The organism is Pseudomonas sp. PB105 (assembly GCF_009764655.1).
Taxonomy (GTDB): Bacteria; Pseudomonadota; Gammaproteobacteria; order Pseudomonadales; family Pseudomonadaceae; genus Aquipseudomonas; species Aquipseudomonas cyclaminis.
This window is the reverse complement of sequence record NZ_RWIO01000039.1, coordinates 113,719-159,927: the sequence shown is the minus strand read 5'-3', so window position 1 is coordinate 159,927 and position 46,209 is coordinate 113,719. Positions and strand designations below refer to the sequence as shown.

General features: G+C 60.5%; 42 protein-coding genes and 1 pseudogene (1 of these 43 only partly in view). 20 read left to right on the top strand and 23 right to left on the bottom strand.

The genetic code is table 11. The features are described from left to right. The 3 genes from EJD88_RS09655 to gap form a co-directional block, all read right to left on the bottom strand. Positions 1-550 (bottom strand): FecR domain-containing protein (locus EJD88_RS09655; RefSeq protein WP_158877842.1); only part of this gene is annotated, 550 nt, incomplete at its 3' end. A 74-nt stretch (positions 551-624) separates the two neighbouring features. Next, positions 625-1,143, bottom strand: coding sequence for an RNA polymerase sigma factor (locus EJD88_RS09650; protein ID WP_099585540.1), 519 nt, complete (start codon positions 1,141-1,143; stop codon positions 625-627). 136 nt (positions 1,144-1,279) lie between these two features. Beyond that, positions 1,280-2,281 carry a type I glyceraldehyde-3-phosphate dehydrogenase gene (gene gap, locus EJD88_RS09645; RefSeq protein WP_099585539.1) on the bottom strand — a complete coding sequence of 334 codons (1,002 nt, stop codon included), beginning with the start codon at positions 2,279-2,281 and terminating at the stop codon, positions 1,280-1,282. A gap of 221 nt (positions 2,282-2,502) precedes the next feature. Here gap and edd point away from each other — a divergent pair, with 221 nt between their 5' ends. From edd to EJD88_RS09625, 4 genes are all read left to right on the top strand, one after another. After that, positions 2,503-4,329, top strand: a complete 1,827-nt coding sequence (gene edd / locus EJD88_RS09640) for a phosphogluconate dehydratase (protein ID WP_112196621.1) — start codon at positions 2,503-2,505, stop codon at positions 4,327-4,329. Continuing rightward, positions 4,326-5,282 (top strand): glucokinase, encoded by a 957-nt coding sequence (locus EJD88_RS09635; RefSeq protein WP_158877841.1) that lies wholly within the window; start codon positions 4,326-4,328, stop codon positions 5,280-5,282. The genes edd and EJD88_RS09635 overlap by 4 nt, the downstream gene beginning before the upstream one ends. Before the next feature lie 119 nt (positions 5,283-5,401). Then, complete coding sequence (locus EJD88_RS09630; RefSeq protein WP_099585536.1) at positions 5,402-6,136, top strand: response regulator; 735 nt, start codon at positions 5,402-5,404, stop codon at positions 6,134-6,136. Continuing rightward, entirely contained in the window at positions 6,126-7,595 is a 1,470-nt protein-coding gene (locus tag EJD88_RS09625; RefSeq protein ID WP_112196619.1) for an ATP-binding protein, read from the top strand. Before EJD88_RS09630 ends, EJD88_RS09625 begins: the two co-directional genes overlap by 11 nt. Positions 7,596-7,608: 13 nt before the next feature. Here EJD88_RS09625 and EJD88_RS09620 read toward each other — a convergent pair whose 3' ends face one another. Beyond that, entirely contained in the window at positions 7,609-8,538 is a 930-nt protein-coding gene (locus EJD88_RS09620; protein WP_099585534.1) for an AraC family transcriptional regulator, read from the bottom strand. 327 nt (positions 8,539-8,865) lie between these two features. Here EJD88_RS09620 and EJD88_RS09615 point away from each other — a divergent pair, with 327 nt between their 5' ends. Both EJD88_RS09615 and EJD88_RS09610 read left to right on the top strand, forming a co-directional pair. Beyond that, positions 8,866-9,207, top strand: coding sequence for an antibiotic biosynthesis monooxygenase family protein (locus tag EJD88_RS09615; RefSeq protein ID WP_017139773.1), 342 nt, complete (start codon positions 8,866-8,868; stop codon positions 9,205-9,207). 44 nt (positions 9,208-9,251) lie between these two features. Further along, the gene (locus EJD88_RS09610) at positions 9,252-9,497 is read left to right on the top strand and encodes a hypothetical protein (RefSeq protein ID WP_099585533.1); all 246 of its coding nucleotides are present in this window, start codon (positions 9,252-9,254) and stop codon (positions 9,495-9,497) included. A 45-nt stretch (positions 9,498-9,542) separates the two neighbouring features. On the opposite strand, the gene EJD88_RS09605 is transcribed toward EJD88_RS09610, so the two are convergent. Further along, positions 9,543-10,175 (bottom strand): flavin reductase family protein, encoded by a 633-nt coding sequence (locus tag EJD88_RS09605; RefSeq protein ID WP_099585532.1) that lies wholly within the window; start codon positions 10,173-10,175, stop codon positions 9,543-9,545. A gap of 190 nt (positions 10,176-10,365) precedes the next feature. On the opposite strand from EJD88_RS09605, the gene EJD88_RS09600 reads away from it, so the two are divergent. Then, positions 10,366-11,121, top strand: coding sequence for a hypothetical protein (locus EJD88_RS09600; protein WP_112196617.1), 756 nt, complete (start codon positions 10,366-10,368; stop codon positions 11,119-11,121). A gap of 55 nt (positions 11,122-11,176) precedes the next feature. Here EJD88_RS09600 and EJD88_RS09595 read toward each other — a convergent pair whose 3' ends face one another. The 4 genes from EJD88_RS09595 to EJD88_RS09580 form a co-directional block, all read right to left on the bottom strand. Further along, entirely contained in the window at positions 11,177-12,496 is a 1,320-nt protein-coding gene (locus tag EJD88_RS09595) for an MFS transporter (protein ID WP_099585530.1), read from the bottom strand. Positions 12,497-12,662: 166 nt separating this feature from the next. Then, positions 12,663-13,997 carry a sigma-54 dependent transcriptional regulator gene (locus EJD88_RS09590; RefSeq protein WP_099585529.1) on the bottom strand — a complete coding sequence of 445 codons (1,335 nt, stop codon included), beginning with the start codon at positions 13,995-13,997 and terminating at the stop codon, positions 12,663-12,665. Continuing rightward, positions 13,991-15,757, bottom strand: coding sequence for an ATP-binding protein (locus EJD88_RS09585; protein ID WP_158877840.1), 1,767 nt, complete (start codon positions 15,755-15,757; stop codon positions 13,991-13,993). Before EJD88_RS09585 ends, EJD88_RS09590 begins: the two co-directional genes overlap by 7 nt. A 105-nt stretch (positions 15,758-15,862) precedes the next feature. Beyond that, entirely contained in the window at positions 15,863-17,386 is a 1,524-nt protein-coding gene (locus EJD88_RS09580) for a fumarate hydratase (protein ID WP_017529248.1), read from the bottom strand. 217 nt (positions 17,387-17,603) lie between these two features. Between EJD88_RS09580 and EJD88_RS09575 the strand changes: the two genes are divergently transcribed. Continuing rightward, positions 17,604-18,536 (top strand): iron-sulfur-binding ferredoxin reductase, encoded by a 933-nt coding sequence (locus EJD88_RS09575; protein ID WP_158877839.1) that lies wholly within the window; start codon positions 17,604-17,606, stop codon positions 18,534-18,536. A 30-nt stretch (positions 18,537-18,566) separates the two neighbouring features. Then, entirely contained in the window at positions 18,567-19,316 is a 750-nt protein-coding gene (locus EJD88_RS09570) for an enoyl-CoA hydratase-related protein (protein WP_099585526.1), read from the top strand. Between the two features lie 64 nt (positions 19,317-19,380). Here EJD88_RS09570 and pyk read toward each other — a convergent pair whose 3' ends face one another. Next, on the bottom strand, positions 19,381-20,832 hold the full coding sequence (gene pyk, locus EJD88_RS09565) for a pyruvate kinase (RefSeq protein WP_032890873.1): 1,452 nt from the start codon (positions 20,830-20,832) through the stop codon (positions 19,381-19,383). 175 nt (positions 20,833-21,007) lie between these two features. Here pyk and EJD88_RS09560 point away from each other — a divergent pair, with 175 nt between their 5' ends. Next, positions 21,008-21,382 (top strand): hypothetical protein, encoded by a 375-nt coding sequence (locus EJD88_RS09560; RefSeq protein WP_099585525.1) that lies wholly within the window; start codon positions 21,008-21,010, stop codon positions 21,380-21,382. Between the two features lie 226 nt (positions 21,383-21,608). Then, positions 21,609-21,968, top strand: a complete 360-nt coding sequence (locus EJD88_RS09555) for a PilZ domain-containing protein (RefSeq protein WP_158877838.1) — start codon at positions 21,609-21,611, stop codon at positions 21,966-21,968. A gap of 63 nt (positions 21,969-22,031) precedes the next feature. Here EJD88_RS09555 and EJD88_RS09550 read toward each other — a convergent pair whose 3' ends face one another. Genes EJD88_RS09550 through EJD88_RS09525 form a run of 6 tightly spaced genes read right to left on the bottom strand, consistent with a single transcriptional unit; the run spans position 22,032 to position 28,693 of the window. Beyond that, complete coding sequence (locus EJD88_RS09550; RefSeq protein ID WP_158877837.1) at positions 22,032-23,363, bottom strand: DUF58 domain-containing protein; 1,332 nt, start codon at positions 23,361-23,363, stop codon at positions 22,032-22,034. A gap of 7 nt (positions 23,364-23,370) precedes the next feature. Then, positions 23,371-24,366, bottom strand: a complete 996-nt coding sequence (locus EJD88_RS09545) for a MoxR family ATPase (RefSeq protein ID WP_099585522.1) — start codon at positions 24,364-24,366, stop codon at positions 23,371-23,373. Continuing rightward, positions 24,363-25,520: a DUF4350 domain-containing protein gene (locus EJD88_RS09540; protein ID WP_158877836.1), complete on the bottom strand. Its 1,158-nt coding sequence runs from the start codon at positions 25,518-25,520 to the stop codon at positions 24,363-24,365. The genes EJD88_RS09545 and EJD88_RS09540 overlap by 4 nt, the downstream gene beginning before the upstream one ends. Further along, a complete protein-coding gene (locus EJD88_RS09535; protein ID WP_158877835.1) occupies positions 25,517-27,037 on the bottom strand; it encodes a DUF4129 domain-containing protein in 1,521 nt (506 codons plus the stop codon). Before EJD88_RS09535 ends, EJD88_RS09540 begins: the two co-directional genes overlap by 4 nt. Continuing rightward, a complete protein-coding gene (locus EJD88_RS09530) occupies positions 27,024-28,004 on the bottom strand; it encodes a stage II sporulation protein M (RefSeq protein WP_158877834.1) in 981 nt (326 codons plus the stop codon). Before EJD88_RS09530 ends, EJD88_RS09535 begins: the two co-directional genes overlap by 14 nt. Next, entirely contained in the window at positions 28,001-28,693 is a 693-nt protein-coding gene (locus EJD88_RS09525; RefSeq protein WP_099585519.1) for an RDD family protein, read from the bottom strand. Before EJD88_RS09525 ends, EJD88_RS09530 begins: the two co-directional genes overlap by 4 nt. A 167-nt stretch (positions 28,694-28,860) precedes the next feature. Here EJD88_RS09525 and sbcB point away from each other — a divergent pair, with 167 nt between their 5' ends. Next, entirely contained in the window at positions 28,861-30,288 is a 1,428-nt protein-coding gene (sbcB, locus tag EJD88_RS09520) for an exodeoxyribonuclease I (RefSeq protein WP_158877833.1), read from the top strand. A gap of 89 nt (positions 30,289-30,377) precedes the next feature. Here sbcB and mvaT read toward each other — a convergent pair whose 3' ends face one another. After that, positions 30,378-30,752, bottom strand: coding sequence for a histone-like nucleoid-structuring protein MvaT (gene mvaT, locus EJD88_RS09515; protein ID WP_003175830.1), 375 nt, complete (start codon positions 30,750-30,752; stop codon positions 30,378-30,380). 347 nt (positions 30,753-31,099) lie between these two features. On the opposite strand from mvaT, the gene purU reads away from it, so the two are divergent. Continuing rightward, the gene (purU, locus tag EJD88_RS09510; protein ID WP_015885632.1) at positions 31,100-31,948 is read left to right on the top strand and encodes a formyltetrahydrofolate deformylase; all 849 of its coding nucleotides are present in this window, start codon (positions 31,100-31,102) and stop codon (positions 31,946-31,948) included. Between the two features lie 86 nt (positions 31,949-32,034). Continuing rightward, positions 32,035-32,205 carry a hypothetical protein gene (locus tag EJD88_RS27005; RefSeq protein ID WP_177411569.1) on the top strand — a complete coding sequence of 57 codons (171 nt, stop codon included), beginning with the start codon at positions 32,035-32,037 and terminating at the stop codon, positions 32,203-32,205. A gap of 6 nt (positions 32,206-32,211) precedes the next feature. On the opposite strand, the gene EJD88_RS27530 is transcribed toward EJD88_RS27005, so the two are convergent. Beyond that, a complete protein-coding gene (locus tag EJD88_RS27530) occupies positions 32,212-32,976 on the bottom strand; it encodes a methyl-accepting chemotaxis protein (protein WP_371926552.1) in 765 nt (254 codons plus the stop codon). A 93-nt stretch (positions 32,977-33,069) separates the two neighbouring features. Next, positions 33,070-34,101: pseudogene (locus EJD88_RS27525) on the bottom strand (cache domain-containing protein); the annotation flags it as partial. Between the two features lie 190 nt (positions 34,102-34,291). Here EJD88_RS27525 and EJD88_RS09500 point away from each other — a divergent pair. Continuing rightward, on the top strand, positions 34,292-35,770 hold the full coding sequence (locus tag EJD88_RS09500; RefSeq protein WP_158877831.1) for a helicase HerA-like domain-containing protein: 1,479 nt from the start codon (positions 34,292-34,294) through the stop codon (positions 35,768-35,770). A 4-nt stretch (positions 35,771-35,774) separates the two neighbouring features. Here the strand turns inward: EJD88_RS09500 and EJD88_RS09495 are convergent, their stop codons facing one another. Next, the gene (locus tag EJD88_RS09495) at positions 35,775-36,230 is read right to left on the bottom strand and encodes a DUF721 domain-containing protein (protein ID WP_099585516.1); all 456 of its coding nucleotides are present in this window, start codon (positions 36,228-36,230) and stop codon (positions 35,775-35,777) included. A 294-nt stretch (positions 36,231-36,524) separates the two neighbouring features. Here EJD88_RS09495 and secA point away from each other — a divergent pair, with 294 nt between their 5' ends. The 3 genes from secA to EJD88_RS09480 all read left to right on the top strand — a co-directional run bounded on the left by secA (position 36,525) and on the right by EJD88_RS09480 (position 41,564). Next, complete coding sequence (gene secA / locus EJD88_RS09490) at positions 36,525-39,260, top strand: preprotein translocase subunit SecA (protein WP_099585515.1); 2,736 nt, start codon at positions 36,525-36,527, stop codon at positions 39,258-39,260. Between the two features lie 123 nt (positions 39,261-39,383). Then, positions 39,384-40,601, top strand: a complete 1,218-nt coding sequence (gene argJ / locus EJD88_RS09485; RefSeq protein ID WP_099585514.1) for a bifunctional glutamate N-acetyltransferase/amino-acid acetyltransferase ArgJ — start codon at positions 39,384-39,386, stop codon at positions 40,599-40,601. 18 nt (positions 40,602-40,619) lie between these two features. After that, complete coding sequence (locus EJD88_RS09480) at positions 40,620-41,564, top strand: Nudix family hydrolase (RefSeq protein WP_112196608.1); 945 nt, start codon at positions 40,620-40,622, stop codon at positions 41,562-41,564. 117 nt (positions 41,565-41,681) lie between these two features. Here the strand turns inward: EJD88_RS09480 and EJD88_RS09475 are convergent, their stop codons facing one another. Genes EJD88_RS09475 through EJD88_RS09465 form a run of 3 tightly spaced genes read right to left on the bottom strand, consistent with a single transcriptional unit; the run spans position 41,682 to position 45,263 of the window. After that, positions 41,682-42,260, bottom strand: coding sequence for a cob(I)yrinic acid a,c-diamide adenosyltransferase (locus tag EJD88_RS09475; protein WP_099585512.1), 579 nt, complete (start codon positions 42,258-42,260; stop codon positions 41,682-41,684). A 2-nt stretch (positions 42,261-42,262) separates the two neighbouring features. After that, a complete protein-coding gene (locus EJD88_RS09470; RefSeq protein ID WP_099585511.1) occupies positions 42,263-44,299 on the bottom strand; it encodes an ATP-binding protein in 2,037 nt (678 codons plus the stop codon). 46 nt (positions 44,300-44,345) lie between these two features. Next, the gene (locus EJD88_RS09465) at positions 44,346-45,263 is read right to left on the bottom strand and encodes a putative 2-dehydropantoate 2-reductase (protein ID WP_112196606.1); all 918 of its coding nucleotides are present in this window, start codon (positions 45,261-45,263) and stop codon (positions 44,346-44,348) included. A 123-nt stretch (positions 45,264-45,386) separates the two neighbouring features. On the opposite strand from EJD88_RS09465, the gene EJD88_RS09460 reads away from it, so the two are divergent. Both EJD88_RS09460 and EJD88_RS09455 read left to right on the top strand, forming a co-directional pair. Continuing rightward, on the top strand, positions 45,387-45,872 hold the full coding sequence (locus tag EJD88_RS09460; protein ID WP_003209785.1) for a YajQ family cyclic di-GMP-binding protein: 486 nt from the start codon (positions 45,387-45,389) through the stop codon (positions 45,870-45,872). Positions 45,873-46,008: 136 nt separating this feature from the next. Next, positions 46,009-46,209, top strand: the 5' end (the start) of a protein-coding gene (locus tag EJD88_RS09455) for a mechanosensitive ion channel family protein (RefSeq protein WP_099585509.1). Its footprint extends 639 nt past the window's final position; only the first 201 of its 840 coding nucleotides appear in the window; it begins with the start codon at positions 46,009-46,011; its stop codon lies beyond the right edge, outside the window.

The following is a 46,209-nucleotide window of genomic DNA, read 5'->3' as shown; positions in this document are numbered from 1 at the left end:
CACGCACCGGGCCGGCGTCGATTTCCAGGGGCTGGCCATGACTGGGCGCGATCTCGAAAAAAGCCTCGCCCTGGTACAGGCGGGCGATGCGCTGTTGGTCCTTGATGCTGCTGGAGAACGCCGAGTTGGTGTTCAGCAATACTTTCGAGCCATCGTCCAGTTGCAGGCGCTGGCGTTCGCCCACCACGGTCAGGTGATCGGCTTGCAGGCGTACTGGCAGATTGCTGAAGCTGAACAGGCCAATCAGCAGCACAGCGGCGGTGGCCAGTGGTTTCCAATGGGGTTTGATCCGGCGCCAGGCGCTGGGCTTGCGTGGCGCGGCCAAAGCCATGGCAGCACTGTGCACGGGCGCGCCACCCCAGGCGGCCTGGGCCTTGGCGAAAGCCTGGACGTGGGCCGTGTCGTGGGCCAGCCAGGCTTCAAACTCGGCCTGCTGCCCGGGCTGCGGGCACTGCAAGGCGATCAGCCAGTCGAGGGCCTGGTCCATAGCCGTGTCTTGCAACACCTCATGAGCCAGCTCATGGGGGCGCAGTTTATTCGGGTCCGTCACGGTGTGCCTCGGGTCTTCGCCACGTTTTATTCATTAATCCTACAGCCTGGGTCGACACTTCTGTCGGGTGCAGCTTAAGGCCGATCCAGCCGTTCGGCCACACCTACGCAGATGGCCATGATCAATTTCAGTTCCTTTTGCACGGTGCTCAAGGACACGTCCAACTGATCGGCGATCTCCTGGTAGCTGCACCCGTGCAGGCGGCTGAGGATGAAAATCTGCTGCTGGCGGGCGCTCAACTGGCCCAGGCTGACGCTCAGGTGTTCAAGCAGTTGCTCGGCCTGGGTCGCATCTTCGGGGGTGCTGATGGGCGCTGCGACGCTTTGCAGGATGTCGAACGGGACATCTTCCTGCAGCGTTCGGGCCTGAATCCTGCGCGAACGCAGGTGATCCAACGCCAGATTGCGCGCGGTTTGGTAGACGAAAGGTTCAAGGTGATCGATCGGCCGCTCGCTGAGGGCCCGGGTGACGCGCAGGTAGGTTTCCTGCAACAGGTCCTCGGCGGTGCTGGGGTTATTCACCATCCGCTGCAAGGTGCGTAGCAGAATCACCCGTTGGGTGAGAAAGACTTGATTGAAGCGAGATTGGCTCACAGTGATACCAGACCGATTTGCAGTTAATGATAATGCTTATCATCAACTGAAATGGCAAGTGGCTATTTCTGCAGGCCTGCATCGATCAAATGTGGGGGGGCAAGCCCCTCCCACATAAACTCATCACAAGACGGGTTTACTCGGCGTTGCACAACGCCAGGCAGTTATCCAGCATGCGGTTGGAGAAACCCCACTCGTTGTCATACCACGCCAACACTTTGAGTAACTTGCCACTTACTTTGGTGTGATTGGCGTCGAAAATCGACGACAGCGGGTTGTGGTTGAAGTCACTGGATACCAGCGGCAGGGTGTTGTAACCGAGGATCTTCGAGTGCTGGCTGGCTTCCTTGAGCAGCGCATTGACTTCTTCGGCGGTGGCTTCCTTTTTCAGTGTCACGGTGAGGTCCACCAGCGACACGTTGATCACCGGCACCCGCACGGCCATGCCGGTCAGTTTGCCCGCCAGTTCCGGCAGCACCAGGCCGACCGCTTCGGCGGCACCGGTCTTGCTCGGGATCATGTTCTGGGTGGCCGAGCGCGCGCGGTACGGGTCGGTGTGGTAGACGTCGGTCAGGTTCTGGTCGTTGGTGTAGGCGTGGATGGTGGTCATCAGACCGCTTTCGATGCCCAGCTCGCGGTGCAGCACCTGGGCGACTGGCGCCAGGCAGTTGGTGGTGCACGAGGCGTTGGAGATGATCTGGTGGGATTGACGCAGAATGTCGTGGTTCACGCCATACACCACGGTAGCGTCCGCGCCTTTAGCCGGTGCCGAGATGATCACCTTGCGCGCGCCGGCGCTAATATGGGCGGCAGCCTTGTCACGGTCGGTGAACAGACCGGTGCATTCAAAGACCACGTCGATCTTGTGTGCAGCCCATGGCAGGTCGGCCGGGTTGCGAATGGCACTCACGGCAATCCGGTCACCGTTGACGGTCAGGCTTTCCTGATCGTGAGCGACCTCTGCGTCGAATGTGCCATGTACGGTGTCGTATTTGAGCAGGTGGGCATTGATCGAGCTGTCGCCCAGATCGTTGATGGCGACGATCTGCAAATCCTGGCGGTAGCCTTGGGTATACAGTGCGCGCAGGACATTACGGCCGATACGGCCAAAACCATTGATTGCGATACGAAGAGTCATTGGAGAGTGCCTGTCGTCGATTTGTTGTAAGAATTACAAGATTATTCGCATAAAAATAGAAAACAAGCCTTTTTAGTGGCAATATTTTGTTCAATCTACAACGAGTGACCTGAATCAACTGGTCCGATGATTTAAACGACACCCTGCCATCCCATGAGCTGCGGGCGTTTGATCAGCATAGACACTCAGGTCGCCACATCCGTTAGCCTGGAGTTCTACACATGCATCCCCGCGTTCTTGAGGTCACCGAACGGCTTATCGCCCGCAGCCGCGCCACCCGCGAGGCTTACCTTGCGCTCATTCGCGGCGCCGCCAGCGACGGTCCGATGCGCGGCAAGCTGCAATGCGCCAACTTTGCCCACGGCGTGGCTGGTTGCGGCACTGAAGACAAAAACAGCCTGCGCATGATGAATGCCGCCAACGTGGCAATTGTTTCGTCATATAACGACATGCTTTCGGCGCATCAGCCGTACGAACATTTCCCTGAACAAATCAAGAAAGCCCTACGCGAAGTCGGCTCGGTCGGCCAGTTCGCCGGTGGTACGCCCGCGATGTGCGACGGCGTGACCCAGGGCGAGCCGGGCATGGAGCTGAGCCTGCTCAGCCGTGAAGTGATTGCCATGTCCACGGCGGTAGCGCTGTCCCACAACATGTTCGACGCCGCACTGATGCTGGGCATCTGCGACAAGATCGTCCCCGGCCTGATGATGGGTGCGCTGCGCTACGGCCACCTGCCGATGATCTTCGTGCCGGGCGGCCCAATGCCGTCGGGCATCTCCAACAAGCAGAAAGCCGATGTGCGCCAGCGCTATGCCGAAGGCAAGGCAACTCGCGAGGAGCTGCTGGAATCGGAGATGAAGTCCTACCACAGCCCCGGCACCTGCACGTTCTACGGCACCGCCAACACCAACCAGTTGCTGATGGAAGTGATGGGCCTGCACTTGCCGGGCGCCTCGTTCGTCAACCCGTACACGCCGCTGCGTGACGCCCTGACCCGCGAAGCCGCGCATCAGGTCACGCGACTGACCAAAGCCAACGGCAACTTCACGCCGATCGGCGAGATCGTCGACGAGAAATCCATCGTCAACTCCATCGTCGCCCTCAACGCCACCGGCGGCTCCACCAACCACACCCTGCACATGCCGGCCATCGCCATGTCGGCGGGCATCATCCTGACCTGGGACGACATGGCTGACCTCTCCGAGGTAGTGCCGACCCTGTCCCACGTGTATCCAAACGGCAAGGCCGACATCAACCACTTCCAGGCGGCGGGCGGCATGTCGTTCCTGATCCGTGAGTTGCTGGAAGCCGGGTTGCTCCACGAAGACGTCAACACCGTAGCCGGCAAGGGCCTGAGCCGCTATATCCAGGAACCGTTCCTGGTCGACGGTGAGCTGGTCTGGCGCGACGGCCCTATCGAAAGCCTCGACGAAACCATCCTGCGCCCGGTGGCTCGCGCGTTCTCGCCAGAAGGTGGCCTGCGCGTTATGGAAGGCAACCTGGGGCGCGGCGTGATGAAAGTCTCCGCCGTGGCGCCGGAACATCAAATCGTCGAAGCACCGGCTGTGGTGTTCCAGGATCAGCAAGACCTGGCCGACGCCTTCAAGGCTGGCCAGTTGGAAAAAGACTTCGTCGCGGTGATGCGCTTCCAGGGGCCGCGCTCCAACGGCATGCCGGAATTGCACAAGATGACGCCGTTCCTTGGCGTGTTGCAGGACCGTGGTTTCAAGGTGGCGCTGGTGACAGACGGGCGTATGTCCGGCGCGTCGGGTAAGATCCCCGCCGCGATTCACGTCAACCCCGAAGCCCAGAGCGGCGGGCCACTGGCGCGGGTGCGCGATGGCGATATCATTCGTGTGGATGGCGTGACCGGCACCTTGGAGCTTAAGGTGGACGCCGAAGCATTTGCAGCGCGCACGCCTGCCACGGGCCTTCTGGGCAATAACGTGGGAGCCGGTCGCGAGCTGTTTGCATTTATGCGCTTGGCCGCAAGCTCCGCAGAGCAGGGCGCCAGCGCCTTTACCTCTGCCTTGGAGACGCTTAAGTGAAGTTAGCGCTGGTCGGTGATATCGGGGGCACCAACGCCCGTTTTGCAGTGTGGCGAGATTCGGCGCTGCACTCGATCCGGGTGCATGCCACGGCGGATTACCCAAGCCCTGAAGCGGCGATCAAGGTCTATCTGAAGGAAGAAGGCCTGGAAATCGGGGACATCGGTGCGGTGTGCCTGTCGGTGGCCGGGCCGGTGAGCGGCGATGAGTTCAAGTTCACCAACAATCACTGGCGCTTGAGCAAGACGGCGTTTTGCAAGACGTTACAGGTGGATGAACTGCTGCTGGTCAATGATTTCTCGGCCATGGCCCTGGGCATGACCCGCCTGCAGCCCGACGAATTCCGCGTGGTCTGCGAAGGCACGCCGGAGCCGTTGCGCCCGGCGGTGGTGATCGGGCCGGGCACTGGGCTGGGTGTCGGCACACTGCTGGACCTTGGTGCTGGTCGTTACGCGGCGTTGCCAGGGGAGGGCGGCCATGTCGACCTGCCCCTGAGCAGCCCGCGGGAAACCCAGCTGTGGCAGCACATCTACACCGAAATTGGCCACGTCAGCGCCGAAACGGCGTTGAGCGGCGGCGGCTTGCCGCGTTTGTACCGGGCGATTTGCGCGGTCGATGGTCACGCGCCGGTACTGGACACACCCGAAGCCATCACGGCGGCAGGCCTGGCTGGCGACCCGGTGGCGATGGAAGTATTGGAACAGTTCAGCATTTGGCTGGGCCGGGTTGCAGGCAATAATGTACTGACCACCGGTGGGCGCGGTGGCGTGTACATCGTGGGCGGGGTGATACCGAGGTTTGCCGACTTCTTTATCGCCAGCGGTTTCGCCAAAAGCTTCAGTGACAAAGGCTGCATGAGCGACTACTTCAAAGGCATTCCGGTGTGGTTGGTGACCGCGCCGTATTCCGGGTTGACCGGGGCGGGTGTGGCATTGGAACAGGCATTTGCTTAGGCAGTGATGGCCTCATCGGGGGCAAGCCCCCTCCCACATTTGGAACGCATTCCAAATGTGGGAGGGGGCTTGCCCCCGATAGGGCCATCAAGAACACCCATAACAACAAGGAGGACCCCGTGAGCGTAATCAGTAAATCGATTCTCCTCGTCGACGACGACCAGGAAATCCGCGAATTGCTGCAAACCTACCTCAGTCGCGCCGGTTTCCAGGTGCGTGGCGTGCCGGATGGCGCGGGGTTCCGCCAGGCGATGAACGAGGCGCCGTGCGACCTGGTCATCCTCGATGTGATGTTGCCGGACGAAGACGGCTTCAGCCTCTGCCGCTGGATTCGTCAGCATCCGCGCCAGGCGCAGGTGCCGATCATCATGCTCACCGCCAGTTCCGACGAAGCCGACCGTGTGATCGGCCTGGAGCTGGGCGCCGATGACTATATCGGCAAACCGTTCAGCCCTCGCGAGTTGCAGGCGCGGATCAAGGCCCTGTTGCGCCGCTGCCAGTTCGGCCAGGAGCGCAGTGGGAATGCTGATGTGCTGGTGTTCGATGAATGGCGCCTGGACATGATCAGCCACCGCCTGTTTCACGTCGACGGCGAGGAAGTGATCCTCTCCGGTGCCGACTTCGCGCTGCTCAAGTTGTTTCTCGACCATCCGCAACAGATTCTCGACCGCGACACCATCGGCAACGCCACCCGTGGCCGCGACCTGATGCCGCTGGACCGCATCGTGGATATGGCAGTGAGCCGGCTGCGCCAACGCCTGCGCGACACCGAAAAACCCCCGAGGCTGATCCGCACCGTACGTGGCAGCGGTTATCAACTGGCAGCCAGCGTGGTTGCCGGCAATGTCCAATGAGCCGGTGACCGAACGCCGTCGCCGCTTCCCGGTACCGCGCTCGCTGTTGGGGCGCATGCTGCTGTTGACCTTGCTCGCGGTGTTGTTCGCCCAAGCGTTGTCCAGCGTGATCTGGGTCTCGCAGTTGCGCGCCACCCAGCTTGAGGGCCTGGTCACCAGCGCCCGCAGCCTGGCGCATTCGATGACCGCCAGTGTGAGTTACTTCCGTTCGTTGCCCGTGGCCTATCGCCCGCTGGTCCTGGACCAATTGCGCAGCATGGGCGGCACCCGGTTTGTGGTGACCCTCAATGACCGCCCGCTGGACATGCAGGTCTTGCCCGAAACCCCGCGCAAACAGGCGGTGCTGGTGGCGGTGGACGAGGTGCTGCGCCAGACCCTGGGCGCCGACGTGCATATCTCGGTGGAGTTCGTCAGCGCCGAAGACCTGCGCATCTTCAACGCCGGCCTCAAGCTCGATGAGCTGCCGCGTTCCTGGGCCCATTACGCACTGACCCTGGAACCGGTAAACCCGCCGGTGCTGGTGACCCAGATCCAGCTCGCCCCCGGCGAATGGCTGTACATCGCTTCGTTGCTGCCTGAGCCTTACACCAGTCTTGAAGAACAGGGCCTGCCATCGCAGCAGGTGTGGTTTATCGTACTGACCAGCGGTTTTCTGCTGTTGTTTATTGGCCTGCTGGTGCACTGGCAAAGCCGGCCGCTCAAGCGCCTGGCGCGGGCGGCGCGGGATATGTCCCTGGGCGCCGACGTAGAACCTGTGGCCGAAGGTGGCGGTAGTGAAGTGGTGGAAGTGGGGCGCGCATTCAATGCCATGCGCGAGCGCATCAGCCGCTACCTGACCGAGCGCAGCCAGCTGTTCAGCGCGATTTCCCACGACCTGCGCACACCGATCACCCGTCTGCGCCTGCGCGTGGAGCTGCTGGAAGACGAGAATCTGCAAACCAAGTTCGGCCGCGATCTGGATGAGTTGGAACTGCTGGTGAAGGGCGCGCTGCAATGCGTGAAAGACACCGATATCCACGAGAACATCCAGCCCGTCGATCTGAACCATGTGCTCGAATGCCTGGTGGAGCCTTATGTTGCGCCCAACGGCAACGGCCGCGTGACCCTGAATGGCGCTGCATTGGTGGCCTATCCGGGCAAGCCGCTGGCGCTCAAGCGTTGCATTGGCAACCTGATCGACAACGCCTTGAAGTACGGGCAGAACGCGCATTTGCATGTCGAGGATGATGGCGCGGAATTTGTCCTGCACGTCGACGATGAAGGTCCTGGCGTGCCGGAGCAGCGCCTGGAGCAGGTGTTCGAGCCGCACTTCCGCCTGGCCGGGCAGCAGCAGGGCTACGGGTTGGGTCTGGGGATTGCGCGCAATATTGCCCACAGCCATGGTGGCGAGGTGAGCTTGCAGAATCTGCGCGAGGGTGGGTTGCGGGTCACCTTGCAGCTCCCGCGCACCCTGGACTGAAAAACACTGAAGATCAGATGCTTTGGCGCAGTCTGGCTAGATCCCGCAACGGCGGCGCACCAAATAGTCGGCTGTACTCCCGGCTGAATTGCGACGGGCTTTCATACCCCACCCGATAACCGGCTGCCGAGGCTTCAAGCCCTTCGGCAATCATCAACCGCCGCGCTTCCTGCAAGCGCAGTTGCTTTTGGTATTGCAGCGGGCTCATGGCAGTGATCGCCTTGAAGCGGTGATGCAGGGTCGAGACGCTGAGGTTCACTTCCCTGGCCAGGTCATCGATGCGCAGCGGTTGCTCATAGTTGCCGTTGAGCCACTTGATCGCCTGGCTCACCCGATGGCTCTGACTATTGGCCACGGCAATTTCATACAGGCGATACCCCTGCGGCCCCCGCAGCAGGCGGTAGAGAATTTCCCGGTTGATCAGCGGCGCCAGCATGGCGATGTCTTTGGGCGTATCCAGCAAGCGAGCCAGGCGCAGCACGGCGTCGAGCAATTGGGTGTCGATGCGGTCCACGTACATGCCGCGCGATGTCGGGCGCGTGGGGACGCCCATGGGGCCGGCCTCTGCAATCAGGGCTGTGAGTTGCGCCGGGTCGATGTTGATGCGCACCGACAGGTTCGGATCTTCCGGCGTCGCATCGATGATCCGCCCGGCCACCGGCATCGCCACCGAGAACACCAGATAGTTGAGCGGGTCGTAGGCAAAGATTTCATCGGCCAGGCGCACTTCCTTGCTGCCGTTGGCGAGGATGCACAGCGCGGGCTCCACCAGCACCGGCATAAAGTCGCGCGGTGTGTTGTGGCGGTTCAGGTACAGCGAGGTGATCGCGGTGCCGTAGGAGCCATCTTCCCAGGTATGCCGGTGCACGATACTGGCCAGTTCGGCGCGCTGTTTTTCCATCTCGGCATCGAGGGGAATGGGCTGATGTTCGGGCGACGACATGAAGCGTCCTCTGCAGGCGGCTTTGATGGGGTCAGCTTAGCGGCGGCTTTTCAAAGAGTGTTAGGTCGATTCTGCATAATCCTTGCCTGATCCTGCGCCATGTGGGCAATCAGGCAAGCGCGAGGCCTGTCATCTCCCTGAAACACGGCGTTCGCCCCTGCGTAAAACCGCTGGGCCGAACACCCGGTTTACGCTTCTCGCAGGATTGTGCAATAAGCCGGCAGGAATCGACTAACCGCGTCCACCCCCGCGCCGTTATCGTTGATCCTGTGGCAACACACCCTCACAGTGCTTGCCGAGCATCACTTCTCAACGGGAGAGTCGAATATGTCCACCCCCATTCCCGCGAGCCATATGGCCTTTATCCGTGCCCGCACCGGGTGCAGCACCGAACTCGGTGCACGTTTGAGCAGTTTGATCGAACCAGGGCGTCAGGCTCAGGGTTGTCTGCAATTCTCGTTGCAGCATTCCCAGGTCGACCCCGATGTGTGGCTGGTCTCGGGTTTCTGGAGCAGCGAGCAGGCGATGAGCGCCTACTTCAGCTCGCCGGCGCTGATGCTCTTCACCGAGTTGTTGAACGACATGGTGGTGCGCAGCATGGACTTTCAGACCTTCACCGATGCATCCGCCGCCCACGCCTATGGCGAGTACCTGCAACTCGCCGGTTGAACCGGTTTAGAATGGCCGCCTTTCCATTGGCCAGGACCTGCAACATGGCACGTAAACAATTTGCCCACCACGAAGCCGTTTCCGCCGTAGTACCGGGTGAAGGAGGCTACAGCGCCGCCGTCGCCGTCAAGGCACTGGATGGCATGGGCGCACCGCAGTTTCACAAGATCCTCGATGGGCAGACGTTCAAGACCGCTTCGGATGCCGATGATGCGGCGACGCTGCAGCTTGCAGGCTTGGTCGACGTGGATGCAGAGGGTCAACTGATTTGGGCGCCTGCCGCTGACTAAATGTGGGAGGGGGCAAGCCCGCTCCCACAATTGATCGCATTCCAATCAGCGTTGGGTGGCGCCTGGGCGGTGCATCTTGAACAGTGCCTCTGGCCCTAGCTGGAAGTAATCCGCCGGGCCACCTCCGCGCAAAATCGGCTCGGCGGCGGCGGTGTCGTAGACGCCGTCCTTGAGCAGCCACTTGGCAATATGCACCGCAACCACCTCGCCCAGCACCAGCCAACTCGGTACCAACCCTTTGTCGGCGCGTTGCAGCTGGATGATCTGCGTCACCTTGCATTCGAATGACACCGGGCTTTCGCCCACCCGTGGCACAGCGACGATTTTCGAGGCCACCGGCGTCAGGCCTGACAACTCGAACTCATTCACGTCTGGCGCGACCGCTGCGCAACTCTGGTTCATCTGCTCGGCCAGCGGGCGGGTAGCGAGGTTCCACACGAACTCGCCGGTCTGTTCGATGTTGTTCAGGCTGTCTTTGCGCCCGACACTGGAAAACCCAATGATTGGCGGAATGTAGTTGAACGCATTGAAAAAACTGTAGGGCGCCAGGTTCAGGCGGCCTGCGCTGTCGTGGGACGAAATCCAGCCGATAGGCCGTGGGCCGACGATGGCGTTGAACGGATCATGGGGCAGGCCGTGGCCGTTGGCGGGTTCGTAGAAATGGATATCGTCAGACATGGGCCGGGTTCCTGCTACGCAATTCTGGGAGGCGGTCATAGTGCAACCCGTGGCAGCGAATTTCCATTGGCCCATGGAATTTTCATTCATCGCCCACCTATTTTTCACAGCGCCCCGTTCAGTCTGCGCCCAAGGTCGACACCCCCATAAGTCGGCCATCGAAAGACTGAATCTCGGAGCCTTCTACCCCATGAATAAACTTCCTCAGATCACCCTGGCGTTCTGGGTCATGAAAATCTGCGCAACCACCTTGGGCGAAACCGCCGGGGACTTGTTGTCGATGACCCTGAATGTCGGTTATGCGATCAGTTCGATGATTTTGATCAGCGTGTTCCTGGTCACTCTGGTGACGCAACTCTGGTCGAAAACCTACAACCCGGTGCTGTACTGGATCGTGATTTTATCCACCAGCACGGCCGGCACCACCATGTCCGACTTTATGGACCGCACCCTGGGCTTGGGTTACGCCACGGGGTCGATGATCCTGATCGTGATCCTGATGATCATTTTCGCACTGTGGCACCTCAGCGGTGACTCGCTGAACGTGAACAAGGTGCAGACCTTCCGGGGTGAGTTGTTCTATTGGATGGCAATTCTGTTTTCCAACACCCTCGGCACGGCGTTGGGCGATTTCCTGGCGGACGATTCGGGGTTGGGGTTTGCTGGCGGGGCACTGTTGATCGGCTCGACCATCGCCGCAGTGGTGGCGCTCAAATACTTCACGCAGATTTCGTCGGTGCTGTTGTTCTGGGTAGCGTTTGTGCTGACCCGGCCGTTTGGCGCGACGTTGGGGGATTTCCTGACCAAGCCCCATGAGCAGGGTGGCCTGGATTTTGGCACCATTGGTTCATCGGCGGTGTTGGCGGGAATATTGGTGATGATGATTGCAGGGGCGTCGTATGCGCAGCGGCGGTATGGGCGTAGTGAGGTGGCGGAACTGCGCTGATTAACTAAGCGATGTAAAGCCAATGTGGGAGGGGGTAAGCCCCCTCCCACATTTTTTAGTCCGTGGTAATGCGCGAATGCTTGCGGGTGTCCTTCATGGTCACGTAGACCACCAGCGACACTGCGATACACGCAGTCACATACCAGTAGTAACCGGTTTCCATGCCGATGCTCTTGAACCACAGCGCGATGTATTCAGCGGTGCCGCCGAAGATCGATACGGTCAGTGCATACGGCAGACCCACGCCCAAGGCACGGATTTCGGTTGGGAACAGTTCGGCCTTCACCACTGCGTTGATCGAGGTGTAACCGCTGACGATGATCAGCGCCGCCATGATCAGGAAGAACGCGCCCCACCAGGATTGGATGGTGTGCAGGGTGGTGAGGATCGGCACAGTGAACAGCGTGCCGAGGATGCCGAAGGCGATCAGGATTGGACGACGGCCGACTTTATCCGACAGCCCGCCGACAATCGGTTGCAGGCACATGAACAGAAACAGCGTAGCTGCCGAGATGGTGGTGGAGTCGGAGATGCTCATGCCGACCGTGTTCACCAAGTACTTCTGCATGTAGGTGGTGTAGGTGTAGAAGGCCAGGGTGCCGCCCATGGTCAGGCCGACCACGGTCATCAGTTCCTTGGGGTGACGCATCAAGGTGCGCATGGCGCTTTCCTTGGCTTTTTCTTTCTTGGTGAACGACTCGGTTTCTTCCATGCCACGACGCAGGTACAGCGCGACCACTGCGCACAGGGCGCCGATGGCGAACGGGATACGCCAGCCCCAGGCATACAGTTGCTCGGTGGTGAGCACCTGTTGCAGCACGATCAGCACCGCCAAAGCGATGAGCTGGCCGGAGATCAGGGTCACGTACTGGAAGCTGGAGTAGAAACCACGGCGTTCCTTGGTCGCCATCTCGCTGAGGTAGGTGGCGGAGGTGCCGTATTCGCCGCCGACTGACAGCCCCTGCAGCAAACGGGCAAACACCAGCAGGATGGGCGCACCGATACCAATGACTTCATAGCCTGGGCTCAGGGCAATCAGCAACGAGCCGAAGCACATCAGGTAGACCGAGGCCATCAGGGCTTTTTTACGCCCGACCTTGTCGGCGTACAGGCCCATCAGCCAGCCGCCGATCGGACGCATCAGGAAGCCCACGGCGAAGATCGCGGCGGTGTTGAGGAGTTGGGCGGTAGTGTCGCCTTTCGGGAAAAAGGCTTTGGCGAAGTACAGTGAAAAAGCGGCGTAGACGTACCAGTCGTACCACTCGACCATGTTGCCGACTGATCCGCTGAAGATCGACTTGATGCGGCTGGAAGTGGTGCGTGGTTGTGCCGGCGCGGCCGCCGACCCCAGAGGCAAGGTGTTGGAGTTATCCATTGAAGGATCCTTCATCTAGTTGTTTTTATGGAGCGGCGCGAGCGCTGCCTGGCTGGGGCTATAGCAGGAGCTGTGCCAGTTAGATGAAGGCCCGGTCTAGAAGGGTTTGTGGTTTTTTTTGAGCGGAATATCGCTGGTTATTCTGGAGTGATGAGCGGAAATCCGCTCATTCATCCTTGATGAACATGTCGCGTGCCAGGCCATGGCGTTGCATTTTTTCATTGAAGGTACGGCGGGGCAGTTGCAATTCCGCCAGTACGGCCTTGATGTCGCCTTTGTGCCGGGTCAGCGCTGCCTTCAGGCAATGGGCTTCGAAGGCTTCTTGCTGTGCCGCGAGGGATTGCCCGGCCTCGATGCCTTCCGGTTCCGGGTCGCCAAGGCCCAACACCTGGCGCTCGGCGACGTTGGCCAGTTCACGCACATTGCCGGGCCAGTCATGGCTGAGCAGGCGCCCCAGCGCCGGCCCGCTCAATGGCTCGGCCGTACGCCCCAAACGTTCAGCAGCGCTCTGGGCAAAGTGCTCGTACAGCAGCGGAATATCTTCACGGCGCTCGCGCAACGGCGGCAGGCGCAATTGTGCGACGTTGAGGCGATAAGCCAGGTCTTCGCGAAACCGCCCCGCTCGTGCCTCTTCCAGCAGGTCCGGCTTGGTCGCGGCGATGATGCGCAAGTCCACGTGGATGCTCTGGTTGGAGCCCAGTCGCTCCAGCTTCTGTTCTTGCAGCACCCGCAACAACTTCACTTGCTGGGCCAGGGGCATGCTTTCGATTTCATCGAGGAACAGCGTGCCGCCGTGGGCGTATTCCAGCTTGCCGATGCGCTTGCCCTGGGCGCCGGTGAACGCGCCGCTTTCGTGGCCGAACAACTCGGCTTCAAACAACTGCTCGGGAATAGCCGCGCAGTTGAGCGCCACAAACGGCTTCTTGGCCCGAGGGCCGAAATCATGCAGGCAGCGGGCAACCAGCTCTTTGCCGCTGCCGGTCTCGCCACGGATCAGCACGTTGACCGGCAAGCTCGCCAGGTCGAGCACCTGGCGGCGCAGGTTTTGCAAGCCGCGGGACACGCCGAGCAGGCTGGATTCGAGCTTCGAACGGTGGTCGGCCTGTTGGTGCAGGCGACGGTTTTCCAGGATCAGCCCACGTTTGTCCAACGCCCGGCGCAGGCTGTTGAGCAGGGCTTCAGGGCTGAAGGGTTTTTCCAGAAAATCGTAGGCGCCGTCGCGCATGGCTTCGACAGCCATCGGCACATCGCCATGGCCGGTCAGCAATATCACCGGCAAGTCGGCGTCGCGACGCTGCACCTCGGCCAGCAACTCCAGGCCGCTGAGCCCTGGCATGCGCACGTCGCTCAAGATCACGCCGGGAAAGTCCTTGGGCAGGTGTGCCAGGCATTCTTCGGCGCGGCTGAACAGCTGCACCTCAAACCCGGAGAGGCTCAACCACTGCTCTACGGCCGTGCGAATGCTGGCTTCGTCATCGACCACAATCACCGCATTCAGCATAGGTCCGGCGTCTCCAGCGCGATGGGCAGGGTCAGGGTGAATATCGCGCCGTCGCCGTGGTTGCCGGCGATCAGGCGTCCACCGAGTTCATGCACGATAGCGTAAGACACCGCCAGTCCCAAACCGAGACCATCGCCCACCGGCTTGGTGGTAAAGAACGGGTCAAACACGTTGTTCAGGTGTTCCTCGGCAATCCCGCCGCCGCTGTCGCTGACGGTCAAAAGCCAAAGCTGCTGGTCTGCGTGCAGGCGGATTTCCAGGCGCTTGCGCGGCTTGTCGGCCATGGCGTCCAGGGCGTTGCGCAGCAGGTTGATCAGCACCTGCTCCAGACGAATCGCGTCGCCGCGCACCCAGGCCGGGCGGGTCAGGTCCATCACCACGCCGATGCCTTCATCGCGCAGGCGTGCGTCGAGCAGGTGCAGGGATTGGTCGACCACCGTGGCCAGGTCCAGGCGTTCGCGCAGGCCGCTGGGGCTTTTGCGTGCGAAGGTCTTGAGGTGGCCGGTGAGCGCGGCCATGCGCGTGAGCATGTCGTCCAGCGGCGTGAGCGCCTTGTAGGCGTCCTCCACGCGGCCGTGATCCAGCAACAGGCGCAGGGTGGCAAGCTGCATGCGCTGGGCAGTCAGTGGCTGGTTGATTTCGTGGGCGAGGGCGGCGGACATTTGCCCCAGCGCCGCCAGCTTGGCCGATTGCACCAAGCCGTCCTGTGCGGTGCGCAGGGCCTGGGTGCGTTCTTCCACCAGTTGCTCCAGCTCTTCGCGGCTGCGCTGGCGCAAGCGGGCCAGGCGCCAGCGTTGGCTCAGGAACAGCACGAGGAACACCAGCGCCAGCCAGGAGCCCGCGGCGGCCAGGCCCGCGTTGCGTTGGTCTTCAAACGCCAATTGTGGTTTGCGCAGCAGGTGCAGGGTCCAGCCTTCTGCCTTCAGCGGCAGCGATTCCCAGATGTACCGGGCACTGCCGTCGGGGCCGTTGACGCGCATCAGGTGGCTGTTTTCGTCAAAGCGCTGCAGGGTCTCGGTTTCCAGCGGCTGCAGTTGTTTCTTGTCGTATTGGCGAGTGGCCTTGAGCTCGGCGAGGTCATTGGCCGATAGCGGCCTCAGATTGCGATAACGCCAGCCCGGCTGGTTGGCAATAAACACGATGCCACGTGCATCACTGACCAGCAGCAAGTCATCGCCCTGGGCCCATTCGCGCTCCAGCTCGGGGAACTCCAGTTTCACCACCATGGCGCCCAGGAACTGCTCGTTTTCATCCAGTACTGCGCTGGAGAGGAAGTAACCCGGAATCCCGGTGGTCACCCCCACCGCATAAAAGCGCCCGGTGCCCTGGCTCTTGGTCTGGCTGAAATACGGCCGGAATGCATAGTTGTGGCCCACATAACTGCTCGGCAGCGCCCAGTTGCTGGCGGCCACGGCGAGGCCGCTGCGGTCCATCAATTCCAGGGTGGACGATTGCGCGGCACCATTGATACGTTCCAGTTTGCGATTAAGCACGTCCTGGGTAGCGGCATCCAACGGGCCTTTGAGCGCGCTGATCATTTCCGAGTCCAGCGCCAGCACGGCGGGCAGGGCGCGGTAGCGTTCGATCAGGGTGTGCAGCGAGTTGGCGTACAGCGCGAGCTGTTGATTGGCGCGTGCGGCATCGTCTGCCAGGGCCTGGCGCTCGGCATGACGCGTGGCCAAGGCAGCGGCCAGCACCGCTCCGGCGATGATCAATAACGAGTAGAAGGTCAGGCGCAGGGGGCGAGGGATCGCGATCATACGGATATGAACAGCTGCAATAAGGGGCGAGCACCATACCATGAGCCATAAAAAAGGCGACTGGGCCATGGGGCCGCAGTCGCCTTTATCCTTGCAGTAAAGTGCTTACTGCACTTCTACCGCCAGGCTTTCACTGATCTTTTTCTGCCAGATGGCAGGACCGGTGATGTGCACGGATTCGCCTTTGCTATCAACGGCAACGGTGACCGGCATGTCTTTGACGTCGAACTCGTAGATCGCTTCCATACCCAGTTCGGCGAACGCGACAACCCGCGACTTCTTGATGGCTTGCGCCACCAGGTAAGCAGCGCCGCCCACGGCCATCAGGTACACGGCCTTGTTGTCCTTGATCGCTTCGATCGCAGTCGGGCCGCGCTCGGACTTGCCGATCATGCCCAGCAGGCCGGTTTGCTCAAGGATCTGGCGGGTGAACTTGTCCATCCGCGTGGCGGTGGTCGGGCCAGCTGGGCCAACCACTTCTTCGCGCACTGGATCTACCGGGCCGACGTAGTAGATGAAGCGACCCTTGAGGTCCACCGGCAGGCTTTCGCCCTTGTTCAGCATCTCGACCATGCGCTTGTGCGCGGCGTCGCGGCCGGTAAGCATCTTGCCGTTGAGCAACACGGTTTCGCCCGGCTTCCAGCTCTGCACGTCTTCCGGGGTCAGGGTGTCGAGGTTGACGCGACGGGCCGACGGGCCGGCTTCCCAGACGATTTCCGGGTAGGCGTCCAGCGGTGGTGCTTCGAGCGACGCCGGGCCGGAACCATCGAGCACGAAATGCGCGTGACGGGTGGCGGCGCAGTTGGGGATCATGCACACCGGCAGCGAAGCGGCGTGAGTCGGGTAGTCCATGATCTTCACGTCGAGCACGGTGGTCAGGCCACCCAGGCCCTGGGCGCCGATGCCCAGTTGGTTGACCTTCTCGAACAGCTCCAGGCGCATCTCTTCGATACGGTTGGACGGGCCGCGCTTGATCAGCTCGTGGATGTCGATGGATTCCATCAGCACTTCCTTGGCCATCACTGCGGCCTTCTCGGCGGTGCCGCCGATGCCGATGCCGAGCATGCCCGGCGGGCACCAACCGGCGCCCATGGTCGGAACGGTCTTGAGCACCCAGTCGACGATCGAGTCGGACGGGTTGAGCATGGCCATTTTCGACTTGTTCTCGGAACCACCGCCTTTGGCAGCCACGTCCACTTCCACGGTGTTACCCGGGACGATGGAATAGTGGATCACCGCTGGGGTGTTGTCCTTGGTGTTCTTACGCGCACCAGCCGGGTCGGCGAGGATAGACGCTCGCAGGACGTTTTCCGGCAGGTTGTAGGCGCGACGCACGCCTTCGTTGATCATGTCGTCCAGGCCCATGGTGGCGCCATCCCAACGTACGTCCATGCCCACGCGCACAAACACGGTGACGATACCAGTGTCCTGGCAGATCGGGCGATGGCCGGTGGCGCACATGCGCGAGTTGATCAGGATCTGCGCCATGGAGTCACGGGCTGCTGGCGATTCTTCGCGCAGGTAGGCCTCGTGCATCGCCTGGATGAAGTCAACGGGGTGGTAGTAGGAAATGAATTGCAGGGCGTCGGCAACGCTCTGAATCAGGTCGTCTTGCTTGATCACGGTCATGAGTCGCGCTCCTCTATAAGGGAACATTCAATAAAGGTGGCTTCAGTGGGGTGTATCGGTCGGCTGAAGCCACCTTTCCAAGGCACGCCAAGTGGTGCAGGCGCGACGCTAAAAAGGCGCGGCAGTATAACCCGACGCGGTGGCCGATACACCCGACTATGGTCAAACTGTCGCAGGCATGATTCCCTGTGCGCCTCCCCTGTGATTGAGCCCTTATATGCCTGAACTGTACGTCGGCGAACGCCATTGGTCGGTAACTGCCGGCAGCAACCTCCTGGATGCCTTGAACCAGGCGGGAGTGGCCGTGCCCTACAGTTGCCGCGCCGGCAGTTGCCATGCGTGCCTGGTACGTTGCCGGGGCGAGGTCGAGGACAGACAGCCCGATGCCCTGAGCCCTGCGCAACGCCAGGACGGTTGGCGGTTGGCCTGCCAGTGCCATGTGACGGGTGATCTGCAGGTCGAAGCGTTTGATCCGCAACGCGATGGTCTGGCGGCTCGGGTGGTGGGCGCCGACTGGCTGAACTCGAATGTTGTGCGCGTGCGCCTGCAACCCGAGCGCGGCCTGCGATATCGGGCCGGGCAGCATCTGGTGCTGTGGGCCGGGCACGTGGCGCGGCCGTATTCCTTGGCCAGCTTGCCTCAGGAAGATGCATTTCTGGAGTTTCATATCGATTGCCGGCAGCCCGGTCAATTCAGTGATCTCGCTCGGCAGCTGCAGGTCGGCGATCCATTGCGCCTGGGCGAGTTGCGCGGCGGCGCTTTGCAATACGATCCAGACTGGCAATCCCGCCCGCTGTGGCTGCTGGCCTCCGGCACTGGCCTTGGTCCGTTGTGGGGCGTGTTGCGCGAGGCCTTGCGCCAGAATCATCAAGGCGCCATCCGTGTGATTCACCTGGCCCATGATGCCGACGGTCATTACCTGGCCGAACCCCTGGCCGCGCTGGCCGCGCAGCATTCAAACCTGTCGGTGGAGTTGTGGACGGCGGCTGAGTCGAACCAGGCATTGGCGCAACTGCGGCTTGTTTCCCGGCAAACGCTGGCCTTACTCTGCGGACACCCCGCGAGTGTCGAGGCGTTTTCCAAGCGCTTGTTCCTGGCGGGACTGCCGCGCAATCAACTGCTGGCCGATGTGTTCCTGCCCCGTGGTTGAGCGCTGAACCCTACAGCCGCGAGACGCACCATGACCGACGCCATCCTGCTGCACCGCGAGCGCGGGTTGCTGACCCTGCAGCTCAACCGCCCGGACAAGAAAAACGCCCTGACCCGCGCCATGTACACCCAACTCGCCGAGGCGCTGGAGTTGGCGGATGCCGATTCAGCGATCAGCGCCGTACTGATCCAGGGCAGCAGCGAGTGTTTTACCGCCGGTAATGACATCGGCGATTTTCTTGAACAGCCGCCCAGCGACCTCGACAGCCCACCGTTTCACTTTATGAAAAGTCTGCTCAACTGTCGCAAGCCGGTGATCGCTGCGGTGGCAGGAGCGGCGGTGGGGATTGGCACAACCCTGCTGCTGCACTGTGACCTCGTGTATATCAGCCGTGATGCGCGCTTGCGTATGCCGTTCGTCAACCTGGGGCTGTGTCCTGAGTTTGGTTCGAGCCTGATCCTGCCGCGTTTGCTGGGGCATGCGAAGGCGGCTGAATTGTTGTTGCTGGGCGAGGGGTTTACCGGGGAGCAGGCTGCTGCATGGGGGATCGCCACCGAGGCGTTGGGCAGTGGCGAAGCGGCGTTGGCCAAGGCGCGGGAAATCGCCGAGCGCTTTGAAACCCTGGCGCCGGGGGCGGTGCAGGTGACCAAGCAATTGATGAAGAGTGTGGATCGTGAGCAGTTGCGGCAGGTGATTGAGGAGGAGGGCGCGTTGTTCGTCCAGCGTTTGAAGTCACCGGAGGCGATTGCGGCGTTATCGGGGTTTATCACCAAACGCTGAGCCACATCAAAAACAAAAAGCCCTGCCATTCACATGGCAGGGCTTTTGTTTTTCAGCGTTTGACTCAGACCATTGGATCGCCAACGTGCAGGATTTTCATGCCGTTGGTGCCGCCGATGGTGTGGTAGCTGTCGCCCTTGGTCAGGATGACCCAGTCGCCTTTCTCCACGACGCCACGCTTGATCAACTCGTCGATGGCCGCCTGGCTGACTTCATGGGGCGGCAACGAAGCCGGATCGAACGGTACGGTGTACACGCCACGGAACATCGCCGCGCGGGCCTGGGTTTCGCGGTGTGGGGAGAACGCATAGATCGGCACCGAGGAACGGATGCGCGACATGATCAACGGCGTGTAGCCACTTTCGGTCAAGGCGATGATCGCTTTAACGCCCGGGAAGTGGTTGGCGGTGTACATGGCGGCCAGGGCGATGCTCTGGTCGCAGCTTTCAAAGACCTTGCCGATACGGTGGCTGGAGGTCTTGCTGGTCGGGTGCTTTTCGGCGCCGACGCAGATGCGCGCCATGGCCTGCACGGCTTCCAGCGGGTACGGGCCAGCGGCGCTTTCAGCCGAGAGCATCACGGCGTCGGTGTAGTCGAGCACGGCGTTGGCCACGTCGGACACTTCGGCGCGGGTCGGCATCGGGTTCTGGATCATCGACTCCATCATCTGGGTCGCGACGATCACCGCTTTGTTGTGGCGGCGTGCGTGCAGGATGATCTTCTTCTGGATACCGATCAGCTCGGCGTCGCCGATTTCCACACCCAGGTCACCACGGGCAACCATCACGGCGTCGGATGCCTTGATCAGGCCGTCGAGGGTTTCGTCATCGGCCACGGCTTCGGCGCGTTCGATCTTCGCCACCAGCCAGGCGGTACCGCCGGCTTCGTCGCGCAGTTTACGGGCGTATTCCATGTCAGCGGCGTCACGCGGGAAGGACACGGCGAGGTAGTCCACTTCCATTTCAGCGGCGAGCTTGATGTCGGCCTTGTCTTTTTCAGTCAGGGCTGGAGCAGTCAGGCCACCGCCGCGACGGTTGATGCCTTTGTGATCGGACAGCGGGCCGCCGATGATCACGGTACAGTTCAGTTCGGTCGGGGTGGCGGTGTCGACACGCATGACTACGCGGCCGTCATCCAGCAGCAACTCGTCACCGACGCCACAGTCCTTGACCAGGTCCGGATAGTCGATACCCACGACGTCCTGGTTACCTTCGGTCAGCGGATGGCTGGTGGAGAAGGTGAACTTGTCACCGATCTTCAGCTCGATACGCTTGTTGGTGAATTTGGCGATACGGATTTTCGGGCCTTGCAGGTCACCCAGCAATGCGACGAAGCGACCGTGCTTGGCGGCCAGGTCACGCACCAGCTTGGCGCGAGCCTTGTGCTCGTCCGGGGTGCCGTGGGAGAAGTTCAGACGGGCAACGTCCAAACCAGCCAGAATCAGCTGTTCGAGGACTTCCGGCGAGTTGCTGGCCGGGCCAAGGGTGGCGACGATTTTGGTACGACGGACGGACATGCACAGACTCCTGAGTTCAAGCGCTGAGGAAGGCTACTATGCTCTTTGGTTGTAGTCATTGTTCGTTTGCACTACTTATCGACGATTCGCTTGTTTTCGCTCCGATTGAATAGACCAACATCCTTGAAGATTTTCGACGAGGGGTCGATACACTGCACAAGACAGGAGAACCCTCATGCGAATTTTGCTCATTGCTGCCCTGGCCGTCAGTGTTGTCGGCTGCACCCGCTGGTCGATGGACCATCATTTGAACAACGCTTACCGTGCGTACAAGGTCGGTGACTGCGAGCGTGTCACTCTGGAATTGTCCCAGGTCGACCGCGAGAGTCGTACCCGGCGCTACGTGCAGCCGGAGGTCTCGATGTTGCGCGGGCAATGCCTTGAACGACAGAAGCTGTTCGTCGATGCGGTGCAAACCTACCAATTCATCATTAATCAGTACCCGTCGAGCGAATACGCCTACCGTGCACGCGCAAGGTTGGACACCTTGCAACAACTGGGGCATTACCCCGGTGCAAGCGTTGCAAAGCCGCGTCCGGCCTCGTTGTAATGGCGTTCGTCATTTAATAACTGGCCCCTTGCCAGTCTTGGGCTATCCTTTGAATGGGCGTTTGTATAGGTTTTCTATTCGAACGAATGCGGGGCCCGGATTCGGCAGCTGTCTAGTGACAAGGCGTTGTCTTTCGTCACACCGAGATCCAGGGAGAGCGAGCAATTGCGCTCGTTCCGAATCACTGGCACGGCCAGAGTCATGGCCACTGGATGGCGATCTCACCATGTTTACCGACCGACGGATCGAGCGGCATCAACTTCCTTATTTCCTGCAGGTGTTTAACCGCGTCACCGACAAGCCCATCGGATATTTGGGTAACCTCTCTGACGACGGGCTGATGTTGATCAGCCAGTTACCCATGATGGTCGACGCGGAGTTCGAGTTGCGCTTGAAAATTCCTGGGGCTGACGACACCTTCCATGCCATTGACCTCACGGCGACCTGCCTGTGGAGTCATGAAGATATCAACCCGCAGCATTACGATTCCGGGTTCAGCGTGCTTCAGGCGCCCGAGGAATATGGGCAGCTCATCAAGGCGCTGTTGCATTACTTCAGCTTCGATCCCTTGGAGGCCTCGGCCTAGAAGCAGCATGCAGTCGACATGTCCGGGGGAATGGTGCTGTCCCCCAGCAGTCGTGCGCTTTTTTCAGAAAACTCCAGCTTTTTTCCAGCCCAGGTAGCGTGTTACCAGGGCTGCGCCCATGGCTGATGGCAGCGTATCCAGCACCGACAGACCGTGTGCGTTCAAACGGTCATGCAATTCGTCCCGCATGTTGAGGTAGTCGACAGTGCCGCTGTAGGCCAAAGCCTCGGGTAACGTCTGTACGGGAGACTGGCGCAGTAGATCAAGGACTTCCTCCCGCATACTCGCCACCAGCACCCGATGTTGACGGCTGATGCGTTTGACGGCGCTGAGTAGTGCTTCATCGTCCTCATCCCGCAGGTTGCTGACCACGATCACCAATGCCCGCCGCTTTTGCCGGGCCAGCAGTTGGCTGGCCGCCGCCTCGTAGTCGGCAGTTCGGCGGGTGGTGTCCAGGTCATAGACCGCATTGAGCAACAGATTCAACTGACTACTGCCCTTGACCGGCGCCAGGTAGCGTGGGTGGTCGCAAGCAAAGGTGCACAATCCCACCGCATCGCCCTGGCGCAAGGCTACATAACTGAGCAACAGGCAGGCATTGAGGGCGTGGTCGAAGTGTGACAGTTCATCATCCTGGCTGCGCATGCGTCGGCCGCAATCGAGCATGAACACGATCTGCTGGTCGCGCTCGTCCTGATACTCTCGTGCGATGGGAGTACGTTGCCGCGCAGTGGCTTTCCAGTCGATCTGCCGCAGGCTGTCACCCTCACGAAATTCGCGCAGTTGATGAAACTCCAGTCCCAAGCCCCGTCGTTGGCGTTGACGCACCCCCAGTTGGCTCAGCCAGTTATCCACCCCCAGCAGCTGTGCCCCGTACAGTCGGGCAAAATCCGGATAGACGCGGGTGGCATCCTCGACTTCGATAAAGCGCCTGGCGGACCAGAGACCCAATGGGCTGGGCAGGTGGACTTCGCATCGACTGAACGTGAAATGCCCGCGCCGTAAAGGCCGTAGCCGATAGCCCAGCTCGCTGCGTTCACCGGGGCGTAACTCGATGGACTGGGGCAGGTTTTCCAGGCTCAGCCCGTCGGGAGCGTGGTCGAACACCTGCACCGTCAACGCTTGTGGAGAGCCATGTTCCAGGACCAGGCGTACTTCGCCCCAGCGTCCCAGCGCCAGACTGCCGGGCATATGCCGATGCACGTTCGGTGATGGTCTGCGGCGCAGTCGCAGCGCGTCCAGCAACGCCAAGAGGAACAGCGCCAGGAGCAGACCCCACGCCACCGAGTGCAGGGTGTCGGGCACCTTGAACTGCAAGGCTGCCGCAGTGCCCAGCAGGATGTTCAAGCCCAGCAGCACGCCAAGCCAGACTAATAACAGACGGGTCGGTTTCATGGGCGCTTCATTGCCGGGGTGCCGGAATCTGGTCGAGCAATTGCTTGAGCACCTGGTCGACCTCCAATCCGTCGATGTCCAGTTCTGGTGCAAGGCGTACCCGATGACGCAGTACCGCAAGGGCGCAGCTTTTGATGTCATCCGGCGTGACGAACTCGCCCCCACGTAGCAGTGCACGGGCGCGGGCGCCGCGTACCAGTGCGATTGACGCTCGTGGGCCGGCGCCGATGGCCAGGCCTGGCCAACTGCGTGTGGCTCGCGCCAGGCGCACGGCATAGTCGAGTACGTGTTCATCCAGGGCCAGTTCACTGGCGATCTGTTGCAGTTGCAACACGTCTTCGGCCTGCAGCACTGTACGCAAAGGTTGCACATCCAGCATGTCGGCCCGTGACGAGCGCGTCACTTCTCGCACCATATCCAGTTCCTGCTGCGCGTCGGGATAGTCCATGCGTACCTTGAGCATGAACCGGTCCAGCTCGGCTTCCGGCAGGGGGTAGGTGCCTTCCTGCTCGATTGGGTTCTGCGTGGCCAGCACCATGAACGGCTGGCCGATGGGCAGGGCTTCACCTTCGAGGGTGACTTGCCGCTCCTGCATGGCTTCGAGCAGGGCCGCCTGGGTCTTGGCTGGGGCCCGGTTGATTTCGTCGGCCAACAAGAGGTGGGTGAACACGGGACCCTTGCGCAGTTTGAATTGCTCGGTATGCAGGTCGTACACGGCATGGCCGGTGACATCGCTGGGCATCAGGTCCGGAGTGAACTGGATCCTCGCGAAGTCCCCGCCAAAGCAACGGGCCAGGGCGCGCACCAGCAAGGTCTTGCCCAGCCCGGGTACGCCTTCGAGCAAGACGTGGCCGCCGGCGATCAGTGCGGTCAGTACGTCATCGATCACCTGATCCTGCCCGATCACCGCCTTGCGCAGTTCAATACGCAGAGCTTGGGCTTGCTTGCTGGCGCGTTGCAGGGGTTCGCCGGTCGAGGCTGTGGTGCTGGGGAAATCGCTCATAGGGCATTCCTGAGGGTTTGCAGGCATGCCACCTGCCGGCTGAAATCGGCGCTGGAAAGCCGTTTTGCCGGGAGTGGGCCAAGGGCCTGGCTGATGACGTGAGAGGGTTGGCGCGTCAGGTGTTCCAGTACCCGCCATTGTTCTGCTTTGTCGAGATGTTCGAAGCCTGGATGGCGACGTCGGGCCGCACGCAGAATATCGTGCTGCAAAGCCTGCAATAGCGTGCCTTGACCGCTGCGGCGCAGCAGAAAGTCGGCGCTGGCTTTCAAGTGCTCCTGCAATTGCCGGCGCGCCTTGGAGGCTGGGGCCTGGATCGGGCCCTGGCGCATCCAGGCCTGCCAGAGTCCCAGGGCTATCAGTGCAATGAGCGCAACCACTGCCTGGGGGAAGTAACGCAACAACAGGGTGAACAGATCATCCACGTTGCTGTTGGACAGCAAGGTGACGGCAGTGCCCTGGTTCAGATACCACAACAGCCAGGCATTATCGTGTTTGCCGATCTCGGGTGTTTTCCACAGTTCGCTGTCGGTGATTACCGTAACGCGGCCTTGCCCGAGGTCAAGTTGCATAAGGTGACTCGACCTGGCGCTATTGGCTGAAAATTGTGCGAGGTGCCTGGGGTCGATAAGGTTGAAGTCGGTATCGAAGCTGAAGTAGGCCGGGGCGGTGTCATTGTCGATATAGAGTTTCGTCAGGTCCGGCGCTTTCTTTTTACTGGCGGGTGCGGGCTCTTCGGGTTCGTCACTCAGCACTTGGTGGATATGCAGGCGATCGAGCAACAGGTCGCCGCTTTTGCCGGTCTCTTCATCCCAGAGTGCTTCGGCCACTAACAACAGATGTCCACCGGACTTGGCCCAATTCAGCAACTGTTCGACCTGGCGTGGCGACATGTTGCTGCGTTCTTCCAGCAGCAACAGACTGTTGCCTGCGGCCGGCAGGGTGGCCAGGCGTTCGAGGCTATTGGCATGTTCCACGGGCAAGCCTTGCTGGCGCAGAAAGTGTTCGGCAGCCAGGTAGGGATTGGCCAGGGCTTGCGGAGCGGGCCCGCGGTCCACCACCTCTTCATAGGGGATCGCCTTGCTCCAGGCATAAAAGCCGCCCGCAGTGATCAGGCATGCCAGCAGCAGTCCTATCCCTAGTAAGCATCGGTTCATTGGGCGCCCTCCGAACTGAACAGGGCACGCCAATCGTTGCATAGTTTTTGCTGGGCCGAGGCGGGTGGGAGTTGATGACCGTAGGCCAGGTTTTGCCAGTGTCGGGTCAACTCATCGCTGAACGCCATCAGTTGTGGTTGCTGTAACAGGTGAACGCGTTCCAGCACCTGGCCTTCAGTGTCCGCGCTTTTAAGGGGCAGGTTGAAGTCATGCAGCAAGCGGCTCAGCAGGCCACGATATAACAGGCCAAGGGCTTCCCGGGGTTGGCTCGACCAGAGTTGCTCGGCAGTGCTGGCGATGTCCCTGGGCAGGCTCTCTGTGCCCAGCTCCAGACCGAACAACTGGGCGGGTACTGCTTTGGCGGCTTTGGGTTTCCCTGGCCCGCGCCGGCTGACAAAAGTACGCAGCCATTCTCGATAACGCCATATCAATAGGACCAGGCCGCCGATCAGTACGCTCCACAACAGCACTTCCAGGCCCTGGGCGACATGCTTGAAAGTATTGCCGTTGAAGTTGTCCAGCAGTGCCTGCAGCCACGCCGGAAGTTTGCCGTCACTGTGTGTCTGGTTTTTAACGACGGGCTTTTCTTCGCCAAAGCGATAGCGAGTGACGGTCTCCGGGTTTTTGAAGGGGGGCTGGTCCAGAAGCGACTTGATGGATTGGCTTGCGCTTTCATGGCTCAGTGGTTTGCCTTCCTCTGCCATGGCGTGCGGGCTGTATGGCAGGAATGTCAGCCCGAGCGCCAGCAGTAAAAGCGACGCTACGTTGCTCAGGCGCTGGCGCAGGCGGCGGAATACAAGCTCCAGGTCCCACGCTTCCAGCACGGTGCGGCGATTGAGATAAAGGCTGAAACCACAGGCGACATAAATGGGCTCCCAAAACACCAGTATCAAGGCATAGAACGCGTTGCCCAGATGCTCCAGCCACAAGGCTTCGGAACCCGTAGCCAGCGCCAACCGTTGCCAGTCCCAATCCAGTTCAAGTTGCTGCGGAATGAGTAGGTAGAACAGCGCCATGCAGCCAAACCACAGCCCGATTTCCAGGTGCACCCCGACAGTGGTCAACCAGCGCGCGGCACCGGCGTTACGTTGCAGCAGCACGCCCAGGCGTTGTTGACGCGCCTGGCCGTCGAGGCCTTCGAGCTGACTGACCGGCATCACAAAACTGCGGCTGAGGCTTAGCCTGCGCCAGGTCAGGCTGGCCAGCAGTTGGCTGTTAAGCAGTTTTGGCCATTGGCGCACAGCCTGCTTGAGGCTAGGCGTTTCACCGAACAGGGCTTTGGAGAGAATGAATAAAGGCAAGCGGTCGAACGCCGGTTTGAACCACCAGAACAGGAACATGGCCGTGGATGGGTAGTTCCATAGCAACGCGGTGAGCACGGCAAACACCGGCAGGGTCACCAGCGCCCAGCTCCCCATCAACAGCAGGCGATGCTCCCGGGCCATTGATACGCCAAGGTCCATGGCCTCCCATGCGGTTCGCGGGCGAATCGCCACGCTGGCATCACTCAGGCGCATGGCGAGTCCGTCCGGCAAAGGTCAGGTAAGCAGCCACCAACAGCCAAAGTGCAGTGCCCACAAGGTATTTTATCCAAGGGTCGATTTGGGTGGTGGAAGACCAATAGGCTTCGATAAAGGCTGCGATCAGCAGGAACACCATGACACCGCACAGCAGTTGCACGCTCTTGCGAGCGGCAAGTCGCAAGGATTCGCTGCGTGTCAGTTGCCCAGGCGCAATCAGCGCCCAGCCCAGTTGCAAGCCTGCGGCGCCAGCGAGGGCGATAGCCGTCAGTTCAAAGGCACCATGGCCGATGACAAATGACCAAAAGGTCTGCCCATAGCCGATTTCGGTCAGGTGCCCGGAAATCGCGCCGATGATCAGCCCGTTGAATATCAGGAAAAACACACTGCCCAAGCCGAACAGCAACCCCGCGGCGAATGTCTGGAAGGCGATGCCGACGTTGTGCATCACGTAGTAGCCAAACATCATCCAGTCTTCGCTTGACGCCCGTTCGGCGGCGCGACCCAGGCGGCTGGCATCGGGGTCATACATGCCCTGCATTTCGGCTACCTGCTGTGGGCTGACAATGCTGTAGATCAGGTCGGGAAACAGGTAGACCAGCAGGGCAATGCCCAGCAGGCTGCCAAAGAACAGCAGGCTGGCAATCAACACGAAGCACCATTGTTCCCTTACTTGTCGCGGAAAGTCGGCCAGTAGGAAACTCAGTACATTCGCCGCCAATTGGCTGCGGTGGCGATAGAGTTGTTGATGGCCGCGCAATGCCAATTGTTGCAGCGGGTCCACCAGGTAACTGCTGTAACCACGCTCCTGGGCCAGGGCCAAGTGCTGGCATAGACGGCGGTATTGATGAGGAAAGTCGGCGAGGTCACCGGCCTTGGCCTTGCCTTGTTCCAACTGCTTAAGTTGTTCGGCAAAGGCTTGCCATTGGGGCTGGTAACGGCTTTCGAAGAGGCTCTGTTTCATGTTGGCCCCAGCAGGCCACGGGCCACGCCATTGAGTTGCTCCACGGCACGTGCTGGGGATACTTGCAGCGGTGTCGCGAGGATGGAGGCGAGTTCGTGTACCCGCTCGGGGGACAGCTCAGCCTGGCGTTCGGCGAAACCCAGGATCGCCCGCTGCTCACTCAGGTCCAGGGCAAACGGTAGGCGCAGTGCTGCAGCTTGAGGTATCTGGGGGCGTGCCAGGGGCTGCTCGCGATAGACCACCAAGGTGCCGGCGGCCAGGTCGCCAAGGCGTTTGAAATGGGGGTGCTGCAGGCAACTGATGGCGCCGAGGAAGTAGCCGAACGGAAGCATGTCGACGAACCGCAGCAGGTTGCGGATCAGTGACGCTGACCAGCCTATGGGCGTGCCATCGTCCTGCACTACCCGCAGGCCCATGACCTGTTTGCCCGGTGAACAGCCCTGGTTGAGGACCTCGAACAGCACCATGTACCACCAACTGACCAGGAACAGCAGCAGCGAGCCCAGGCCGATCCCAATATTGCCGAGCAGGGCTAATGGCACCATAAATACGCCCATGATCACTGCGCGTGCGCCGAGGTCGAAGGCAAATGCCAGCACCCGTGGCACCAGGCCGGCGGGGCGCAGTGGCAGGTCGATGCCCTCTGGGGTTTCGATCTGGTAGCGGGTATCCAATGGGGCTGATGGCATCGCGATCCTTGGCAGTGCAGAGCGGCTGGGTGACACGGATGCTAACAGCGTCGGCGATGGAAGCAACCACTCAAGGTTTTGCTGGATGTTTGTACAGTTGATTTGGTGCTGGCCCCGAACCAGGCCCAGCGCCTAGACTTTATCGATCTTCAGCACAGGAATAGCCCGTGACCACCATTTTCTGGTACGACTATGAAACCACCGGCATCAACCCGCGCAGTGATCGACCGCTCCAGGTAGCGGGGATTCGTACGGATCTCGAACTCAACGAGGTCGGCCCGCCGGTCAACATCTACTGTCAGCCCGGCGACGATATCCTGCCCCATCCCGCCGCGTGCGCGATTACAGGGATCACCCCCGCCATACTGGCCGAAAAGGGCCTGGCCGAGGCTGATTTCATGACCCGCGTACATGCCGAACTGGCAACTCCGGGAACATGTGGTGCCGGCTATAACACATTGCGGTTTGACGATGAAATGACGCGCTACAGCCTGTATCGCAACTTCTTCGACCCTTACGCGCGCGAATGGCAGGGCGGTAACAGTCGTTGGGACTTGATCGATGTGGTTCGCACCGCCTACGCCCTGCGTCCGGAAGGCATCGACTGGCCGCAGCAGGACGGGCGTGTGACCCTCAAGCTTGAACGTTTGACGGCTGCCAACGGCATCGATCATGGGCAGGCCCACGATGCGTTATCCGACGTGCGCGCCACGATCGCCCTGGCTAGATTGGTGCGCGAGAAGCAGCCAAAACTGTACGACTGGCTGTTTCAATTACGCAGTAAACAGCGAGTGATGGACCAGGTGCGCCTGTTGCAACCAATGGTGCACATATCAGGGCGGTTTTCCGCCGAGCGTCATTACCTTGGCGTTGTCCTGCCCTTGGCTTGGCATCCGCGCAACCGCAACGCGTTGATTGTCTGCGACCTTGGCCTGGACCCTCAGGGGCTGCTTGACGCTGACGCCGCCACCTTGCGCCAACGCCTTTACACCCGTCGTGATGACCTTGCCGAAGGTGAGTTGCCGGTGCCGCTGAAGCTGGTGCATATCAATCGCTGCCCAGTTGTCGCGCCCTTGAACGTATTGCGGGTCGAAGATCGTGAACGCCTGCAATTGGATATGGACATTTATCAGGCGCGGGCGCTGCGGCTAACTGACGCACAGGAACTGTGGCGCGATAAGTTGGCGGTCATTTATGCCGACGAAGATTTTTCAGGGAATACCGACCCGGAACAGCAGCTTTACGACGGCTTTATTGGCGATCGTGATCGACGCTTATGTGAACAAGTCCGGATGGCAGAGCCCGAGCAATTAGCAAGACAGCAGTGGCCTTTTGATGATCATCGATTGCCGGAATTATTATTTCGCTACCGAGCGCGTAACTTCCCCGATACGCTGAACAGCGAGGAGCTACAACGCTGGAAACTTTTCTGTCAGCAACGTTTGTCCAGCCCTGAATTTGGCGCACCCAATACCCTTGAGGCATTTAATCAGGCGCGGCAGGAGTTGGCTGTTAGTGCGACGCCGTTGCAGCAGCAGGTGCTGGTGCAGTGGCAGGAATATGCCGATGCTTTAGCGGCCCGTGTGAATCTGTAATTAGGTTGTGCAGAATTGACGGCCAATAAAAAACGCCAGCAAGCTGGCGTTTTTAATGTGTTGCGTATCAGGCGCAGGCCTGGCAAAGCTTAGCCCAGCAGGGTAGCCCAGCCTTCAACCACGTCACCGCCCCACTTGGCTTTCCACTCTTTCAGCGTTTTGTGGTTGCCACCTTTGGTTTCAATCACTTCGCCGTTGTGCGGGTTTTTGTATTGTTTGACCTTGCGAGCACGCTTGGTACCGGTAGTTTTCACGGCGCCACGAGGTGCTTTAACTTTCGACTCTGGATCCAGCAGCGCGATGATGTCACGCAGGGATTTGGAGTATTCACCCATGAGGGTGCGCAGTTTGCCTTCGAATTCCAGCTCGGTTTTCAGCTTGTCGTCTTGGGACAGGTTCTTCAAACGGGCTTGCAGCTCTTTGATAGCTTCTTCGGTGGCACGGTATTCGTTGATCAGAGACATGTGGACTACCTTATGTAGAACGCTGATTGACAGGGACAGTGGCCCAATAATAGTCAGGCAGTTTCCCCAAGTAAACATTTAGGTCGCATTTATGTGAATTACTTTGAATGTTTTTAGCACACCTAATGCAATCGAGTTAATTATCACGGTGTAAACCTAAAGATAATATTGCTGACATCAGGGAACAGCCTTGGGGGCACAGTAAATTCATAGTAGCGGTGGTAATCCTTGGGTTGGCGAGGGGGAGGTCACGGGCAGGTGAACAGAATAAGCGCTAACGAATACTGCAGTTTTCCTGCGTAATCGCTAGAATGGCGGCCTTTGCGAAGTTCTGGAGTTTCCCCCTAATGCGCACTTTTCGGCTGGTGATTGCTTGCCCGGACCGGGTCGGCATCGTTGCCAAAGTCAGTAATTTTCTGGCCTCCCACAACGGTTGGATCACCGAGGCGAGCCATCACTCGGACAATCTCAGCGGTTGGTTCTTCATGCGTCATGAAATCCGTGCCGACACGCTGCCCTTTGGCCTTGAAGCTTTTCGCGAGGCCTTTGCGCCAATCGCCGAAGAGTTTTCGATGACCTGGCATATCACCGACACCGAGCAGAAGAAGCGCGTGGTGTTGATGGCCAGTCGCGAATCTCACTGCCTGGCCGACTTGCTGCACCGCTGGCACAGTGATGAGCTGGACTGCGAGATCGCGTGTGTAATCTCCAACCATGACGACCTGCGCAGCATGGTCGAGTGGCACGGGATCCCGTACTACCACGTGCCGGTCAACCCACAGGACAAGGAGCCGGCGTTCGCCGAGGTTTCTCGCCTGGTCAAGCAGCATGAGGCTGATGTTGTGGTGCTGGCGCGCTACATGCAGATCCTGCCGCCGGAACTGTGCCGCGAATACGCCGGCAAGGTGATCAACATTCACCACAGCTTCCTGCCGTCATTTGTGGGGGCCAAGCCATACCACCAGGCGTCCCTGCGTGGCGTGAAGTTGATTGGCGCAACCTGCCATTACGTCACCGAAGAGCTGGACGCCGGTCCGATCATCGAGCAGGACGTAGTGCGCGTCAGCCATAGCGACAGCATTGAGGACATGGTGCGCTTCGGCCGCGATGTCGAGAAAATGGTGCTGGCCCGTGGCCTGCGTTACCACCTGGAAGACCGCGTGCTGGTACACGGCAACAAGACTGTCGTGTTCTGATCAAGGCGTTCTGATTGAAGAATGAAGGGCCTGGGCGTTAAATCGCTGCAGGCCCTTTTTCTTTGTGTGCCATTGAGGATTGACCGATGAGTGACCCACTGGACAAAGCCACCTCCAAAGCACCTGCGACATTGGGTGAAGGGTGCTTGAGCCGGTACGATCCGGATGACCTGGACAGTGAAGACGGCACCGAATTTCCGGGTGCCGCCGAGCTGTGGGAGCGTGAGCAGGCCAAACCGGATCCCGCTGCTGAATAAAGCAGATCAGATCCGGAAGCTGCCCACCAATTGTTTCAACCGTGCCGCCTGCTGTTCCAGGTCGGTGCACGCGCGCAGGGTGGAGTGCAGGTTTTCCACGCCTTCCTGATTGAGGGTGTTGATCTCGGTGATGTCCATGTTGATTGACTCCACCACCGAGGTCTGTTCCTCCGTGGCAGTCGCCACCGACTGGTTCATGCCGTCGATCTCGCCAATGCGTTGAGTCACGCTGTTGAGGCGCTCACCCGCCAGGTTGGCAATCTCTACGCTGTCATGGCTGTGGCGCTGGCTGTCGCTCATGGTGCTGACCGACTCCCGCGCGCCGACTTGCAGTTCCTCGATCATCTTTTGTACTTGTTGCGCCGATTCCTGGGTTCGGTGCGCCAGGTTGCGCACTTCGTCGGCGACGACCGCAAACCCGCGTCCGGCTTCACCGGCACGGGCCGCTTCGATGGCAGCGTTCAACGCCAGCAGGTTGGTTTGCTGGGAAATGCTGGTGATCACTTCGAGAATCTGGCCGATGTTCACGGTCTTGCTGTTAAGCGCTTCGATATTGCTGCTGGAGGCGCTGATCATTGCAGACAACTGAGTCATCGCCTTGATATTGCGCTCAACCACCTGTTGACCGTCTTCGGCCAAGTGCCGTGCATCGCTGGCCTGGTTGGAGGCCTGCGCGGCGTTGCGTGCGATTTCCTGGGCGGCGGCGCCCAGCTCGTTGATGGCGGCAGCCACACTGTTGGTGCGGTTGGCCTGTTCGTCAGAGTTGACCATCGACGAGTTGGACGCGCTGACCACCCGCAGTGCCACTTCATTCACGTGCTCGGTGGCCGAGGAAACTTCGCGAATAGATGTGTGAATCCGCTCTACGAAGCGGTTGAAGGCATTACCCAGGATGCCGAATTCATCGTGGTTCTGGATGGTCAGGCGGCGCGTCAGGTCACCTTCGCCGTCGGCGATGTCCTGCATGGCACGGGTCATCACATGCAGTGGTTGCAACAAGACACGAATCAGCATGCCCAGCAAGGCAATGATGATCACCACGGCAATGATCGTGGCGATCACCGCCGAGGTGCGGAATTCGCTGAGCATGGCGTAGGATTTATCTTTATCCACCGAAATACCCAAGTACCAGTTCACCGACGGCAGGCCTTTGATCGGTGTGAAGGTCACGATGTTGTCCTTGCCGTTGGCTTCGACTTCACTGAAGTCGCCACTGATCTTCGGCGTATGTTTTGGATACACATCGGCCAGGGTTTTCATCACCAGGTTTTTGTCCGGGTGTACCAGCACTTTGCCGTCGGCGCTGACCAGGAACGCATAGCCCATGCCGCCGAAGTTCAGCGCGCCAATGTTATCCACCAAGGTTTGCAGGCTCAGGTCACCGCCCACCACGCCAATGCTCTGGCCGCCTTTGGCGCTGGGGGTGGCGATGGAAATGATCAATTGCCCGGTAGCGGCATCAATGTACGGCTCGGTCAGGGTCGAGCCGTTGCTGTTCTGGGCGCCCTTGTACCAGGGGCGAACCCGTGGGTCGAAGCCGTCCGGCATCTTGGTGTCGGGGCGAATGGTGAAAGCCCCTTTGCTGTCACCCACGTAGGTCGCCATGAAGGAGGATGTCAGGCTTTTCTGTTCCAGCAGGCTGGCAACGGTCGAAGGCTCAGGGTTGATGGCGATGTTTTGTGCGGCGTTTTCCACCAGCGCAATGCGCCCGGTCAGCCAGGTCTGAATGTTGCTGGCGGTGACATCGCCCATTTCGTGAAGGTAATTGTTGAGGTCGTCACGGATAGCGTTACGTTGCAGGTAGTCGTTGTAGAGGGTGAACAGGGCAAAGGCCGCGATGACGATAAGGGAGGCTGCAAGCAGGATCTTGTGGCTGAAGCGCAGATTTTTATTCATAGCTTGAAGGGTCCGCTAAGGTCTTAATATCCGAAGCGCGTCCTTGTGGAACACGCGAAAGGGTGGCGTAAAAAAAGTTTGATATTTCCGTTGGTCCCTGTAGGAACTATCTGAGCGATTTTTAGACTTTATGGGTCTCACATCTTTCTTATCGACCTGGCGACACTAAAGCTTAACCATGGGTGACGAAATGCCTGATTCCACGCAACTCCTAATCGGTGCCGGTCTTGATGGCCAGCCCATTGCCCAGGCCATGCGCCTGGCCAACCGCCACGGGCTGATCGCCGGCGCCACGGGCACCGGCAAGACCGTCACGTTGCAACGCCTGGCTGAAGCCTTCAGTGATGCGGGCGTGGCGGTATTTGCGGCGGACATCAAAGGTGACCTCTGTGGCCTGGGTGCCGCTGCCAATCCACAGGGCAAGGTGGCCGAGCGTATTGCCGGAATGCCTTTCCTTAATTACACGGCCAAGGCGTATCCCGTTACGTTGTGGGATATCCACGGGCAGTCCGGTCATCCGTTGCGCACTACCATCAGTGAAATGGGGCCGTTGTTGCTGGGCAGTCTGCTGGAACTGACTGACAGCCAGCAGTCGGCCTTGTACGCAGCGTTCAAGGTGGCGGATCGCGAAGGCCTGTTGCTGCTGGACCTCAAGGACCTCAAGGCACTGCTCAACCATCTACGCTATCACCCGGAACTGCTCGGTGAAGACGCGGCGCTGATGACCACCGGTTCCAGCCAGGCGCTGTTGCGGCGCCTGGCTGTCTTGGAACAGCAGGGGGCGGAGGCGCTGTTTGGCGAGCCGGCCCTGCAGCTTGAAGACATCTTGCAGCCCACGGCTGACGGGCGTGGGCGCATCCACTTGCTGGACGCCAGCCGCCTGGTGCATGAGGCGCCGAAGGTGTATGCGACCTTCCTGCTGTGGCTGTTGGCGGAGTTGTTCGAGCAGTTGCCGGAGCGCGGCGACGCGGATAAACCACTGCTGGCGCTGTTCTTCGACGAGGCACATTTATTGTTTGCCGACACGCCCAAGGCATTGCAAGAGCGCCTGGAGCAAGTGGTGCGGCTGATTCGTTCCAAAGGCGTGGGTGTGTATTTCGTCACTCAATCGCCGGGCGACCTGCCGGACACTGTGCTGGCGCAACTTGGTTTACGGGTGCAGCACGGCCTGCGGGCGTTCACCACGAAAGAGCAGAAATCCCTCAGGGCGGTAGCGGACGGTTTCCGGCCCAACCCGACATTCGATGCCTTGTCAGTGTTGACCGAGCTGGGCACGGGTGAGGCGTTGGTGGGTACGTTGCAGGAAAAAGGCACGCCGGAAGTCGTCCAGCGCGTACTGGTCGCGCCACCGCAATCGCGGATCGGGCCGCTCAGCACGGCGGAGCGCGCCGCACTGGTGGCGAGTTCGCCGTTGCAGGGCCGCTATGACAAGCCGATTGATCGGGAGTCTGCCTATGAAGTGCTGATGGCGCGTAAGGAACTGGGTCCCACGGAAGAGGCCAGTCAGCCTGCCGAGGAGCCCAGCTTCACGGACAAGGCGGGTGCGTTCCTCGGAACCGCCGCAGGCAAGGCGCTGAAATCAGCCATGCAGCAGGCAGCCAATCAGATGGGGCGCCAATTGGTACGGGGTTTGTTGGGATCTTTGCTGGGCGGCAGCAAGCGCAAATAGCGCTTCAGGCCTTGGGCTTGCCATGGGCGGCCAGGCGCTCAAGCGCGGCGCGCAAGCCTGGATCGCTGATGCCGTCGGCCGTGGCCTGAATAGTCTCGGCCGCATTTTCCGACAGGTCCATAGTATGGCCGGCTGCCCCTTGCTGCACGGTCGGTGGTTGCACCTTGAACTGGATGCGGGTCAGGCTGGCGAACTCATCGAATGCCATCAATTGACGCTGCAGACGTTTTTGCTGATAGCGCAACCGGGTGGCCCAATGACCGTCGGTGACAATTAACAGCAAATTACCCTCACGCCACGACGCTACATGGCAGTGCTCGCGGGCGGCGGGTTGCAGTTGGCTTTCGAGCAGGCGTTGCAGGTGGCCCAAGCGTTGCGCATGGCCAAAGATGGCTTTCAACGGCTTGGCTTCGCGAAGCAACACGCTGGGTGCGCGGGCTGTAAGAGGGCGAAATGCCATGATTGGACACCTTAAGTAACAGAGCGGCCATCTTAGCAGAATGCGTCTGCGCGGCCCCGGACAATGCATTGCCGGGGGGTTTCCCATGAAATCAATCGGCTCCATGGGTTGAAGTTCGCGCAAAAGCCCTTATTTTAAACAAGCCCTCTCACAGCACCATGCCAGCGTCGGGGAACAACGCCACTTTCCTCACCCACGATTCCGGGTAGAATGCGCGTTCGCATGCGGCCGTGAGGGCTGCTCGGGCCACTCACGGTGCGCCCTCCATCCCTATGTGTGGAAGAACCTGCCGATATGTTTGCGCCTTTGTTAAAGAAACTTTTTGGAAGCAAGAATGAGCGCGAAGTCAAACGCATGCTCAAGACGGTGCAGCTGGTCAATGCCTTCGAAGAGCAGATGGTTGCCCTGTCGGACGAGCAATTGCGCGCCAAGACCCAAGAGTTCAAGGCCCGCATAGCTAAAGGTGAAACCCTCGACAAGCTGCTTCCCGAAGCCTTTGCGGTCGCCCGTGAAGCCGGTAAGCGTGTCATGGGCATGCGCCACTTCGACGTCCAGTTGATCGGCGGCATGACCTTGCATGAAGGCATGATTGCCGAAATGCGTACCGGTGAAGGCAAGACCCTGGTAGCGACCCTGGGTGTTTACCTCAACGCACTGTCCGGCAAGGGCGTGCACGTTGTGACGGTGAACGACTACCTGGCTCGCCGGGACGCCAACTGGATGCGCCCGCTGTATGAATACCTCGGCCTGACCGTTGGTGTGGTCACACCGTTCCAGCCGCCGGAAGAGAAGCGCGCTGCCTACGCGTGCGACATTACCTACGGCACCAACAACGAATTCGGTTTCGACTACCTGCGCGACAACATGGCGTTCAGCATGGATGAAAAATTCCAGCGCGAACTCAACTTTGCCGTGATCGACGAAGTCGACTCCATCCTCATCGACGAAGCTCGTACCCCACTGATCATCTCCGGCCAGGCCGAAGACAGCTCGCGCCTCTACACCGAGATCAACAAGTTGATCCCGCGTCTGGAGCAGCACATCGAGGAAGTGGAAGGCGTGGTGACCAAAGAAGGTCACTTCTCCATCGACGAGAAGACCCGTCAGGTCGAACTCAACGAGGCGGGTCACCAGTTCGTCGAAGACATGCTGACCCAGATCGGCCTGCTGGCTGAAGGCGAAAGCCTGTACTCGGCGCATAACCTGGGCCTGCTGACCCACGTGTACGCCGGCCTGCGCGCCCACAAGCTGTTCCATCGCAACGTTGAATACATCGTGCAGGATGGCCAGGTGGTACTGGTCGACGAACACACCGGTCGTACGATGCCGGGTCGTCGTCTGTCCGAAGGCCTGCACCAGGCTATCGAAGCCAAGGAAGTGCTCAACATCCAGGCCGAAAGCCAGACGTTGGCCTCTACCACCTTCCAGAACTACTTCCGTCTGTACAACAAACTGTCCGGCATGACCGGTACAGCGGACACCGAAGCGTTCGAATTCCACCAGATCTACAGCCTGGCCGTGATGGTGATTCCACCGAACAAGCCGCTGGCACGTAAAGACTTCAACGACCTGGTGTTCCTGACCGCCGAAGAGAAGTACGCGGCGATCATCAACGACATCAAGGACGGCCTGGCCCAGGGCCGCCCGATCCTGGTGGGTACCGCAACCATCGAGACTTCCGAGCACGTGTCCAACCTGCTCAACAAGGAAGGCATCGAGCACAAGGTCCTCAACGCCAAGTTCCACGAAAAAGAAGCAGAGATCATTGCCCAGGCCGGTCGCCCAGGCGCGCTGACCATCGCCACCAACATGGCCGGTCGTGGTACCGACATCCTGTTGGGCGGTAACTGGGAAGTGGAAGTGGCGTCCCTGGACAACCCGACTCCTGAGCAGATCGCCCAGATCAAGGCTGACTGGCAGAAGCGCCACCAGGCCGTGCTGGAGTCCGGTGGCCTGCAGGTGATTGCGTCCGAGCGTCACGAATCGCGCCGTATCGACAACCAGCTGCGTGGTCGTGCCGGCCGTCAGGGTGACGCCGGTTCCAGCCGCTTCTACCTGTCCCTGGAAGACAGCCTGATGCGCATCTTCGCCTCGGATCGGGTGAAGAACTTCATGAAAGCCCTGGGCATGCAGTCCGGTGAAGCGATCGAGCACCGCATGGTGACCAACGCCATCGAGAAGGCGCAGCGCAAGGTTGAAGGCCGTAACTTCGACATTCGCAAGCAACTGCTTGAGTTCGATGACGTCAACAACGAACAGCGTAAAGTGATCTATCACATGCGTAACACGTTGCTGGCCGCCGACAACATTGGCGAGACCATCGCCGATTTCCGCCAGGACGTGCTCAACGCCACCGTCAGCGCACATATCCCGCCACAATCCCTGCCAGAACAGTGGGATGTTGCCGGTCTGGAAGCCGCGTTGAAGAGCGACTTCGGTGTCGACCTGCCGGTCCAGCAATGGCTCGACGAAGACGATCACCTGTACGAAGAGACGCTGCGCGAGAAGCTGATGACCGAGCTGCTGGCCGCGTACAACGAGAAAGAAGAGCAAGCGAGTGCCGAAGCACTGCGCACCTTCGAGAAACAAATCGTGCTGCGCGTGCTGGACGACCTGTGGAAAGACCACTTGTCGACCATGGACCACCTGCGTCACGGCATCCACCTGCGTGGCTACGCCCAGAAGAACCCGAAGCAGGAGTACAAGCGCGAGTCGTTCACGCTGTTCTCCGAGTTGCTGGATTCGATCAAGCGCGATTCGATTCGTGTGCTGTCCCACGTTCAGGTGCGTCGCGAAGACCCGATCGAGGAAGAAGCCCGCCTGCGTCAGGAAGCCGAAGCACTGGCGGCGCGCATGCAGTTCCAGCATGACGAAGCGCCGGGTCTGGAGGCACCTGAAGTGTTGGGTGAGGAGGTCGATGTGGCCTTGGCTCAGGCTCCGGTTCGCAATGATCAGAAGCTGGGCCGCAACGAACTGTGCTACTGCGGTTCGGGCAAGAAATTCAAACACTGCCATGGCCAGATCGAATAAGATTTTCGCCTGACGCTGCAATACCCCGCGCCGCGACCGGCCTCTGCCGTCGCGGCGTTTTGCCATTAATTTCACCGTCGATTACGACGGCACAGACATCATCTATTTATAAGGAGCGCGTTCATGGCTGTTGGTCTTGGTCCTTTGCCCACATTGCACCCGGTTGCCGGTTTTGAGCTCGGTATCGCGTCGGCCGGCATCAAACGCCCGGGGCGCAAGGATGTGGTGGTGATGCGCTGTGCCGAAGGTTCGACCGTCGCCGGTGTGTTCACCCTCAACGCCTTCTGCGCCGCTCCGGTGATCCTGGCCAAGCAGCGCGTTGCCGGCACCATCCGTTACCTGCTGACCAACACCGGCAATGCCAACGCTGGCACCGGTGAGCCGGGTTTGGTTGCAGCAGCGCGTACCTGCGCCAAGCTGGCCGAGTTGACCGGCGTGGATGCCAGCCAAGTGCTGCCGTACTCCACCGGTGTCATCGGCGAGCCGCTGCCGGTGGAGAAAATCGAAGGCGCCTTGCAAGCCGCGTTGGACGACCTGTCTGTGGATAACTGGGCGGCTGCCGCCACTGGCATCATGACCACCGATACCCTGCCCAAAGGCGCGAGCCGTCAGTTCGTGCACGACGGTGTGACTGTTACCGTCACGGGTATCAGCAAGGGCGCGGGCATGATTCGCCCGAACATGGCCACCATGCTCGGCTACATCGCCACCGACGCCAAAGTCTCCCGCGACGTACTGCACAGCCTGATCCTGGATGGCGCCAACAAATCGTTCAACCGCATCACCATCGATGGCGATACCTCGACCAACGACTGCTGCATGCTGATCGCCACCGGCCAGGCCAACCTGCCGCAAATCACCGAGGCCAGCGGCCCGTTGTTCGCAGCATTGAAGCAGGCGGTGTTTGAAGTCTGCATGGACGTGGCCCAGGCCATCGTGCGTGACGGCGAAGGCGCCACCAAGTTCGTGACGGTTGAAGTCAACGGCGGCGGCAATCACCAGGAATGCCTGGATGTCGGCTACACCGTGGCCCACTCGCCGCTGATCAAGACTGCACTGTTCGCCTCCGATCCGAACTGGGGTCGCATCCTCGCCGCCGTCGGCCGTGCCGGTGTGCCGGACCTGGACGTGAGCAAGATCGACGTTTTCCTCGGTGACGTGTGCATTGCCAGCCGTGGCGCCCGCGCCGAGAGCTACACCGAAGCCCAGGGTTCGGCGGTGATGCAGCAGGAAGAAATCACCATCCGCATTGAGTTGGGTCGCGGCGACTGCAGCGAAACCATCTGGACCACCGACCTGTCCCACGAATACGTGAAGATCAACGCGGAATACCGTACCTGAGCCTGGAGGATAAGCGCGGTGAAACGAGTGCATGTAGCAGCAGCGGTGATCCGCGGTGTCGATGGCAGGATCCTGCTGGCGCGCCGCGCCGATACTCAGCATCAGGGCGGTCTCTGGGAGTTTCCCGGCGGCAAGGTCGAGGCGGGCGAGTCCGTCGCTACGGCCTTGTCCCGCGAATTGCAGGAAGAACTGGGCATCCAGGTGACCACGGCGCGGCCGTTGATCAAGGTGCAGCATGACTACCCGGACAAGCAGGTGTTGCTGGATGTCTGGGAAGTCTCGGCCTTTACCGGCGAGCCCCACGGTGCCGAAGGGCAACCCCTGGAGTGGGTGGCACCTCGGGATCTGATCAATTACGAGTTCCCGGCCGCTAACGCTCCAATCGTTGCCGCCGCGCGCTTGCCCGCCGATTACCTGATTACCCCCGGCGAGCTGGAAACCCCGACCCTGTTGCGCGGGATTCAGAAGGCTATCGCTGGTGGCATCAAGCTGGTCCAACTGCGTGCGCCCAACGGTTACGACCCTAAATATCGCGACTTGGCGGTGGATGCGGTGGGGCTGTGTGCGGGCAAGGCACAGTTGATGCTCAAGGGACCGTTTGAATGGTTGGGGGATTTCCCTGCGGCCGGTTGGCACATGACCTCGGCCCAACTACGCAAATACGCGAGCAAGGGCCGGCCGTTGCCGAAAGACCGTTGGTTGGCGGCGTCCTGCCACAACGCAGAGGAACTGGCGCTGGCAGAAATGATGGACGTGGATTTTGTCACGCTGTCGCCGGTGCAGCCGACCCAGAGCCATCCAGATGCCCAGCCTTTGGGTTGGGAGCAGGCGGCGGAGTTGATTCGTGGGTTCAGCAAGCCGGTGTTTCTGTTGGGCGGGGTTGGACCGGCTGAGCGGGAACAGGCTTGGGAAGCCGGGGCTCAAGGTGTTGCTGGGATTCGGGCGTTCTGGCCTGAGGGGTGATGTTGTCCTGACTGGCCTCATCGGGGGCAAGCCCCCTCCCACCTTTGAATGCATTCACAAATCAAGGGTGGGAGGGGGCTTGCCCCCGATAGGGCCCTAAAGGTCACCCAAAAAACATCAGTGTGGCTTGGCGGCAGCTTGCCACAGCACTTCAGCCACACCCTGGCGCCTGGCGATCACTCGCGCCGCCACAAACAGCAAGTCCGACAGCCGATTGATATACGCCAGCCCCACGCCCTCCAACGGCTCCACTGCATTGAGGTGCTGACAACGTCGTTCTGCAGTGCGCGCCAGGCTGCGACATACATGGGCCTGGGCGATCAGCGCCGAGCCACCGGGCAGGATGAAGTTCTCCAGCGGCCCGACCTCGTCATTCCAGCGATCAATCGCGGCCTCCAGCCGATCCACTTCCGCTGCGTTCAACGCCTTGTACACCGGCATCGCCAGCTCACCGCCGAGGTCGAACAGTCGATGTTGGCAGGGTGCCAGCACCTCGATCACATCTTTCAGTTCTGGATGCTTGCCGCTCTGTTCTTCCAGCCCCGCCAGCAATAGTCCCAGCTGGCTGTTCAACGTATCGACTTCGCCGATGGCCTCCACGCGCGGGTGGTCCTTGGGCACACGGCGGCCGTCGCCGAGGCCGGTTTCGCCCTTGTCTCCGGTGCGGGTGTAAATCTTCGACAGGCGAAAGCCCATGGTCAGTGCTCCAGTTGGGTCAGTTCGTAGGGCGGCAGTTGGCTGCCGGCCAAGGGTAAGCGCAGGGTAAAGCAGGTGCCCTGGCCGAGAGTGGAGTGCACCTCCATCTGGCCTTTGTGATTGTTGGTGATGATGAAGTACGACACTGAGAGCCCCAGCCCGGTGCCCTGGCCGATTTCCTTGGTGGTGAAGAACGGTTCGAAGGTGCGTTTGCGCACGTTTTCACTCATGCCAATGCCGTTGTCTTCCACCTGGATCTCTGCCCACGGCGGGTTGAGACGTGTGCGCAGGATGATGCGCCCCGGTTCGCGATCGTCTTCACGTAAGTGAATGGCCTGGGCCGCGTTTTTCAGCAGGTTGAGCAGCACTTGTTCCAGTTCGTTGGCGGTGCCCGGCACCGGACCCAACTGTGGGTCGAACTGGCGGGTGATCGCCTGGCCCTTGAAGTCGAAGCCGATGGCCAGGTCGAAGTCGTTGCCGGCAATTTCCACGGCCTGGTCGATCAGCGCTGGCAGGTCGCAAGGCGCCATCTGCCGGTTGCTGCGGCGGCTGAAGCTGAGCATATGGGTAACGATCTTGGCCGCCCGCGCTCCAGCCTGCTGGATGCCGTCGAGCAGTTGCGGCACCTCGCGGCCTTCAAGGTAGCGGTTGACGATGTCCAGCTCGATACCTGCCTGCTCGGCGTATTCCAGGTTCTTGGGCAGGTCGGACGACAACCGGCGTCGGATGTTCTGCACGTTGTGCAGGATCGCCCCCAGCGGGTTGTTGATCTCGTGGGCCATGCCGGCGGCAAGCCCGCCGACCGAGAGCATTTTTTCCGACTGCACCATCATTTCTTCCAGGGACAGGCGCTGGGTGATGTCGTCGATGCGGATTACCACGCCACGTCCGGCGCCGCCCATCAGTGGGTAGAAGGTCAGGGCGTAATGCTTGGGCTCGTCGTCCTTGATCCAGGTGACGCGCTCGATGCGCTCTACCGTGTGTTGCTCCACCGTGGCCTTGATCTGCGGCAGGTAGGGTTTGAGCGGTTGGAACGCGAGGTAGATCGGCTGATTCAAGGCCTCGTCCAGACGTGTACCGGAAAGCGCGCTGGCTTCCTGGTTCCACTGGGTGACATAGAGCTGCTCGTCCAGGGCGATCAGTGCCGACGGCATCGAGTCGATGATGCTGTTCAGGTAATTCTGAAAACCGGTGAGTTTTTTCTCGATCTTGCTGCGAACCTGGACTTCCAGCTCCAGTTTCCGGTTGGTGTGGCGGGTCTCTTCGGCCAGGCCTTGGGCTTGGTCGTAAGCCGCTTGAGAGTCGTCCCGTGCGCGCTTGAGTTGTTGTTCGCGGGCTTCGATGCGCGACAGCATGGTGTTGAAGGCTTCGGCCAGGCTGCCGATTTCATCGTGGTTGCCACGGCCGGCGCGCAGGGCGTAGTTCTCTTCGCGGGTGACCTGGCGGGACAGTTCTTCCAGTTCGTGGATCGGCCGGGTGATCAGGCGTTTGATCTGCCGGGCGATGATCAGCCACAGCAACACACTGAAAATCAGGATCCCCAGGCTCGCCGTCAGCGTACCGGTGTAGAAGGCCACCGGCAGCTCACTGCTGGCCACCAGCAGCAAGTGCCCGGAAGGCTGGCCAGCGCGGGGCAGGGTGATGATCTGGTTGCTGCGAAACTCCGTCACGCGCCACGCCTCGATATGCCGATAGTTGTCTGGCAGGTGCAGGCGGTCACCGTGTTGCATCTGCGCCAGGCGGTTGCCTTCGCCGTCATACAGCGCGGCGGCGCGCAGTGGCGAATAGCTGGTCAGCTCACTGAGCAAGGCGTCGGCGTTGGCGGGGGATTCGAGGGCTTCGGCGGCAAGGGCGGGGTTGGAGACCAGGCGACCGATGGCCTGCAGGGCCTGGGGCGCCATGCTTTCCTGGGAGATCCAGTAGGCGGCGCTGATAAACGTCAGGTTGGCCACCAGCAATACGGTGGTCAACAACACCAGCAGGGCCGCCAGCAGTTTCTGCCCTACCGGTAGATTTTCAAGACGCTGGCGCAGTGGCATCAGGGTTTTCCCAGGTGATAGACAGGTAGGCAGGGTAGCGCGTGCCTCAGTCGCTGGCCAATCCGTGTGCGCGCAAATGCTCGACCAGGCGCGCTTGCAACTGTTGCAGGTGCGGCAACACCAATTGATGGCGGGCCGCTGCCTGGCAGGCGTAGCCCAGCAGGTAGCTGATCTCGGTACGCCGTGCGTTGGCCACGTCCTGGTGCATGGACGAGTAATTGGCCGCCGTGGCCTGGATCACCCGCAGCACTTCGCTGTGCAGGTCCTGTGCGGCGGCGGGCTGGCCGCAGCATTCGAGCAGCTCGGCCAGTTCAGCGCACAAGGTCGCCACTTCACACGCGTGGGCTTGCAAGCCGCCGTTGCGGCACTGGTAAAGCACGGTCAGGGGATTGATGGCGCAATTGAGCGCCAGCTTGCGCCACAGGCGCGTGAGGATATCGCTGGCCCAATCGTGGGGAATGCCGGCCGCTTGCAGGTCGTCCAGCCACAGCGGTGGCGTGGGGTGGCTCGCATCCCCCAGCCAGGTGTAGCCATGGCCGGCAAATACCACCCGCCAGTCGCCTTCGCGAAACGCGCCTTCGGTACTTGAGGCATAGATGCAACGGGCCGACGGTACCTGTGCAGCTACTGCGTCCTGGCTGCCGAGGCCGTTTTGCAGCAGGATCAGTTCGGCGTCGGGCGCCAGTCGAGGTTGCAGCTGGGCAATGGCGCTTTGGGCGTCGTAGGCTTTGCACGCCACCAGCAAGCGATGAATCGGCTCTGGGCTGTCAGGCGTTTCGCCGACTACCGGGTAAGTCTGTTCCACACCCTGCTCGACTAGGGTCAGGCCCTGGCCGGCTCGATAGTCGGTCAGGCGCGCCTCATTGCGCAGGATCAGCCTGACGGGCACGCCTGCGCGCGCCAGCCGTGCGGCCCATAGGGTGCCCAGGCTGCCGGCGCCAAGAATATGCCAGGGGGTCGCCATCAGTGTGTACTCCATAAGCTCGCCAGCGGTGAACGGCGCGAAAGAACCGCTATAATGCCCCGGCATTTTAGCTCGGGCGCGCTCCATCTCTACTGAACCCGCCCCTTATATTGGAGAAATCACATGCCTTCGTTCGACGTGGTATCTGAACTGGACAAACACGAAGTCACCAACGCCGTCGAGAACGCCGTCAAGGAACTGGACCGTCGCTATGACCTGAAGGGCAAGGGCAGCTTCGAGTTCAAGGAAAAGGAACTGACCGTCAACCTGACCGCTGAAGCCGATTTCCAGCTGGAAGCGATGATCGAGATCCTCAAGCTGTCGCTGGTCAAGCGCAAGATCGACGCGCAGTGCCTTGAAATCAAGGACGCCTACGCCTCCGGCAAACTGATGAAGCAGGAAGCCGTGCTCAAGGAAGGCATCGACAAGGAGCTGGCGAAGAAGATCGTCGCTCATGTCAAGGACGCCAAGCTCAAAGTCCAGGCCGCCATCCAGGGCGAGCAGGTTCGTATCACCGGCAAGAAACGTGACGACCTGCAAGAGGCCATCGCGGCCCTGCGCGCCAAAACCTTCGACATGCCGCTGCAGTTCAATAACTTCCGCGACTGATGGCACCTTGGGGAACCCGTGGGCGATTTTGACGTCCCACGCCCCATAACCAGTGCCTACACTTGAGCCCTACGGGGCTCATTTGCGTTTTTAGGCAGTCAATAAAGCCGCACATCCGCCAAACAGGAGAAGCTACATGGATTTGAACGCTGAAATGGATCACTTGATCAAGACCTCACAGTCGTGGATCCCGATGATCATGGAATACGGCAGCCGGGTATTGCTGGCGGTGCTCACGCTGGCCATTGGCTGGTGGCTGATCAACGTATTGACCAATCGCGTGGGGCGTCTGCTGGCCATGCGCAATGCCGATCTTGCGTTGCAACACTTCATCACC

Excerpts from the sequence above, each read along its gene's own strand:
- EJD88_RS09620 (WP_099585534.1), bottom strand. The coding sequence starts at position 8,538 with ATGTCGTCGCCCGAACATCAGCCCATTCCCCTCGATGCCGAGATGGAA.
- EJD88_RS09495 (WP_099585516.1), bottom strand. The coding sequence starts at position 36,230 with ATGGCATTTCGCCCTCTTACAGCCCGCGCACCCAGCGTGTTGCTTCGC.
- EJD88_RS09625 (WP_112196619.1), top strand. The coding sequence starts at position 6,126 with ATGTCCAATGAGCCGGTGACCGAACGCCGTCGCCGCTTCCCGGTACCG.
- mvaT (WP_003175830.1), bottom strand. The coding sequence starts at position 30,752 with ATGTCTCTGATCAACGAATACCGTGCCACCGAAGAAGCTATCAAAGAG.
- EJD88_RS09475 (WP_099585512.1), bottom strand. The coding sequence starts at position 42,260 with ATGGGCTTTCGCCTGTCGAAGATTTACACCCGCACCGGAGACAAGGGC.
- EJD88_RS09555 (WP_158877838.1), top strand. The coding sequence starts at position 21,609 with ATGTTTACCGACCGACGGATCGAGCGGCATCAACTTCCTTATTTCCTG.
- EJD88_RS09560 (WP_099585525.1), top strand. The coding sequence starts at position 21,008 with ATGCGAATTTTGCTCATTGCTGCCCTGGCCGTCAGTGTTGTCGGCTGC.
- EJD88_RS09595 (WP_099585530.1), bottom strand. The coding sequence starts at position 12,496 with ATGGATAACTCCAACACCTTGCCTCTGGGGTCGGCGGCCGCGCCGGCA.
- EJD88_RS09535 (WP_158877835.1), bottom strand. The coding sequence starts at position 27,037 with ATGCGCCTGAGTGATGCCAGCGTGGCGATTCGCCCGCGAACCGCATGG.
- EJD88_RS09550 (WP_158877837.1), bottom strand. The coding sequence starts at position 23,363 with ATGAAACCGACCCGTCTGTTATTAGTCTGGCTTGGCGTGCTGCTGGGC.
- EJD88_RS09540 (WP_158877836.1), bottom strand. The coding sequence starts at position 25,520 with ATGAACCGATGCTTACTAGGGATAGGACTGCTGCTGGCATGCCTGATC.
- pyk (WP_032890873.1), bottom strand. The coding sequence starts at position 20,832 with ATGTCCGTCCGTCGTACCAAAATCGTCGCCACCCTTGGCCCGGCCAGC.
- EJD88_RS27005 (WP_177411569.1), top strand. The coding sequence starts at position 32,035 with ATGAGTGACCCACTGGACAAAGCCACCTCCAAAGCACCTGCGACATTG.
- argJ (WP_099585514.1), top strand. The coding sequence starts at position 39,384 with ATGGCTGTTGGTCTTGGTCCTTTGCCCACATTGCACCCGGTTGCCGGT.
- EJD88_RS09465 (WP_112196606.1), bottom strand. The coding sequence starts at position 45,263 with ATGGCGACCCCCTGGCATATTCTTGGCGCCGGCAGCCTGGGCACCCTA.
- secA (WP_099585515.1), top strand. The coding sequence starts at position 36,525 with ATGTTTGCGCCTTTGTTAAAGAAACTTTTTGGAAGCAAGAATGAGCGC.
- EJD88_RS09575 (WP_158877839.1), top strand. The coding sequence starts at position 17,604 with ATGCCTGAACTGTACGTCGGCGAACGCCATTGGTCGGTAACTGCCGGC.
- EJD88_RS09585 (WP_158877840.1), bottom strand. The coding sequence starts at position 15,757 with ATGATCGCGATCCCTCGCCCCCTGCGCCTGACCTTCTACTCGTTATTG.
- EJD88_RS09570 (WP_099585526.1), top strand. The coding sequence starts at position 18,567 with ATGACCGACGCCATCCTGCTGCACCGCGAGCGCGGGTTGCTGACCCTG.
- EJD88_RS09610 (WP_099585533.1), top strand. The coding sequence starts at position 9,252 with ATGGCACGTAAACAATTTGCCCACCACGAAGCCGTTTCCGCCGTAGTA.
- EJD88_RS09470 (WP_099585511.1), bottom strand. The coding sequence starts at position 44,299 with ATGCCACTGCGCCAGCGTCTTGAAAATCTACCGGTAGGGCAGAAACTG.
- EJD88_RS09615 (WP_017139773.1), top strand. The coding sequence starts at position 8,866 with ATGTCCACCCCCATTCCCGCGAGCCATATGGCCTTTATCCGTGCCCGC.
- EJD88_RS09590 (WP_099585529.1), bottom strand. The coding sequence starts at position 13,997 with ATGCTGAATGCGGTGATTGTGGTCGATGACGAAGCCAGCATTCGCACG.
- gap (WP_099585539.1), bottom strand. The coding sequence starts at position 2,281 with ATGACTCTTCGTATCGCAATCAATGGTTTTGGCCGTATCGGCCGTAAT.
- edd (WP_112196621.1), top strand. The coding sequence starts at position 2,503 with ATGCATCCCCGCGTTCTTGAGGTCACCGAACGGCTTATCGCCCGCAGC.
- EJD88_RS09500 (WP_158877831.1), top strand. The coding sequence starts at position 34,292 with ATGCCTGATTCCACGCAACTCCTAATCGGTGCCGGTCTTGATGGCCAG.
- EJD88_RS09525 (WP_099585519.1), bottom strand. The coding sequence starts at position 28,693 with ATGCCATCAGCCCCATTGGATACCCGCTACCAGATCGAAACCCCAGAG.
- purU (WP_015885632.1), top strand. The coding sequence starts at position 31,100 with ATGCGCACTTTTCGGCTGGTGATTGCTTGCCCGGACCGGGTCGGCATC.
- EJD88_RS09530 (WP_158877834.1), bottom strand. The coding sequence starts at position 28,004 with ATGAAACAGAGCCTCTTCGAAAGCCGTTACCAGCCCCAATGGCAAGCC.
- EJD88_RS09545 (WP_099585522.1), bottom strand. The coding sequence starts at position 24,366 with ATGAGCGATTTCCCCAGCACCACAGCCTCGACCGGCGAACCCCTGCAA.
- EJD88_RS09605 (WP_099585532.1), bottom strand. The coding sequence starts at position 10,175 with ATGTCTGACGATATCCATTTCTACGAACCCGCCAACGGCCACGGCCTG.
- EJD88_RS09580 (WP_017529248.1), bottom strand. The coding sequence starts at position 17,386 with ATGACCGTGATCAAGCAAGACGACCTGATTCAGAGCGTTGCCGACGCC.
- EJD88_RS09600 (WP_112196617.1), top strand. The coding sequence starts at position 10,366 with ATGAATAAACTTCCTCAGATCACCCTGGCGTTCTGGGTCATGAAAATC.
- EJD88_RS09460 (WP_003209785.1), top strand. The coding sequence starts at position 45,387 with ATGCCTTCGTTCGACGTGGTATCTGAACTGGACAAACACGAAGTCACC.
- EJD88_RS27530 (WP_371926552.1), bottom strand. The coding sequence starts at position 32,976 with ATGGTCAACTCTGACGAACAGGCCAACCGCACCAACAGTGTGGCTGCC.